This is a genomic window from Cupriavidus agavae (genome assembly GCF_004217045.1).
Classification (GTDB): domain Bacteria; phylum Pseudomonadota; class Gammaproteobacteria; order Burkholderiales; family Burkholderiaceae; genus Cupriavidus; species Cupriavidus agavae.
In genome coordinates this window covers 114,699-160,907 of sequence record NZ_SGXM01000010.1, presented here as the reverse complement: position 1 = coordinate 160,907, position 46,209 = coordinate 114,699, and the positions used below count along the sequence as shown (strand labels likewise).

The window sequence follows — 46,209 nt, the reverse complement described above, 5'->3', positions numbered from 1 at the left end:
ATCTTCAGCGGCGTTCGCCATCAAGCGCCCACACTTATCGGTTGTTTGGTTGTTAAAGAACGGTGACGAGCGGCTTTGCCGTCGTCGGGTACTGCCTGTTTTACTGCGCCTGCCGCGTCGCTGACGTTTCGTCATTCGCTGCAGCAGAGAAACGAGATTATGCAGAGCTTTCGTCGTTTCGTCAACAGTTTGCAGAAGATTTTTTTCTCTGCCGGCTGACGCTGCAAACCTCGCAACCCCCGCCACTGCTGCCCCGCAACCCTTGTCGCTGCTGCGTTTGCAGCGCGGTTTGTGTTGCGAGGGGGCGAATATTAGATCAGCCGGAAAGGATGCGCAAGGGGTTACGCGAAAGAATTTTCCGATCCATTAGAATCCACGGATGACGTCGGATCTCACCTACCTGCCTGAACGCCTGGCATCGCGCCTGGCCGGCGCGCTCGATGCGCACGCACTGGCCGCGGCGCTGGCCCGCCCTATTGTCTTTGTGGACCTGGAAACCACCGGAGCCGACGCCCAGCGCGACCGGATTACCGAGATTGGCGTGGTGGAGGTCGGCCCGGACGGTATTCAGGAGTGGGACATCCTGCTGGACCCCGAAGCGCCGATTCCGCCATTCATCCAGAACATGACGGGCATCTCCGAGGCGATGGTGCGCGGCCAGCCGACCTTTGCGGCGATTGCCGAGGCGCTGATCGAGCGGCTGCAAGGCAAGCTGTTCGTCGCCCACAATGCCCGCTTCGACTACGGCTTCCTGAAAAGCGAGTTCCGGCGCGCGGGCCTGACCTTCCGGGCCGACGTGCTCTGCACGCTGCGGCTGTCGCGCTCGCTGTTTCCATCAGTGGAGCGGCATGGGCTCGATGCACTGATCGCGCGCTTCAACCTGGCGCCCAAGGGCCGGCACCGGGCGCTGGCCGACGCCGAGCTGCTCTGGCAGTTCTGGCAGAAGGTCCACGGACTGTATTCGGTGGATCTGGTGGAGTCGGCCGTGAAATCGCTGGTCAAGCACGCCAGCCTGCCCGCCGGACTGGCCGAAACCTCGCTCGACGACGTGCCGGACCGCCCCGGCGTCTATATGTTCTATGGCGACGACGAGGCGCCGCTTTATGTCGGCAAGAGCATCCACCTCCGCCAGCGCATTCGGGCGCACTTTTCGGGCGATCACGCCAGCGGCAAGGATATGCAGATGTCCCGCCAGGTGCGCCGGGTGGATTGGCGCGAGACCGGAGGCGAAGCCGGGGCGCTGCTGATGGAGGCTCAGCTCGTCAAGGCGCTGCGGCCGCTCTATAACCAGCAACTGCGCCATTACGACGAGTTGTTTGCCTGGGAGATGATCCCCGGCATGCCGGCGCCGCGCCTGCGCTCGGACCGGCAGACCGATTTCAGCCGCCACACCGCGCTGTTTGGCGCGTTTACGAGTCGGGCGGCGGCGCGGGCCTGGCTCGGCTCGCTGGCGCACGACCATCGGCTTTGCCAGGTGACGCTGCTGCTGGAACCCGCGGCGCGGCGCGGCAATCCGTGCTTCGCCCGGCAATTGCACCGGTGCGAGGGCGCCTGCACCGGCGCAGAGGCCGGCCCCGCGCACGGCCGGCGCACGCTTGCGGCGATCGGGCATCTGGCGTTGCAGCGCTGGCCATTTGACGGTCCGGTGGCCTGGCGCGAGGCAGGCACGCAGGTCTGGCATGTGGTCGAGGACTGGTGCTACCTCGGTATGGCCGCCACGCTCGACGAGGCCGAGCGCCTGACCGCGCAGCCGGCCCGCTTCGATATCGATACCTATCAGATTCTGAAGCCGCATATGGCCACGCTGGCGGTGGAGGCGGTGCCGCTGGCGTCGGCGCGCGGTTTCGCGCTGACCGCGCCGGTGCCCGTACCGGCGCCGGGCAGGCGCGATGCCGAGGCCCGGCCTCGGGTGTCCGTGCGCCGCCAGCCGGTTGACGCCGATCTGGCGCCCAACCTCTCCCTGTTCGGGTGAAGCCGGGGCTCGCCTTGGTGCGCCAGCGCGCATAGCGGGCGCTTCAAGACGTTGTCCGCCCCGGCCAAAGTCGGCTAGTCTCCGAGAGGAGGGTCTGCCACCCTGATGGAGCCGCCATGCCCGCGTCGCCCCGCCCCCTTGCCTGCCTTTTCCTGCTGACCTCGGCCGCGCTCGCCATGACCGCCGCCTGCGCCAGCGTCGATTCCGGTGCCATGACGCGCATCGTCGATTCCTGGAAAGGCGTTTCCGTGGAACAAGCCAAGGCGCAGTGGGGCCCGCCCAAGACCGTGCAGGCAGTGCCAGGCGGCACCGCCTATGTGTGGACCGACGAGGTGCCGGTGGCGCGTCCGCCCGGCAGCGGTCCGCGCGATGCCGGGCTGGAGCCGCCCCAGCGGCTGGCGCAGTGCCAGCGCAAGCTGGTAGCCGGCCCCGATGGCACAGTCACGCGCGGCGAGTGGAGCGGCGACGGCTGCTGCGTCCAGAGCCTGCTCGGCCAGTGCGCAAAGCTGGCGCGCCGGACAACGGGCGCCGGCTGACCCGCCGGCCGTCATCCCGGCTACTCCAGCACGATCCCACGCGCCCTGACCAGGTCGCCCCACTTCTTCACTTCGGCATCGATGAAGCCGGCGAACTCCGCGCTGGTGCCGGGCGCCGCCTGCAACCCCAGCCCCAGCAGCTTCTGCCGGATCTGCGGGTCGCCGAGCGCCTGGCTGGCGTCGCGGTTGAGCTGCTGGACGATGGCGGGCGGCGTGCCCGCCGGCGCCACGATGCCGAACCACCCGTAGCCCACCACGCCCGGCACGCCCTGCTCGGCGAACGTTGGCGCGTCGAAAACCGGCGTGCGGGCCTCGGCGGCCACGGCGATCACGCGCAGCTTGCCGGCCTGGATGAACGGCAGCGCGGTGGTGATGGCGGTCAGCGTGGCGTCCACCCGCCCGGCGAGCAGCTCGGTGTAGGCCGTGGCGTCGCCGCGGAAATGTACGTTGAGCGCCTTGAACCTGGACTGCGCCGCGAACAGCTCGGCGGTCAGGTGCGGGCCGGAGCCGACGCCCGGCGACGCGAACGTGACACCGTCAGGCTTCTGCTGCGCCAGCTTCACGAAATCGGCCACGGTCTTGACGGGCGAGTTCGCATTGACGATCAGGAACACCGGACCCAGCACGCGCGGACCTACCGCGACGAAATCCTTGCGGATGTCGAAGCGCTGGGACAGCCCCGCGCCGGTATTGATGGCGAACGGCGCGGCGGCCCACAGCAGCGTGTAGCCGTCCGGCGCGGCGTGCGCCACCGATTCGCTGGCCACGCGGGTACCGGCGCCGGGCTTGTTCTCGACCACCACCTGCTGGCCGTACTTGCGGCTCAGCGCCTCGGCCAGCACGCGCGCCGAGGTATCGTTCGACCCGCCCGCGCCATAGGGCGACACCAGCCGCACCGGCCTGGCCGGCCACGCATTGCCGAAGGCCGGCGGCACCACGCCGGCCAGCGCCAGCGCGCCAAGCAGCCGGCGGCGCCGGGGCAGGAAGGTTTGGTCACGCGTCATGCTGGCTCCTTCACCCGCTCGATGGCCGGGTAGCGATAGCTGCGGTCGAGGTGGGCGGGCTGCGGCACGTAGAGGCGCAGCGCCACGTAGAACGGGCCGGCCGGGGCCGGCAGCCAGTTGCCGTGCAGCGCCGGGTCGGCGGGCGGCTGGGCCGAGAAGTGGATCGTCAGGCCGCCATCGGCGGCGCGTTGCAGCGACGGGGAGCGGTCGCCGAGCGAATAGCGGTCGATGGCGTTCGGCACGAGCATGCAGTCGCCCTTGTCGTACATCGTCAGCGACCAGAAGGCGCCGACCTCGGGCAGGTTGCCGGGCGCGAAGTGGAGCCGGTAGGCATGGCGGCCATCGAGCGGGGCACCCTCGCCGGCGCGGTCGGCCATCACGTACATGGCTTCCTGCACGCCCAGCGCGCCAATGTAGTTGCGCGCCACCAGCGCGCGTTGCAGGTAGTTGGTGCCGTAGGACTCGCGCACGTCCACCGACATCGCCCAGCCACCGCCCATGTCAGACGCCTGCGGCTCGGCCAGGTCGCGCAGCACGTCGGCCAGCGCGCCGTGCAGCACGTCGAGCTGGGCTGCTGACGGGATCAGGCCGGCGCCGATGCCGGCCGCCGCGAACGACTGCGCCAGCGCAGCCTCGGCCGGCGGCGGCGGATTGTCGGCCAGCATGCGGTTGACCACTTCGGCAAAGCGGCGGGCGTCGCCAAGGTGTTCGCGCGGCTGCATCCCCACGTCGAACGCAAACGCGGCCTGAGCGCCGTCCAGCCGCTTGAGCGAGATGGCGTCCTGCAGCGCGTGGACCACGGGCAGGTCAGCCTCGCCATCGACGAGCAGCCGGCCGATCATCCAGACCGCGTTGGTCGGGCACGGCACCGCATGCATGCCGGCCGGCACCTGGCCCTGCCAGTCGGGGCCGTGCAGCAGGAACTGGCCCGCGCCCGTGCCCGTGGTGCGGCTGCCGATGTAGCCGAACGGGTTGGTGTAGAAATCGAGCAGGCCCAGCACGTAGTAGCGCCCGGCGAAATCGGGCACGTCGATCACCACGGGGCCGCGCGTGAGGTCGAGCCAGGCGTTGGTATAGAGCGTGTCGTTGTTGGGCGTGACAACCTGGCGGTGTTGCGGGCCCAGCAGTTCGCGCGTGTGGATCAGGTGGTTGACCCAGCGCAGCGTGGATTCGGCGCCGTCGCCGGCAAACTGCCCGGCCCGGTCGCGGCGCGGGCAGGTGGCGGCGCGCATGCGCGCCATCTCGTAGAGCGGCAGCGTGTAGATCACGGCGTCGCGCGCCAGTTGCTGCGGGTTGGACTGCGGGTGCGGCATGGGTGGGTCTCCTGTCTGGTGCGTGTCTGGTCTTGTATCGCTGTCCGGTGCCGCTCAGCCGATGCGCTCGACGGCGGGAATCTTGTACTGGCCCGCCATGAAGCCGGCCGTGGGGTGGTACAGGCGCAGGATCAGGTAGAAGCGGCCGTCCGGCGCCGGCAGCCAGTTGGCGTCGGCGGCGGGACGTTCGTGCGAGATCGGGATGACCAGCGCGCCATCGGCCTCGCGCCGCAGGCCCGGCGTGCGGTCGCCCACGGCGTAGCGGCCCGCCTCGTTGGCGGTGAAGTAGCGGTCTTCGCCGTACAGCGAGACCGACCAGAACGCCTCGGCCGGCGGCAGCATGTCGGCCGCGAAGCGCAGCGCGTAGCGTCGGCTGCCGTGCAGGCGCTCGCCGCCGGCATCGAAATCGGCCATCGCATAGACCGCCTCGTCGGCCCGCAGCGCGCCGAGCCCCTTCATCGCGGTGCAGGCGCGCAGCAGCCAGTCGTCGGCATAGATGCCGAGCTTGAGGCTATAGCCCCATGCCTTCTGGCCCTGGCTGCGCGTGTGGGCCTCGATCAGCGCCATGCCCTGCGCGTAGGCGCTGCGCAGGCCGGCTACCACCGAGGCGCGCATCGACGCCACGTCAGGCTCGTCCTCGATGCGGAGGCCGACCTTGCGCAGCAGCGTCAGCACGCCCTGCTCTTCCGGCGCCGGCGGAAAGTCGCGCAGCGCCCGGAACAGGTTCTGGAAGAAATCCACGGCGGCGTCGCCAGTGTCCTGCCACTGCGTCACGCTGGCCGGGCGCGCCGGCCCGGCGCTCTGCACCACCTGGAAGCCCTGTTCGAACGCGTAGGCGCTGGCCAGGTCCTCGGCACCGGCCACCAGCACGCGGCCCAGCACCCAGACCAGCGAGGTGGGCGCCACGACGGCATCGGGCGAACTGGCGCGCCAGCCCGGACCGACGATCTCCACATCCTTGCCCGCCAGCGGCACGTTGCGCTGGCCCAGGTTGGCGAAGTTGTTGGTATGGGCGTCGAGCAGCTCCACCACGTAGTAGCGGCTGGCGTCCGGCAGCGCGGGCACGCGCAGCGTGACCGGGCCATCGGCCAGGTTCAGCCAGCCGCAGAAATACAGCAGGTCGTTGGCGGGCGTCACGATGTCGCGGTCCTCGTGCGTCCACTGGCGCGCGCTGGCCGACAGCGTGTTCATCGGCGCGCGGCCATAGCGCGTGGGCGCATCGACCGAGGTTTGCAGGTGGCAGGTGCGCAGCGTTTCGATCAGCGGGTAGCCGTAGATCACCAGCGGCAGCGCGGCGGCCGCCACGAAGGCTTCCTGCGGGCTGGTGTAGACGGGCGCCGCGAAGGCCAGTTCGGTGGTCGATGCGGGGTGGTTCATGTTCGGTGTCTCCGGATTGTTCTTCGGTTATTCGAGTGCGGCGCCGCTCGACTTGACGAGCGTGGCCCAGGTACGGGTGTCTTCGCGGATCTGCGTCGTGAACTGGGCGCGCGAGATCGGCGCGTAGCGCATGCCGAAGCTGGCGATCTGCGCCTGCAGCGCGCTGTCCTGCATGGCCTGCTGCATCGCCTGTTCGAGCTTTTCGACCACGGGCGCAGGCGTGCGGGCTGGCGCGAACAGCCCGAACCAGCTGTCGAGCTTGAACGGAATGCCCGATTCGGCGAAGGTCGGCACATCGGGCAGCGCCTCGGACCGCTCGGCGCCCGAGACGGCCAGCGCGCGCAGCTTGCCGGCGCGGATCTGCGGCAGCGCGGCGGTCAGGTCGGCCATGGCAATCTGCAGCGTGCCGCCCATCAGGTCGTTGAGCAGCGGCGCCACGCCCTTGTACGGCACATGGCGCAGTTGGATACCGGCGGCCACGTTCAGGCTTTCGCCAGCCAGATGGCCGCCCGAGCCCGCGCCCCACGAGCCGTAGGTCAGGTCGGCGCCGGGCTGCTTCGCCAGCGCGACCAGGCCCTTGACGTCGCGTGCGGGAAAGGCCGGGTTGGCCACCAGCACGTTGCCGCCGTAGGCGATGCGGCCGATCGCCACGAAATCGCGCAGCGGTTCGTACGGGAGCTTCGGGTAGATAGACGGGGCGATGGCGTGCGTGCCCGAGATGCCGAGCAGCAGCGTGTAGCCGTCTGGCGCGGCGCGGGCCACCTGGGCGCTGCCGATGGTGCCGGTGGCGCCGGCCACGTTCTCCACCACGACCGTGGCCTTGAGCGTGGCCGTGAGGCGCGCGGCCAGCATGCGCGCCACCACATCGGTGCCGCCGCCGGCCGGGAATGGCACCACGAGCCGCACGGGCTTGTCGGGGTAGCTGTCCGCCGCCGCGGCCGGGGCCGCCAGGGCGCAGGCCATCAGGGCGGCGCCGGAAATCCGCGCCAGTCGGGCGAGGCCGTGCAGCGCCCTGCGCATGTGCTGTCGCATGGGTTGTCTCCTTGTTGTCATGGCGTTATGGCGTTATGGCGTTTCGGGGGGGTCGGGTCAGCGCAGCGTGATCACGGCGTCGGCGGCCACCAGCCCCTCGGCGCCCACGATGAACGGGTTGATTTCGAGCGTATCGAGCCGTTCGCCGAGGGCATCCGCCACGCGCGAGACGTTGACCAGCACGTCGGCCACCGCGTCGAGATCGAGCGCGGGATGGCCGCGATGGCCGGTGCACAGCGCTGCGGCCCGGCTCTGTTCGAGCATGGCCCGGGCGCGCTCGCGCGACAGCGGCGCCAGCCCGAAGGCCATCTGCCGGAAGATTTCGACCGCCGTGCCGCCGATGCCGGCCAGCGCCACGAGACCGAAGACCGGGTCGCGGCGCACGCCCACCATGATCTCGCCCCAGCCGCGCACCATCCGGGCCACGATGGCGCCCTCGAACGGCACCGGCCGCCCGGCGGCATCGGTGGCGCCGGACGCCGCCTCGCTGACGCGGGCGAACGCGGCGCGCACCGCCTCGGCATCGCGCAGGCCCAGCACCACGCCACCGATGTCGCTCTTGTGCAGCACATGGCGCGAGCAGAGCTTCACCGCCACGGGGAAGCCGAGCGATTCGGCAATCCGCACCGCCTCGTCGGCGTCGCGCGCCACGGCATGGGGGGCCACGGGGACGCCCGCTTCGGCCAGGCAGGCCATCGCCTCGGCCTCCGACAGCGCGCTGGCGCCTGCCGGGACCGGCGTGGCGAGTGCCATGGGGGTGGTCGGCTGCGCGAGGGTGCCGCCTGCCGCGGCCCCCGTTGCGGCCGTCGCGGCTTCCATCGCCGCCGCCCGGGCCAGTGCCGCCACGGCTTCCATCGTGTGCGCGGGCTCGCGGAACACCAGGCAGCCGCGTGCTTCGAGCCAGGCCCGCTTGTCATCGTCCATCACGCCCGAGACCAGCAGCGGCGCGGCGGAGGCATCGGCGGCCAGTTCGGTGACAGTGCCCTGCAGCGCGGCCCACAGCCGGGGCGCGTTGGCACCGCCGGCCAGGAACGCGGCCACGCTGCCGTACTGGCCGCAACGCGCCACGTTGGCCAGCGCGTCGACGAAGACCTGCGGCTGGGCCACCACCTGCCCGGTCACGTCGATCGGGTTGGCGGTGCTGGCGAACGGGATGGCCGTGCGCAGCGTCTGCGCGGCAGCGGCCGGCATCGGTGGCAGCGGCAGGCCCAGCGTTTCGGCGCTGTCGGCCATCATGATGCCCACGCCGCCCGACACAGTGACGATGGCCACCGGCGCCACGGCATCGGCGGGCAGCCCCGAGCGCGAGGCCCACTGGCGCGGCCGGCTGCCCCGGGCCAGCGTGTAGCCAAGCCGGAAGAACGCTTCCAGCGTATGGGCGCGATGCACGCCGTATTCGTCGAAGACCGCCTGGTAGACCGCATCCTCGCCGGCCAGGCTGGCCGTGTGCGACTGCGCGGCGCTGGCGCCGGCGGCCGTGGTGCCAACCTTGGCGATGACCACGGGCTTGCCCGCGTCGCGGGCGGCGGCCAGCGCGCGGCGCAGCCGCAGGCCGTCGTGCGCCCCTTCCATATAGGCGAGGATCACGCGGGTCTGCGGATCGTGCGCGAGCCACTCGATGACGTCGGCCACCTGCACCCCGCCCTCGTTGCCGGTGGTCACCCAGTGGCTCAGGCCCAGCCTGGCCTCGCGCGCCAGCGCGAACGCGTAGGCGCCGAAGGCCCCGCTCTGGCTGACCAGCCCCACCTCGCCCACCGGCGGCACACCGGTCAGCGGGATCGGCGAGAACGTGGCGTACATGCGCTCGCGCAGGTTCATCGCGCCCAGGCAATTCGGGCCGAGCAGCTGCACGCCGTGGGCGCGGGCCTGGGCGGTCAGCGCTTGCTGGAGCGCCTCGCCGCCTTCCACTTCGGCAAACCCGGAGGTAAAGACGATGGCGGCGCGCGTGCCGGCCTGGCCCAGTTGCGCCATCACGTCGGGCGCGCCGGGCGCGGGCACCGCCACGATGGCCAGGTCCACCGGCTCGCCGATGGCGTCGATGCTGCGCCACGCGCGCAGGCCCTGCACCGTGTCGGCGCCCGGATTGACCGGAAAGACCCGGCCTACATAGCCGAGTTCGGCGAGCAGGCGTATCGGCACGCCGCCCACCTTGTCAGGCGAGGTCGACGCGCCCACGACCGCGATTGACCGCGGGCACAGCAAGGGTTGCAGATCCAGCATGTTGTCTCCATCGATGACGCCGCGGTACGTGCCACGGGCGTTCTGTCGTGCGGGAATTCCGGTCCCGCGCCCCGGCGGCTAGCGGCCCACGCCAGCCATGATCTCGATCGACCGCACCATCTCGCGCAGCAGCGGCGCCACGCGCTTCTCCAGCGTGCCGCGCTTCACGCGCAGGCCCGGCATGGCGCAGTTGAACAGCAACGGGCGGTTCAGGTAGGTAATCCGCGAGTACACGCCCACGCCGTGGATGTCTTCGCCGGCATCGCCCTCGTTGAGCGCGAAGCCGCGCTTGGGGTAGTGCGCGACGTTGTGGCACACGGTGTCGTAGCACGCCGCGTACTCCTGCGGCCGCTCCACGCGCGCCGCGTCCATCAGCGTCTCGAATTCGCGCTTGGAGAGCGTGCACAGGAACGCGCGGCCCATCGCCGTGGTCATCACCGCGCGCACCGCGCCGACCGTGGGCCGGGCCGAGGTGCCTTCGTTATGCGTGCAGGACTCCAGGTAGGTCACGTCGAGCCGGTGCGCCACGCCCATCGACACGGCGCCCTCCACCTCGCTGGCCAGCGCCTGCATCAGCGGGCGGGCCAGATGGCGCACCTGCAGCCCGGCCAGATAGGGGTAGCCCAGCGCCAGCACCTGGGCGCCGACGAAGTACTTGTCGAGCTTGGGGTCCCAGTCGAGGTAGCCCAGTTCGAACAGCGTGCGGCAGATGCGCGACACCGTGGCGCGCGGCAGTTGCAGCCGTTGCGACAGCTCGCCGTTGCCCAGCGGACGCGGATCGTCGATAAAGCAGCGCAGCAGCGCAAAGCCCTTAGCCAGCAGGCCGCCGAACGACGGGTCTTCGAGGCGCCGCTCGGCAATGAATTGTTCGACGGGCTTGTTCATGGGCATGTCGTCTCCTGATTCCCAGTGTGGGTGGCGCAGTCATTGTGTGTCAAAAAGCGGAACGAATTTCCAAATATTGGAAACGACCGGCGTTAACCCCGACTTGACGGCCGAAACCGCGATCCGTAAGGTTCAAATCCGAATCCGAATTCGAATACGGAAAACCGCCATGCCTGCCCTGTCTTCCCAATCCGGTCCGAGTGCCCAGCCCGCTCCGGCCTTCCCGCGCGTCGATACCTCTTCGGTGCTGCAACCGCCGCGCCAGCGCCGCGCCCGTGAAACCGAACAGGCCCTGCTGGCCGCCGGCCGCCAGTTGCTGGCCGAACGTGACTTCACGGCGGTCTCGGTGGCGCAGATCGCCTCGGCCTGCCAGGTGTCGGTGGGGGCGTTCTACGGCCGCTTCCGCGACAAGATGGCGTTCTTCGAGGCGCTGCGTGCCTCGGTGATGGAGGAGTCGGACGCCTCGGTGGCCCGCTACATGGCCGAACGGCGCTGGCAGGACGTGCCGCCGCGACAAGTGATTGAAAAGACGCTCCGGTTCATGGTCAACGGCTGCCGCGCCAATCGAGGCGTGATTCGTGCATCACTCAAGCATGCAACGGCGCGGCCCGAGGAATGGCTGCCGCACCAGCGCAACGGCCAGGAAATCATCGAGCGGCTGGCTGCGCTGCTGGTGCCGCGCCTGCCCGGTCCGCCCGCCGACGCCGAACTGCGGCTGCGCTTTGCCATGCAGATGGCCTTCGGCACGCTGGTCAATGCCATCCTGAACAATCCCGGCCCGCTCCAGCTGGACGACGACCGGCTGCCGCAGGAAATGACGCGCATGGTGGCCAGCTACCTGCAGCTCGGCGACTGACCCGGGCCCGCCGCATCACCGTTTTCCCTCGCTTCCCAACCACCAACCGCCCGTGCAGCCGCAGCCATAGCGGCACGTCCCCACCGGACCGGGCCCACAACGAGGAGACACACCATGAAGCATTCCAGCCTGCCACGCCGCCGCCTTGCCATGCGCCTGACGTGCGCCGCCCTTGCGCTGCTGCCGCTGGGGGCCTTTGCCCAGAGCGACTACCCCAACAAGCCGGTGCGGATCGTGGTGCCCTACCCGGCCGGCGGACTGACCGACACGCTTGCCCGGCAGATCGCGGACGGGCTGTCGAAGCGTCTGGGCCAGCCGGTGGTGGTGGAGAACAAGGGCGGCGCGGGCGGCATCATCGGCACCGATTTCGTGGCCAAGTCGCCGGCCGACGGCTACACGCTGCTGATGACCATTCCCGGCCCGCTCACGGCCAATCTCGCGCTGTACAAGAAGCTGCCCTACGATCCCCGCACCGAACTGCGGCCGATCTCGGACGTGGCGCTGGCCCGCACCGTGCTGGCCGTCAACAGCGCGGTGCCGGCGAAGACGGTCAACGAACTGATTGCCTACGCGAAGAAGGAGCCGGGCAAGCTGCGCATGGGGTCGTGGGGACCGGGCTCGCAGCCGCACACGTTCCAGGCCTACATGGACAAGACCTACGGCGTGGACATCATGCACGTGCCGTACCGTGGCGAAGGCCCGATGGTGACCGACCTGCTGGCCGGACAGGTGAACATGACCGTGGGATCGGTCACCACGCTGCGCCAGCACATGGCCACGGGCAAGCTGCGTCCGCTGGCCGTGGCCGGCTCCACGCGTGCCCGTGCGTTGCCGGACGTGCCGACGTTCGCCGAGGCCGGCTACAGCGATGCCGCGTACAAGATCGTCGGGCCGATCACGCTGGCGGCGCCGGCCAAGACGCCCGAAGCCATCGTCGAACGGCTGGGACGCGAGACCGCGTCGCTGATCAAGACGCCCGAGATGCAGGCCAGGATCGACGAAATGGGCGCCGAGCCGATTGGCAGCACGCCGGCGGAAGCCGAACGCGCCTACAAGGCGTACCTGCCCGTGATCCTGAAGCTGACCGCCGATACCGGTGTGACGCTCGACTGACCTGGCCGCATGCATGGCGCCAATGGCCGGCATGAATTCCGGCGGACCTGGCTAGGTTCGCCGGCGCCACGCGCCTAGAATCGCGGCATCGTCATTCCGCCAATTTCTCTCGCCATGGCCACGCTCTTCCTGGTCCGTCACGGACAAGCTTCCTTCGGTGCCGCCAACTACGATTGTCTTTCCGACGTGGGTCGGCAGCAGGCGCGCTGGCTCGGCGAGTATTTCCGTGACCGGGGGGTGCAGTTCCGACGCGTGCTGGCCGGCTCGCTGGTGCGCCAGCAGGATACGGCGGCCGGGATCCTGGCGGGCATGGGCGCCCCGGGGCCGGAAGTGGAGTCGCATGCGGGGCTCAACGAATACGACGGCGAATCGCTGTACCGGAGCTTTACCAACGGGGCCGACCACCGCGCCCACCAGAACGGCGACTATCAGGATTACTGGCGCACGTTCCGCGCGGCGTTCGCAGCCTGGACGCAGGGCGAACTGGCCGGGATGCCGGAGAGTTGGGTCGATTTCGGCGCCCGGATGCAGGCGGCGCTGGCCCATGCCACCGAGGGCGCGGCCCGCGAGGATGCGCTGCTCGTGGTCAGTTCCGGCGGCGCCATCGGCCGCGCCGTGGCTGACCTGCTCGGGGCGCCAACCCAGACGGCCATCGAACTGAACCTGCAGTTCCGCAATACCGGCTTCTGCGAACTGATCGTGGGCCGGGGCACGCAGCGGCTGCTGAGCTTCAACAACGTGCCGCACCTCGAACAGCCCGAACGGCGCCGCGCGATCACGTTCGCATAGCGGCAAGCCCCGCGCGTACTTCCCGCCTGACTACATCAGCCGCGCGATCGCCTCGGCGCGGATGGCTTCGGCCTTGGCCTTCAGCCGCAGGGCGGCGTCGGCGCCGCGCTCGTTGGCCACGCGCTCGACAAACGCCTGGCGCTGCAGGTCGCCGAGCGTGGCCACGTGCGAGGCTTCGCAAAAGATCTTCCATGCCATCGGCTGGCCCGCGTATTCCTCGCGGCGGCGGAGCATGGCGGCGTCGATATCACGGACGATGGCGGGGTGGGTGCTGGGGGCGAAGGTCTGGAACATGATGGTTTCCCGGTCGGCAAGCTGTTCACCGGTAATGGTCTGCAATCGACATGCCAATATCGGCACCGATCGGGGCACTCCATACCCGGTTGCCGTTGGGCACCGCCAGAGCCCGCGCCGGCTGGGGGTTCCCGGGTAGCGCACCCCTCTTCAGTCGGGCGGCGTGGCGGCCGGCTGCCGGCGCCGGAAGCCGCTGCCACAAACAAAAAAGGCGTTACGGGTTACGTAACGCCTTGCTCGTACTGCGTGACAACCCTCATGCGCGGGCGCCGTCGAGGAACGGGTCGAACGTGCGGCCCGGGGCGGCCGAGACGCCGATCTGGTCGAGGCCGGCGATGAAGCGGCCGCCATCCGTGTAGGGATCGGCGTTGCGGGCGCCGTCGGTGAACGGGTCGGCGGTGCGGGCGCCGTCGAGGTACGGGTCGGCCTGGCGGGCCGGGGCAGCCGAGACACCGACGCGGTCCAGGCCGGCTACCGTGCGGGCGCCGTCGAGGAACGGATCAGCCTTGCCGGAGCGGGCGCCATCCGTGAAGGCGTCGTGCGTGCGGAATTCATAGCCGTACTTGTCAGCGGAAACCGTCGAGCGGAACTGGTAGCCATACTGGTCGGCAGGCACGGTGCCAGCCTGGGCGCCGCCAAGGGCAGCCAGCGACAGGACGAGGGACGAAGCGATGTTCAGGGCGGTGGTCTTGGTCATGATGCTCTCCGGTAAGAATGAATCAAAATTTTGTTGGTTGGTTTCTGGTCTGGCCGGTGCGCTGCGCTGCCGCTTTCTGCTTGCTGCGCTTTGTTGTGCGCCGTCCATGAACAGAACTATAGGCCTCCGCCCCCGGCTGGAAGTGACCTTGTCGCGGATGAGTCATTCAGTTTTTTTGAATCGACATTTCCGGCCCGCATGCGCTCCTCACCCGACTTGGCCTGCGTTGCCGCGCGGCAATGCGCTACAGTGACGCGCATGCCGGCTCACCGACGGTGAACAACCACCGCTTGCGCCCCTCCATGCATCGATCGCGCCCCCCGCTACATTCCCTGCCATCCATCTGGATGGCCGCCCTGCTGCTCCTGCTGGCCTGCTGCGGCCCGGCGCTTGCGGCTACGTCGCCATTGCAGGCGGCCCTTCAGAAAGTCGAGGGCGACCCGGCCTCCGCGCCACCGGCTTCGGTGCCGCTGGCGAAGTCGCTCGACGAGGTCATCCACACGCTGCAGGACGACAAACAGCGGCAGGCACTGGTGGCACAGCTCCAGACGCTGCGGCAGGGCCTGAACGCGTCGGCGGCAGAGGCGGCCACGGCGGCGGCCAGCGAGCCCGCGTCCGGACTGATCGGCGCCGTGGCCCAGGCGCTCCAGGAAATCGACAACAAGCCGCACAAGGACCGGGGGCCGTGGCAGTACTGGCGCTGGCGTATCGAGTTCGCGGGCCAGGAATGGCATGAGGCACTGACCATCGGCCGCTCGCGCGGCGGCATCGAGTCGTGGCGCGAGTTTGGCGTGGTGCTGCTGGGCTGGGCGCTTACCGGCTGGATCTTCTTCGAGCTGTCGCGCCGGCTCCATCGCAGCAAGGTGCGCGGGCCCCGCCCCACGCCGTTGCCCAGCGTGCCGTCGTGGATCGACGTCGGGATCTACTTCCTGCGCCGGATCGGGCCGTGGATCGTGGCCTTCGGGCTTACGCTGCTGCTGGCCTACCAGGTGTTCGGGCGCACGCCGGCCAGCATCGGCGCGGTGCTGGTGGCCTACGCGATCGTGGCCGGTGCCGTCATGTCGGCGGTCTGCCAGGTCATCTTTGCGCTCTTCCAGTCCGGCCACCGCCGCGCTGCCGTGCGCGACCTGCTGCGCCATTCGCCGATCCTGCTGTTCGTGACCGGCGCGCTGGCCGCGCTCGGCGAGGCCAATACCGATGCGCGCGTGATCACGGCGCTGGGCGTCAACCTGGCCGCGCTGATCAGCACCTTCGCCAATATCCTGGCGGCCGTCCTGATCGGGGTGTTCGCGGTGCGCTTCCGCCGCTCCATCGGCCAGCTGATCGCGTGCCGGCCGTTCGCGTTCCGCCAGCAGCATCCGGCGTTGATGGACCTGCTGCGCATGGCCGGCGAGGCGTGGTACCTGCCGATGCTGGCCGTGGTGGTGGCGTCCGTCATCGGCACTGTCATGGCCACCGGGCACGCCGACGAATTCCTGCGGCGCGCCGTGATGACCGTGGCGTTGTTCGTCGGCGCCACGCTGCTGACGCTGGTAGTGGGCCGCTCGCCCAAGGCCACGGTGCGGCCGCCCCGGCTGCGTGACCGCCGCCGCTCGGCCTATATCCAGCGTTTTGGCCGCTTTGGCGTGGCGCTGGCCCGCGTGATCATCTGGGTGGCGTTCCTCGAACTGAACGCGCGGATCTGGAATTCGTCGCTGATGCGGCTGGTCGAGGGCACGGTGCTGGGCCGCCACATCACGGAATCGGTGCTGAGCGTGGTGGGCGTGGTGCTGGCCTCGTGGCTGGTCTGGCTGCTGATCGACACGGCGATCACGCAATCGCTGGCGCCCGGCAACACCCGCGCGGCCCAGCCAAGCCTGCGCGCGCGGACCATCCTGCCGTTGGTGCGCAATGCCTCGTTCGTGGCGCTGCTGGTGATTGCGATGATCGCGGTGCTGGCCAACCTGGGCGTCAACGTCACGCCGCTGCTGGCGGGCGCCGGCGTGGTGGGCCTGGCCATCGGCTTCGGCGCCCAGAGCCTGGTGCAGGACCTGATCACCGGGCTGTTCATCGTGATCGAGGATTCGATCGCCATCGGCGACGCCATTGAACTGCCCGACCACTCGGGCGTGGTCGAAGGCATGACGATCCGCACCGTGCGCCTGCGCGACGGCAAGGGCGCGCTGCACACGCTGCCCTACAGCCAGATCAAGGCTGTCAAAAATCTGTCACGCGGCTATGCCTATGCCGTGTTCAACATTTCGATTGCGTACCAGAGCGACTTCGACCGTGCGCTGGAAATCATCCGCGAGACCGGTGCCGAGGTGGCCGCCGACCACCGCTACAGCCGCAACCTGCTGTCCGGGCTCGACATCCTCGGGCTCGATCGTTTCGATCCGAATGGCCAGGTGGTACTGGCCCAGTTCAAGACCCGGCCGCTGATGCAGGCCGATATCTCGCGCGCCTTCAATGTGCGACTCAAGCGTAACTTCGACGCTGAAGGCATCCGGATGGCGGCGCCCTACGTGACCGTGCAGGTCGACGGCGGCGCCAACGGCCCGGCCAGCGAGGCAGCCCTGGCTGCGGCGGCCGGCGCGGGCGCCGAAATCGTCACGTCGGCTGCACCGAAAGCGGGATGACAGCGCCGGCATGTGGAGAGCGGGTCTCGCACTTGCCGGGCTGTCGCTTTTGCGCCAAGAAAAATCCGGACATTCCTGTCTAATAGTTTGATATAAGCCGGTCCGCGCATTACTATCTCGCCGAACTTCGGCGATGCGGCGACACGCCGGAAAGGCAGGCGCGGCGCCACTTTTGGGCGTGTCGTCCCCTCCCTCGGCGGGATGTTCCCGCCTCCGGTTTTTGCACGATCATCGCCATCACAGGCAAGCCGTGGTCCGTCGCTCGATGGGTACCGGCCGCCGGCAGTGGAATCCAGACAGAAAAGAAGGCCGCGCCACGCCGCAGCGGCCTGAGGAAACGAGGCGTTTGCCACCGGGGAAAAAATCAAATGGGCGAACTCTTGCCTGCCGACGATGTGTTTCATCGCCTCGTCGACCACATCTATGAATCGGCCATCGATGTGGCGGCCATGCCCGCCGCCCTGGACCTGTTCTCCCGCTACACGTGCTCGGCCAGCCCCAGCTATCTGATCTGGGACAAGCTGGCCGGCCGCGCGCGCCTCGGCGTCACGCCACACGGCTGCTATACGAGCGCCAGCATGCCCGAGAGCATGCGCGCGCTGCCCTCGCGCGCCAGCGTGGCGCTGGCTTCCGCCGGCGACATGCCCGATGCCGGCCCAGCCGATACCCCGTTCAACTGCCACGGCTTGTCCAGCGGCATACGGCTGTTCGATACCCACGACGTGTGCGTCTGGATGAGTGCCAAGCCCGGTTGCGACGGTTGCACCTCGCCCGACTGCAACCGCCGCGTTGCGCATGTGATGCCGCACTGGGCGCGCGCCGCGCGCATGCAACACCGCAACTTCGAGCTGAGCGGCCTGGCCTCGATGGGCCTGGCCGGGCTAGACACGCTCGATTTCGGCGTGATGGTCCTGCAGGCCGATATGCGCGTGCGCTACGCCAATAGCTGGGCCGAGGCGCTGGTGCAGGCCGACACCCATCTCGCGCTCGATAACGGCGTGCTGTGCGCCGGCACCGAAGCGCTGCAGGGCGTGCTGGCCCGCCTGCTCGACAACGCCGCGCACGGCGGCCGCCACGGCGCGGCCGCGGCGGGTTCGTGGATGCATATCACCTCGGGCGGCCAGCCGGTGCCGATCATCGTGATGCCGCTGGTGTCGCGCCAGCCCGTGGAGGGCCCGTGGCAGCTGCCGATGGCGATGATGCTGCTCGGCAACTCGGAGTCGCGTTCGGTGCTCGACGCCGCCGTGCTGACCTCGCTGTTCGGCTTGTCGAAGAAGGAAAGCATCATCGCCATCCGGCTGGCTGCCGGCGAGACGTTGAACGAGATTGCCGAGCGCGAGTTCCTTTCTCCGCACACCGTGCGCGTCCATATCCGGGATACGCTGCGCAAGACCGGCACGCACCGCCAGTCGGAACTGGTACGGCTGCTGCATCTGCTGCCGGGCGTGGATCTGGAACGGGCGGGCGCCAGTTCGGCGGCACGGCCGCGCGCCGGGCAGATCCGCCGGGGCTGACCGGACTTGCCAATGAAAAGGGAAAAGGGCTCCGCCACGGCGGAGCCCTTTTTTTGCCTGCGGCGTCAGTTGGTCAGGTTGGTCAGGCGGCTTTCCTCTGCTGCGGATGCCGGCGCTCCGGCTTGCACTCGTACTTCAGTTCGCGGCGGCCGTCCTCGTACGCCACTTCCAGCCGTACCGTGAAGCCCCACAGGCGGGTCACGTGGCGGATCACCTCGTCGAAGTTCTGCGCCAGCGGCCTGCGCTCGTTCTGCAGGTGCCGCAGGGTCAGCGAGCGGTCGCCGCCGACATCGACATTGGTCACCTGGATATTGGGCTCCATGTTCGACAGGTCGTACTGGTTGGCCAGCAACTGGCGAATCTGCCGGTAGCCCTCGTCGTCGTGGATGGCCGTGACGCGCAGCTTGCCCTCGCGGTCGTCGTCGAGCACCGAGAACAGCTTCAGCTCGCGGATCACGCGCGGCGACAGGAACTGCAGCAGGAAGCTCTCGTCCTTGAAGTTGCGCATGGCAAAGTCCAGCGTCTGGCGCCAGTCGCTGCCCGCGATCTCGGGCGCCCAGCGGCGGTCTTCGTCATCCGGGTTCTCGCACATCCGGCGCAGGTCCTGGAAGATCAGGAAGCCCAGCGTGTACGGGTTCAGGCCGCTGTAGTACGGGCTGTGATACGGCGGCTGGTAGATCACGTTGGTATGCGCCTGCAGCAGTTCGAGCATGAACGCGTCGTTGACCAGCTTTTCCTCGTAGAGTTGATGCAGGATCGTGTAGTGCCAGAACGTGGCCCAGCCCTCGTTCATGACCTTGGTCTGGCGCTGCGGGTAGAAGTACTGTGCGATCTTGCGCACGATGCGCACGATCTCGCGCTGCCACGGCTGCAGCTTGGGCGCGTTCTTCTCGATGAAATACAGCAGGTTCTCCTGCGGCTCGGGCGGGAACGTGGCCTCGTACTCCGTGGCCTCTTCCTCCTCGCGCAGCGCGTGCGGCCGGTGGCGCGGCAGCGTGCGCCAGAGGTCGTTGACCTGCATCTGCAGGTAGTTCTCGCGCTCCTGCTGGCGCGCCTGCTCCTCGTTGATCGACAGCTTCTTGGGCCGCTTGTAGCGGTCCACGCCGTAGTTCTGCAGCGCGTGGCAGGAGTCCAGCAGCAGCTCCACCTCCTGCTCGCCGTAGCGCTGCTCGCACTCGGCCACGTAGTTCTTGGCGAACAGCAGGTAGTCGATGATGGCGTCGGCGTTGGTCCAGGTGCGGAACAGGTAATTGCCCTTGAAGAACGAGTTGTGGCCGTAGCAGGCGTGCGCAATGGTCAGCGCCTGCATCGGCATCGTGTTCTCCTCCATCAGGTACGCAATGCAGGGATTCGAGTTGATCACGATCTCGTAGGCCAGCCCCATGTAGCCGCGCTGGTAGCTGCGCTCCGACGACAGGAAGTGCTTGCCGTAAGACCAGTGGTTGTAGCCCACCGGCAGGCCGGCCGACGCGTAGGCGTCGAGCATCTGCTCGGCCGTGATGATCTCGATCTGGTTGGAATAGGTGTCCAGGCCGAAGTCGCCGGCGATGCGGGCGATTTCGCGGTCATAGCGCTGGATCAGCTCGAAGGTCCACTCCGAGCCCGTCGATAGATAGGCCATAGACATTCCCCATTGACGTGCCGGTACACGCCGGGTGCAGCGTACCGGCCTGCTGCCCTTGCTACCTGCTGGCGGGCCACGCGGCCCGTTTCTGGAAGAGATCGTGCAACACGGGGTAGATCTCGTCGGCACCGATGATGCGCTGCATGGCAAAGTGCTCGAACTGGTTCTTCACCGTGAGGTATTCCTCCCAGAGATTCTGCGGTTCCTCCGACGCCACTTCCACATAGGCGTAGTACTGCACCAGCGGCAGGATCGACTCGCGCAGCAGCCTGCCGCACAACTCCGAATCGCCCGCCCAGTTGTCGCCGTCCGACGCCTGCGCGCAATAGATGTTCCACTGGCTCGCCGGGTAGCGGTCGTGAATGACCTCCACCATCAGCTTCAGCGCGCTCGACACCACCGTACCACCGGACTCGCGCGAATGGAAGAAATCTTCCTCCTCCACCTCCTTGGCCACGGTGTGATGCCGGATGAACACCACGTCGATCCGCTCGTAGTTGCGCTTGAGGAACAGGTACAGGAGCATGAAGAAGCGCTTGGCGAGATCCTTGCGGCTCTCGTCCATCGAGCCGGATACGTCCATCAGGCAGAACATCACGGCCTGGGCCTGCGGGCGCTTCTTGAGTACGCGGTTGTTGTAGCGCAGGTCGAGTTTCTCGATGAACGGTACGCGGTCCACCTGCGCCCGCAGGTGGCGCATTTTCTCCATCAGCGCCTCGGCCTGCTCCGAGTACGGGCCTTCCTTCTCCAATATCTCGCTGTACTCGGCTTCGAGCGCGTGCAGGCGTTTCAGATACGGGCTCGACAGTGCGATGCGCCGCCCCAGCGAGCTGCGCATGGTGCGCAGGATCGACAGGTTCGAAGGCGTGCCGTCGATGGAGAAGCCGGCGCGCACCTTGCGCACTTCGGCGATCTTGGCGAGGTGGCGCTTGGCCAGGTCTGGCAGCGCCATGTCCTCGAAGAAGAAATTCAGGAAATCCTCGCGGGAGAGCGTGAACACGAAATCATCCTCGCCCTCGCCGCTGTCGCTGGCGCGCGAGCCCGTGCCACCGCTGCCCTGCTGCTGCCGGTCGAAGCTGTCGCCCCGCACGAACTTCTTGTTGCCGGGATGGATCCACTCCCGCTTGCCGCCCTGCCCGTGATGGAAAATCGGCTCGGAAATGTCCTTGACCGGTATGGACACCTGCCCGCTCTGCTCGATGTCCATGATCTTGCGGCCTGACACTGCCTTCGCCACCGCCTGCCGGATCTGCTCCCGGTAGCGCTTGATGAAGCGCTGCTGATTGACGGCGCTCTTGTTGCCGCCGTTCTCGCGCCGATCGATGACCGTACCCATAAGCCGTTCGCCCGCCTGGTTGGGGCGCCCTCATGAGGCCATGAGGGCGCCATGGATGAAGGACACCGCGTCGGAAGACTTACGACGACTTCCTGACGCGCAGATACCACTCCACCAACAGCCGAACCTGCTTGGGGGTATAGCCTTTCTCGACCATCCGGTTGACGAAGTTCTCGTGCTTGTCCTGATCCTCGCGCGACGACTTGGCATTGAACGATATCACCGGCAGCAGATCCTCCGTGGTGGAGAACATGCGCTTCTCGATCACCATCCGCAGCTTCTCGTAGCTCGTCCAGACCGGGTTCTTGCCACCATTGTTGGCGCGCGCCCGCAGCACGAAGTTGACGATCTCGTTGCGGAAATCCTTCGGGTTCGAGATACCCGCCGGCTTCTCCACCTTCTCCAGTTCGTCGTTCAGCGCGTTGCGGTCGAGGATTTCGCCGGTGTTCGGATCCCGGTACTCCTGGTCCTGGATCCACAGGTCGGCAAACACCACGTAGCGGTCGAAGATGTTCTGGCCGTACTCGGAATACGATTCCAGGTAGGCCGTCTGGATCTCCTTGCCGATGAACTCCACGTACGGCGTGGTCAGGTACTCCTTGATATACGACATCAGCCTGGCTTCCTGCTCCGGCGGGAACTGCTCGCGCTCGATCTGCTGTTCGAGCACGTAGAGCAGGTGCACCGGATTGGCGGCCACCTCGGTATTGTCGAAGTTGAAGACCTTCGACAGCACCTTGAACGCGAAGCGCGTGGACAGTCCGTTCATGCCCTCGTCGATGCCGGCGTAGTCGCGGTATTCCTGGTACGACTTCGCCTTCGGGTCCACGTCCTTGAGGCTTTCGCCGTCATAGACGCGCATCTTCGAGAAAATGTTCGAGTTCTCGGGCTCCTTGATACGCGTGAGCACCGCGAACTGCGCCATCATCTTGAGCGTGTTCGGCGAGTTCGGCGCCGCCGAGAGCGAACTGCTGCGCAGCAGCTTGTCGTAGATCTTCACCTCGTCGGACACGCGCAGGCAATACGGCACCTTGACGATGTAGATCCGGTCGAGGAAGGCCTCGTTGTTCTTGTCGGACTTGAACGTCTGCCACTCGGCCTCGTTCGAGTGCGCCAGGATCACGCCGTCGAACGGAATCGCGCCGAAGCCTTCCGTACCCTTGTAGTTGCCTTCCTGCGTGGCAGTCAGCAGCGGGTGCAGCACCTTGATCGGCGCCTTGAACATCTCCACGAATTCGAGCAGGCCGCGATTGGCCAGGCAGAGCCCGCCGGAATACGAGTAGGCGTCGGGGTCATCCTGCGGGAAGTCTTCGAGCTTGCGGATATCCACCTTGCCCACGAGCGAGGAAATATCCTGGTTGTTCTCGTCGCCCGGCTCGGTCTTCGAGATGGCGATCTGGGCCAGCACCGACGGGCGCAGCTTCACCACGCGGAACCTGGTGATGTCGCCATTGAACTCGTGCAGCCGTTTGACGGCCCACGGCGAGGGAATGGTATTCAGGTAGCGCACCGGAATACCGTAGTCCTCCTCGAGGATCTTGCCGTCTTCCTCGGCCGAGAACAGCCCGAGCGGCGACTCGTGGATGGGCGATCCCTTCAGCGCATAGATGGGGATTTCCTCCATCAGCACCTTGAGCTTCTCGGCCAGCGACGACTTGCCGCCGCCCGGAGGCCCGAGCAGATACAGAATCTGCTTGCGCTCTTCCAGGCCCTGCGCCGCGTGCTTGAAGAAGGAGACGATCTGCTCGATCGTGTCTTCCATCCCGTAGAAATCGCGGAACGCGGGATATACCCGGATGACCTTGTTGAAGAACAGTCGGGACAGTCGAGGATCATGGTGGGTATCCACCAGTTCGGGCTGTCCGATTGCGGCGAGCATGCGTTCGGCGGCAGTCGCATAGGCAGTAGGATCCTTCTTGCAGATCTCCAGGTACTCCTGGATGCTGTATTCCTCTTCCTTGCGTGCTTCGAAGCGCGTGGCGTAGTGGCCAAAAATGTCCATACCTCACTCCCGTCAGAGTCCCACGTCCGAGGCGAAGGTAGTTCTACTCCCCTAAGACTTCGCGGCAATCTTGCGTTCCGCCACCCCGGCTTGGTGGACTTGCCAAGTTGCGAAGTCTTTACTTCATCATAGTCAAATAACGGCGAATGTGAGTCCGGAGTTGACGCATCGCTGCCACGTTTTCTCCACTGACTGCCGACTCGTTGCGACGTGCACTCGTGACGCGCGACGCGGTGAACCGACACCCGCTGAATCACCCCGCTGTGACGGGCCATCGACCATGCTTGTGACACACATTACACCTTTCGCCCGCTTCATGCACAGCGTGTTGTGTAACGTTAGGGGTAATCCAGAAACATCTGACAAGCGTTGTCGGCCTTGGTCCTACAGGCATCCCCCGTGTCTCGATGGTGCGCCATCGCCGCGGCCGCCGGTATCGTGCAAACGCATGAACTGCGCGTGGAAAACCACATAACCAAAATCTGATTCCGTCGCGGTTGGCGCGGGCGCACCGCGACGGGGCATGCTGCAATGCAACGCACCCCGCCGGGGCGCGCGGACGCGGGCGCGCACCGCTCAGATCGGGTCCCAGTTGATGACGTCCGGCGAACGGTCGAGCTTGAAGAAGCTGCTGCGCATTGCCGGCATCGCGATCTCCGCCACGGTCTCGGGCGTCCAGCCCTCGCTCGTGTGCACCGAGCGCACCGGGCGCGGCTGGCTCATCAGCATGATTTCGTTGGCGCGCACGGCGAAGATCTGGCCGTTGACCTCGCTGGCGGCGTCGCTGGCCAGGAACACGGCCACCGGCGCGATCTTGCCGGCCTCCATCTTCTGCAGCCGGGCCACGCGGGCCTTCTCCTCGGGAGTCTCGGCCGGGATCGAACTGGTCATGCGGCTCCATGCGAACGGCGCGATGCAGTTCGAACGCACGTTGAAGCGCTGCATGTCGAGCGCGATCGACTTGGACAGCGCCGCGATGCCGAGCTTGGCGGCCGAGTAGTTGGCCTGGCCCAGGTTGCCGATCAGCCCCGACGTGGACGTCATGTGCACGAAGGCGCCGCTTTCCTGGTCCTTGAAGTAGTTGGCCGCTGCGCGGCTCACGAAGAACGTGCCGTGCAGATGCACGTCGATCACCGAGCGCCACTCCTCCTCGTTCATCTTGAAGAACATGCGGTCGCGCAGGTTGCCGGCATTGTTGACCACGGCATCGATCCGGCCGAAGTTGTCGAGCGCGCACTGGACGATGGCGTTGGCGCCGGCCCAGGTAGACACACTGTCGGTGCTCGCCGCCGCCTGGCCACCCGCCGCGCGGATCTCCTCGACCACGCGCTGCGCGGGGCCGGTGTCGCCGCCCTCGCCGGTCATCGACACGCCCAGGTCATTGGCCACCACGCGCGCCCCGGCGGCGGCCATGCCCAGCGCAATGCCACGGCCGATGCCGCCGCCCGCACCCGTCACGACCACCACCTTGCCTTCCATCATTCCACTCATTGCTGCCTCCTTGGCTGCCAGTTGTCCCATGGTCGATACGATAAGGCGGCGGCGGCATTTCTGGAATTCACGAATCACAAAACTGGGCTTCGTGCCCGCTGAAGCCGGGCAGGCCAACCTAAGGCCGCTGGAAGCCGAGCTTCGGCAAATGCAAATATTCCCGCACGGCGGGCTCGGGAATAATGGCCGCCATCGCCCAGCGCTCCCAACGACACCCCCGCCATGCCCAACCAGACCTATCCTACCCGCCAGCTGTGCACCTTCCTGGCTGGCCTGACACTGGCCGATGTGCCGGCACCCGTGGTGGAACGTACCAAGGACCTGTACCTCGACTGGATGGCGTCGGCCATCGCCGGCAAGGACGCCCCGGCCGTGCGCCGCCTGCAGGAGTTTGCCGCCGCCATGGGCCCCGCCACCGGCGACGCCGAAGTGCTGGTGGACCGCCGCCGTACTTCGCCCTACTTTGCCGCGCTGATCAATGGCGCCTCGTCGCATGTGGTGGAACAGGACGATGTGCACAACGGCTCGGTGCTGCACCCGGCGGCCGTGGTGTTCCCGGCCGTGCTGGCGGCAGCGCAGGCCGAAGGCAAGACCGGCGCCGAGGTGCTGCTGGCGTCGATTGCCGGCTACGAGGCCGGCATCCGCATCGGCGAGTTCATGGGCCGCTCGCACTACCGCGTGTTCCATACCACGGGCACGGTCGGCACGCTGGCGGCCGCCGCGGCGGTGGCCAAGCTCTACGGACTCGATGCCGAGGGCATCAACCAGGCGCTTGGCTCGGCCGGCACCCAGGCGGCCGGCCTGTGGGAATTCCTGCGCGACGCCGCGGACTCCAAGCAACTGCACACGGCCAAGGCCGCCGCCGATGGCCTGCAGTCCGCGTGGCTGGCGCGCGCCGGCTTCACGGGCGCGAAGCAAATCCTGGAAGGCCCGCAGGGCATGGCGGCCGGCATGTCGACCGACGCCAACCCCGCCGCGCTGACCGATGGCCTGGGCACGCGCTGGGCCACCGCCGAGACCTCGTTCAAGTTCTTCGCCTCGTGCCGCCACACGCACCCGGCCGCCGACGCCCTCAAGGCGCTGATGCAGCGCGAGGACCTGCGCGCCGAGCAGATCGAGGCCGTCACCACCCACGTCCACCAGGGCGCCATCGACGTGCTTGGGCCCGTGGTCAATCCGTCAACGATCCACCAGGCGAAGTTCTCGATGGGTACGGTGCTGGCCCTCGTGGCAGTGCATGCGCACGCCGGCCTGGGCGAGTTCGAGCAGCATGCGCTGCAGGACGCGCGGATTGCCGCGTTCCGCGACAAGGTGACGATGGAACTGGACGACGAGATCAACGCGGCCTACCCGCGCCAGTGGATCGGCCGCGTCACGGTGCGCACCACCGATGGCCGCACGCTCGGCGCCCGGGTCGACGTGCCCAAGGGCGACCCGGACAACACGCTGTCACGCCCCGAGCTGGAGGCCAAGGCGATCCAGCTTGGCGCGTTCCGCCACGGCGCCAGCGAGGCCGAGATGCGCGCGATCATCGCCCGGGTCTGGGCTTTGGATCGCGCGCCGCACGTCAACAACTGGCTACCGGCTCAGTAAGGCAGCTTGTTCAGCGTCCTCATGAAGAGCACCGCATCGTTGGCACCCTCGCGGCTATCGAACGTGATCTGCTGACCCGAGGCCGGCCCCTGGATGCAGAAGGCAATGGAGCTTGCCCCTTCGGCAATGGCTTCATTGACCGCCTTGTTCACGTCGAAGTTGTGATTGGCCGGCGTCGCGTTCACCTTGATCGTCGAACTGGTGCCGCTGCAGGCCGGCGCGTTGGTACCGTTGATCGTGGTTTCGCTCCAGTTCGTGTCGACACGATAGGCAGTTGCCACCTGCGAGGTGGTGTCCGTGGAATTGGCGCCGTAGATCATCAATTGATAGTCGGGCCTGAAATCCGGCGGCAAGATATTGGCCCCCTGGGGGATACCGAACTTGAGGTAAGCCCGTGACGCCGCTGTATCGCCCGAGGTCTGCTGCACGACGAGCGACGGGCCCGAGCCGTAGTTCGTGGCGTCGGTGGCGCGCACCGTGGCGTCCTCGCCGGCTTCGAAGAACGAATAGGCGATGGTCTTGTTGCAGTCCATGCCCCGGTTCAGGCAGATGTCGGCCATGAACCGCGCGGCATCCGGGCGCCAGCCCATGAAGAAATCGCCGTGGGCGGTGTAGAGCGTCCCCCATTGCTGCTTCACCACGTTCCCCTGGGCGTCCAGCAGCGGGTCCAGCGAGAGCTGGACGTTGGTGAGATCCGTGATCTGGCCGAGCTTGTAGGCGATGTTCATGTTGATATCGGGCAGCCGTACCTGGTACCCGGCCGGGCAGGTGCCGGCGTTGTCCGGATACACCGCGTTGTCGTACTTGCCCATGGTCGGCGCCAGGGTCTTGCCGTCCCAGCAGGTCGGGAAGTGCATGCCGATGTTGAACTGCGTGCCGTTGGTGGGATCGGGCTTGCAGTCCGTCGGAATCGTGTTCTGGGAGCGCGATCCCGTGCAGTTGAAGGCGATGCGGGGGTTCGGCCCGGTGCCGTGATGGTCGCCGGCCATCAGCTGAATGCCTTGCGGCAATGGCTGCACGGGAAATCGCTTGTTCGAGGGCACCGCCGTGTTGGTGTAGTAAGTCTTCTGGTACAGCGGCGCCACCACGGTGCCGTCAGGCAGCCGCAGCGACGGCGCCCAGTAGCCCGTGGCGTCGGCCGCGTTCTCGCACGTGGTGCCCGCCACCTTCTGCAGCATGTCGCCCGTGGTGTAGGCGTTGGTGGTGGTATTGCCGAAGAAGTCGTGCTGCATGGCCACGCCGGGTCGGCCCGGATAGACGATGGGGTCGTCCGGCAGGCGGTGCGAGTACAGGCAGCTAACGTCCGAATTTCCTTCGGTCAGCGTCTGGCCGGGCGGCCTGGGTGGCTCGCGCGTACAGCCCGCCAGCGCCAGTACGGCGCCGAGCACGGCGCCCGGAACAATACCCGGGATTTGTTTCGATGGTCTTCCCATGATGGCCTCCGTTTGCAGTGACGGGGCCATGCTGCGGCGAGGAACAGCGCGGCACAATGGAACATCGTTGTCCATCTGCCGCGCCGTAAACGGCCCGGATGGGCCGGGATCAGATCACCAGTTCGATCAGGAACGGACCCTTGCGCTGGTTGGCGCCCTGGAACAGATCGTTGAACGCCTCCATCGTCTCGGCGCGCGCCGCTTCCACGCCCATGCCGTTGGCCAGCTTCACCCAGTCGAGGTCCGGGTTGCCGATGTCGAGCATGTCGAGCGCGGTCTTGCCCGGATTGGCGCCCACGCCGGCCAGTTCGCCCAGCAGGATCGCGTACTTGCGGTTGGCCAGCAGCACCACGGTCACATCGAGTTTCTCGCGCGCCATGGTCCACAGCGCCTGCAGCGTGTACATGCCCGAGCCATCGGCCTGCAGCGCCACCACCCGGCGGTCCGGCGCGGCGATGGCGGCGCCCGTGGCCAGCGGCAGTCCGGCGCCGATCGCGCCGCCGGTCAGCTGCAGCCAGTCGTGCGGCGCGGCATGCACGGTGCCGGGGTAGAACGCACGGCCGAAGCTCACGCTTTCTTCCACCACCACTGCCTGCTCGGGCAGCAGCGCGGTCAGCGACTGGGCCACGGCCTCGGAGGTAATCGCACCGCGCGCTGCCTGCACCGGCGCGCCCTGCCCGGCCGGCAACGGGGCCGCGCCGGCGCCGAGTTCGTCGGCCAGCCGGGCCAGTGCCTCGCCGAGGTCTTCCTCGGGACGCGCCAGCACGTGGATCACCGCGTCCTCGGGGAACGGCCGGGCCGACTTGCCGGGGTACGCAAAGAATGTCGCCGGCGTGGTGGCGCCCACCAGGATCACATTGCGGATGCCGGCCAGCTTCTGGCGCGCCGCGTCGCCCGAGTAGGGAATGCGGTCGACGGCCAGCCGGCCCTGTCCGCGTGTCACGCGGGAATTCGACATCGGCGTGATCAGCCGTGCGTCGGTGGCGGCTGCGATGCGGTGCGCATCGGCCAGCGCGCCTTCGCGCAGCGCGGCGCCAGCCAGCACCACCAGCGTGGGCTGGCCGCTGCGCAGCAGGCGCGCGGCATTCTGCACGGCATCGGGCGAAACCTTTGGCACCGGCAGCGCCGGCAGCGGGGCAGCCACCTTGCCGCCGGCATCCCAGCACACGTCTGACGGCAGGATCAGGCTGGCCACGCCGCCCGGCGCGCCGAGCGCGGCCTGCACGGCCGACGCGGCATCGGCGCCCACCGTGGCGGCGTGCGTGGCGGTGCGGGTCCAGACCGAAACCGGGCGCGCCCAGCCCTCGGTATCGGCGGTCAGCGGTGCATCGAGCGGTCGGTGATACGTGGCCTGGTCGCCGATGATGTTGACCACCGGAGTCTGTGCGCGGCGCGCGTTGTGCAGGTTCGCCAGCCCGTTGGCCAGGCCCGGGCCGCAGTGCAGCAGCGTGGCCGCCGGCTTCTCGGCCATGCGCGCATAGCCATCGGCCGCACCGGTCACCACGCCTTCGAACAGGCCGAGCACGCAACGCATGCCCGGAATGCGGTCGAGCGCCGCCACGAAGTGCATTTCGCTGGTGCCGGGGTTGGCGAAGCAGGTATCCACGCCGCAGGCCAGCAGTGTCTTGACCAGGCTTTCCGCGCCGTTCATCGTGTCTTGAGTCTCCATCTCGGGGTCCGTTCTCGTTGGCGGTTGTCAGGAATGGGGGGCGAGCAGGTCGAAGTCCAGGCAGACATACTCGGTAGGAAATTCGATGCGGGCGTAGTAGACGATCACCCCGTCCACGCAGGCGAAGCGGCGCAGCTCGGCCACGGGCGCGCCCACGGCCAGTTCCAGCGCCGCCGCCGAGGCCGCGCCGGCCGGCACGATCGACATGCGCTGGCGCGCCGCGTTGACCCGCAACCCGGGAAAGCGGTCGAGCACCGGCACCGACGCACCCTGCCGGAACGCCTCCGGCTCCCGCGCGAAGACGTCGGCCGCGATATAGACCTCGCCCACCGCAAACGGGCGGCCGTCGAGCCGGTGGGCCCGCTTCAGGAAATGGTAGGCATCGGCGCGGCGGCCGTCGCAGGGCATGCCGAGGTCGTCGGGCAGCGCCACGTCCGCGGTGGATTCGACCATGGCCTCGGTGGAAAGCTGGTCGCCCACGGCCACGGCCTGGTCCCAGCTCACCGGCAGCGCCATCTGGCGGCGCGTGCGTCCGGCCGTCTTGACGAAGGTGCCCCGTCCGCGCGAGCGCGCGATGAGCCCCTCGTCGTCCAGCTGCGAGATCGCGTGGTGCATGGTCATGCGCGCCACGCCGTACTGGCGGCACAGCGCGTCGAGCGAGGGAATCCGCTCGCCGGGGCGCCATGCGCCGCTCTCGATCTGGCGGCGCAGGATCGTGGCGAGCTGGAGGTAGACCGGTTCGCGGCTACGGGAGAGAAGTTCGGCGGTATCCGGCATCAGGTGGCTGTGCCGGGCGCCCAGGATTGCGGCGCACGGCAGATCGATACCGGACTGTATTAAAAGTCTAGGTGGCTAGACTACTGGGGTTTACGCCCCCACGCGCCGGCCTACGCCGCCAGCGAGACCATCCCGGCGGGTTCGGCATCATTGGCGGTGGGCGCCGTGTCGGGGGTCAGTGCCACCAGCACCGCCGTGCGAACCGCTTCGGCCACAGCCTGCTTGCGCCGCCAGGCGGAACGCTTCTTCGAGGCGATCTCGGCAATGTCGCGCACCGGCTGCCGGACTGGCAGTTCGAGGTTGCCGTCCGGTGTCGGCACGCCGTGGTACTCAGCCCAGAACGACTCGTAGTCGCACTGGATCTCGCGCGGCGTGTTGCGCTGGCGGCCCACATGGTTGGCGCGCGAGACCGCCACGATGCGCCGGGCGCCCAGATGGCTGGCAAAGGCCAGCAGCGCCTCCATGACCACATCCTTGGGGCGCAATCCCTCGCAGGTCTTGGTGGCCGCGCGAATCCATTCGCGGCTGGCCTCGTTCATCGGCCCCTGCAGCCCGCCGACGAAGACGTCCGGACCCATCGCACCAAAGCGCAGGTAGAAGCTCAGTTGGGTCAGGCTGGCGCCGGTCTCGTTGTCGATCCAGTAGAACGCGAGTTCGCCTTCCTTGGGATTGGGTCCCGGGTCCGACAGCCGCAGCGTGTAGCGGCCCTCGGCAAACGGCCATTCCAGCCCGCCCGACAGATAGATGCGCTCGCACACTGCCACCGGCAGCGCCGCATGCATCACGGCGTAGTGCTCCTGTACCAGCCGCGCCCGCTCGACAAACCCGAGGCCCCAGGCGCCCAAGGGCCGATAGGGTTTTTCCAGCAATAGCGGGCGCGCCGCCACCACCCGCTGCAACAGCGAGCACGACGCCACCGCCCGCAGCCACGGCTGGGCTGAGCTGGCGCGCAAGGCCGACATCGCCAGCCATTTGAACCGGCGCGACAGCCACTTGCGGCTGCCAGCGGGATAGCAGAACGACGAAACCGCCACCATCGTGGCGAGGTACTTCAGATAACGTCCGGCGAAAAACCCCAGCCGGCCGCCGGCCCGGGCCGTGAACAGCCCTTGCACACGCGAAACAGGTCCTTGCACGACGAAAATGCTCCCCTTCTGGCGCGCCGGTCCGTACCCTGGCGGCAACGTGCGCGCGGCTTCAACCCAATATCCGTCGCTGCGCACGGGGCGCAGGTCGGTTCGGCCAGCCTGTCGTTTTGTGTCTTCGTGGGGATGCAGGTCCGGCTCGTAATATTCCGTAACGTTTTGAAATATTCCCGGTTGACCGCCGATACATCGAATTTTTTCGCATTCGACCTGAGGAGCAGCGGTCGCCGCGCGGCACAGAAAAAAAGCGGCGAAACCGAAGCTTCGCCGCTCTTTTTTCACACTGCCGTCACACGGGTCCGCGCATGACGCGCCACGGATTTCCCCGTGGCTGGCGCGTGCCGCCTTACCAGCGGACGTCGCGCTCCCAGGCCTTCATTTCATCCTCGGCCTGTTCCTTGGTGTAGCCGTAGCGCTCCTGGATACGGCCGGCCAGCTGGTCGCGCTTGCCGTTGATCACGGTCATGTCGTCGTCGGTCAGCTTGCCCCACTTTTCCTTGACCTTGCCCTTGGCCTGGTCCCACTTGCCTTCGATCTGATCCCAGTTCATGTCCGGCTCCTTGCTTGAGGTGGCGGCCGCGGGCGGCCGCCGGTTTGCGGGAGTCGACGGATGTCGACCGGAGAGTTGGTTACTTGTTGTACTTGGCCTTCATGTTGGCCTGGCACTTGTCCTTGGCATCGCCCGACATCGCGTCGCACTTTTCCTTGTCGGCCTTGTAGGCGGCGTCGCTGGTGTCCTTGCGGGCGTCGGCGCGGGCTTCAGCCACGTCGGTCGACGTGCCGGTGGCGGCAGCCTTCTCGACCTTGGCCGAACCCAGGGCGCGCTCGTGGGTAGCCTTGGCTTCCTTCACGCACACGTCCTTGTCGTTGCCCTTCTTGTCGTCGCACATTTCCTTGGCGACGTCGTAGTCACGGTCGGCCTTGGTCTTCATGGCCTTGGCATGCGCCTTGTCGGTACCGTCGCGCTTGGCTTCGGCGTTGGCCTTGGCCACGTCGCGGTCGCGCTTGGCTTCGGCCTTGCAGACGTCCTTGGCGTTGCCGCTCAGTCCGTCGCACTTCTGGCCAGCGGCCTTGTAGTCGGCGTCCGCCTGCTTCACGGCGGCGTCATAGTCGGCTTTGGAGCCAGCCTGGGCATAGGCAAAGCCGGCCGGTGCGGCCACCATCATCGAACACACTGCAGCGGTCAGCCATTTCTTGGCAATCATGTCGTGCTCCTTTTCAGAGTGGATTTTTCTAAGACCACGTTTCGCGTTCCTGGAGGGGCTGGGCGGCGTGGTCATGCCGTAGTTGCAATGTATGTTTTGGCTCCATCCGAAAGCAGAAGGCTGGTGCTGAAACATGGGTAAGACAAATCCCACAACGTCACTTTTGGATCTCAGGGCAGCGCTGTGGCGCGAGGCTCGCTTGACGCGCTCCGTCCCCGTCGATATTCTTTTTATGAACTTATCGTTCATTTTTGAACAGTTATAAAACAGGACAAAGCGAGGAGCGCCCCATGTATTCAGGAACCATTGGCATCAACGGTGCCGGCATCGGCGGGCTGGCCGCCGCCATCGCGCTGCGCAAGCTCGGCATGAACGTGGTGGTCTTCGAGCAGGCTGCCCGCTTCGCCCGCGTGGGCGCCGATATCAACCTGACGCCCAATGCAGTGCGCGCCCTCGACGGCCTCGGCATTGGCGATGCGCTGCGCGAGACGGCCGCCCGACCAACCCACCGCATCAGCCGCACCTGGGATTCCGGCGAAGAAACCTCGCGGCTGCCGATGTCGGACGAGGCCGAGCGCCGCTACGGCGCCCCGCAACTGACCATGCATCGCGGCGACCTGATGGCGGCGCTCGAAGCCGCCGTACCTTCCGCCAGCGTGCAACTGGGCCGCAAGGCCACGGCCATCACCGCACGCGAGCGGGGCGCCACGCTGGCCTTCGCCGATGGCGGCCAGCAGGACGTGGACGTGCTGATCGGCGCCGACGGCATCCACTCCGTGGTACGCCGGGCGCTGCTGGGCGACGAGCATCCGATCTTCACGGGCGTGGTGGCCTACCGCGCCGTGGTCCCCGCCGAACGGCTCGCCGGCGTGCCCAATCCTGGCGCCTTCACCAAGTGGTGGGGCCCGGAACCCACCAGCCAGATCGTGACCTTCCCGCTGAACCGGGGCCGCGAGATCTTCGTCTTCGCCACCGTGGGGCAGGATAGCTGGCGCAACGAGTCGTGGACCACGCCGGGCCGCGTCGAGGATCTGCGCGCCGCGTACGCCGGCTACCACCCCGATGCCCGCGCGCTGCTCGACGCCTGCGACGAGGTGCTGATCTCCGCGCTGTACGTGCGTGATCCGCTGCCTTCGTGGACGTCCGGCCATATCGCGCTGATGGGCGACGCCTGCCACCCGATGATGCCGTTCATGGCCCAGGGCGCCGGCATGGCCATCGAGGACGGCGTGGTGCTGGCACGCTGCCTGGTCGAGGCCACGTCTGACACGGTGCCCGCCGCGCTGGCCCGCTACCAGGCCGCGCGCCACGAACGCACCAGCCGCATCCAGATCGGCTCGCGCGGCAACGAATGGCTCCGGGCCGGCGGCAATGCCGACTGGGTGTACGATTACAACGCCTGGAGCGCCCCGCTGCCCTGAATGTCGTGCTCCGCCCGCGCCGCCACCCGGCCCCCTCCCGTCCGATTTCCCGCCTTGCGAATGCCGAAGCCCAAGCCGCTCTCCGCGCCGTTGCCTGAACCCGCCGCTGCCGTTGCCGATACAGAGGCCGACGACGGCGCGAACCCCCAGCTCGTCACCCCGGTCATCCGGGGGCTGCGCCTGCTGCGCTTCATCGCCGAAGGTGGCTCCACGGCCAACCTGAGCGAGGTGGGCCGCCGCATCGACGTCAATCGCGTCACCGTGATGCGGCTGCTGGAAACGCTGGAGCACGAGGGCATGGTCGAGCGGCTGCCCCAGGGCGGCCACACCATGGGCTTGCCGTTCCTGAAGCTGGCCTCGCAGGTACTGGCATCGAACGACCTGACCGCGTTCGCGCGCCCCATCCTCGCGCGCCTGAGCCAGTCGCTGCAGCTGTCGGCCTACCTCGCCGTGCCCGATGGCGGCCACGTGCTGTATCTGTTGCGCGAGATGCCGAACACCGGCCTCGTCAGCAATATCCAGGTAGGCAGCCGCGTGCCGGCCCACCTGACCACGCCCGGGCGCATGCTGATCGCCCACCTGTCGCCCGACGACCTGCGCGAGCGCCTCGGCCCCGACCCCCTGCCCACCGTCACGGGCCAGAGCCCCGGCACCCACGCCCGGCTGGCCGATATCCTCGCCGCCGACCACGAACGCGGCTGCGCGTGGAGTTTCTCGGCCTTCGAGCCCGGCATCGATGCCTGCGCGGCGCCGGTGCGCGACGCCCAGGGCGCCGTCGTTGCCGCGCTCAGCGTGGCCGGTCCGCAGCAACGGTTCGAAGCCGATGGCACGCTGCGCGCGCGCACGGAAAAAGAGGTCAAGGCGGCGGCCCGCGATTTGTCCGGCCTGCTGGGGCATCGGAGGGCCTAGCGCCGCGTTGCACAAAAAATTCATGGAGTGGCGGGCAAGCCTCGTTATAATGCAACACTGTTGCAAAAAGCCCTTTCTATTCTCGCTCGCTCCTATTCCATGTCCGGACGCCGTTTCACGCCCGCCTTCCTGTTCGCCGCCACGGCCCTCGCCAATGCCGCCGACGAGCAAACCCTGCCCGAAGTTTCCGTGCGCGCCAGTGCGCAGGCTCCCTATGCCACGGGCGCCACGCGCACCGATACCCCGTTGCGCGAGGTGCCGCTCTCGGTCCAGGTGGTGCCGCGCGCGCTGATCGAGGACATCGCGGCCACACGGCTCGACGACACGTTCGACTACGTCAGCGGCGTGGCGCGCCAGGCCAACTTCGGCGGCCTTTGGGACAATTTCTCGATCCGGGGCTTCACCGGCAGCGAGAACACCGGCGCCGGCTACCTCGTCAACGGCTTCGCGGCCAATCGCGGCTTCACCGCGCCGCGCGACACCGCCACCATCGAACGCGTGGAAGTGCTCAAGGGGCCGGCGTCGTCGGTCTACGGCAGCGGCGACCCGGGCGGCGTGATCAACGTGGTGACCAGGCAACCGCAGTTCAAGCCGGCCCAGACCTACGGCTTCGAGGTGGGTACGCGCGACAAGTACCGCGTTTCGGCCGATGTCACGGGCGCCCTGACCGACAACGTGGCCGGGCGCCTGATCGCCGTGGCCGACCACGAGGGCAGCACGCGCGACTTCGTCAACAGCCGCCGCTTCCTGCTGGCGCCCTCGTTCACGTGGGCGCTCGGCGCCAACACCGTGATCCAGTACGCTGGCGAGATCCAGCGCTATACCGTGCCGCTGGACCGGGGCGTGGTGGCCGTCAACGGCCGGCTTGGCGCCGTGCCGCGCTCGCGCTTCCTGGGCGAGCCCAACGATGGCGATATCCGGCTCGACAGCCAGTCGCACCAGGTGTCGGTGGAACATGATTTCTCGGACCGCTGGAAGGGCCGCGTCGCCGTGGCCTACCGTGGTGGCTCGCTCGAAGGCTATTCGACCGAGGCCACCGCGCTGCAGGCCGACGGCCGCACGCTGACCCGCCAGCGCCGCTACCGCGACTTCCAGTCTGACGATCTCTCGCTGCAGGCCGACGTCACCGGCCGCTTCGAGACCGGCCCGGTGGGCCACGAGGTGCTGCTGGGCGTGGACGCCTACCGCTTCGGCGTGTCGCAGAACATGCTGCGCCGCAACCCCAGCGCCGCGGCGCCGTACGCGATCGACATCTACGATCCCGTCTACGGCCAGACCCCGCCGACGCTGCTGCCGAATACCAACACCTACGAGCGCCAGACCAACGTTGGCCTCTATGCGCAGGACCAGATCAAGCTGGGCGAGCGCTGGCGCGTGCTGGCCGGCGCGCGCTTCGACATCTACAACCAGTCGCTCGACAACCGCCTGACCGGCGCCAGCACCAGCCAGCACCAGACCGCCGCCTCGCCGCGCCTGGGCGTGACCTACCTCGCCACGCCCACCGTGTCGCTGTTCGCCAATGCGGGCAAGTCATTCCGCCCCAACCCGGGCAGCGACGCCAGCGCCAACGCGTTCTCTCCCGAGCATGGCCGGGCCGTCGAGGCGGGCGCCAAGTACGAGAGTCCGGACCACCGCACCACGGCCACGTTGGCCGTCTTCGAGATCCGCAAGCGCAATGTGCTGACCACCGATCCGTCGAGCCCGTCGTTCCTGCGCGCCGCCGGCGAGGCGCGCAGCCGGGGCGTGGAACTGGACGTGGCCGGCCGCATCGGCAACCATTGGCGCCTGACCGGCAACTTTGCCTATACCGATGCCGAAGTCACGCAGGACACGCGCCTGGCCGCCGGCACGCCGCTGTCGAACGTGCCGCGCACGAGCGGCAGCCTGATGGCGATCTTCGAGGACCAGGCGCCCATCGGCCAGCGCTACGGCGTGGGGGCTGGCGTGCGCTACGTGGGCACGCGCGGCGGCGATGCGCAGGACAGCTTCGCGCTGCCCGCCTACACGCTGGCCGACGCCTTCGCCTACTGGCAGGCCAGCAAGACCGTACGCGTGGCGCTCAACGTCGACAACCTGTTCGACCGCACCTACTACGCCAGCTCCACCAGCAGTGTCTGGGTGATGCCCGGCGCGGGCCGCACCGTGCGGCTCGGCGTACAACTGAGCTACTGAGCATGGCGGCCTCCGGAACCACCGACGCGCGGCGCCGCCGCCTGCTGCTGGCCGCTGGCGCGGCCCTGGCAGCGCCGGCGCTGCCGCTGCACGCCCACACCTCGTCTCCCGTCCCGGCCGGCGGCCGCGCGGTGCGCGTGATTGGCCCGTGGGAGCTGTCGGCGCTCGATCCGCTGCGCAACGGCTACCTGTTCGCACGGATGCAGGTCACCGAGACCCTGGTCGGCTACGACGCCGCCGGCCTGCCCGCGCCGGGCCTGGCCGCCCGCTGGCAGGTGTCGCCCGACCAACTGGCGTGGCGCTTCACGCTGCAGCCCGGCGCACGCTTCCACGATGGCAGCGCGGTGCAGCCGGCGCACGTGGTGGCGGCGCTCCAGCGCGCGCGGCACGCCGCCGGCATGCTCGGCGTGGCGCCGATCGCCCAGATCGAGCCCACCCCCGATGGCGTGCGTATCGTGCTGACCCGGCCGTTCGCGCCGCTGCTGGCGCTGCTGTCCCACAGCAGCACGCAGGTGCTGGCCCCGGCCTCGTTTGGCGCCGATGGCAACGTACGCGCGATCATCGGCTCGGGCCCGTACCGGATCGTCGATCTGGAGCCGCCGCAGCGCTTCTCGATCGCCGCCCACGATGGCTGGCGCGGACCTGCACCGGCCGTGCAGCGGGCCTCCTACCTCTCGGTGGGCCGCGCCGAAATGCGCGCACTGATGGCCGAGGGCGGCCAGGCCGAGCTTGCCTACGGACTTGATCCCGGCAGCATTGCCCGGCTTGCCACCAGCCCCGCCGTGCGGCTGCACGCGGTCACCATCCCGCGCACCACGGCGCTCAAGGTCAACGCCGGCCACCCGTTCCTGGCCGATGCGGCCGTGCGCCGCGCGCTGTCGCAGGCCATCGACCGGCGCGGCATCGCCACGGCCATCCTGCGCGACCCGTCACTGGCCGCCACGCAGTTGTTCCCGCCCTCCCTGCCCGGCTGGCATGACGATGCGCTCGCCCCGCTGCGCTTCGACCGCGACGCCGCGCGTGCCGCGCTCGCCCAGGCGGGCTGGCAGCCGGGGCCCGATGGCATCCTGCGGCGCGGCGACGCGCGCTTCGCCATCACGTTGCGCACGTTCCCGGACCGCCCGGAGCTACCCGTGATCGCCACCGCGCTGCAGGAGCAGTTCCGGCAGGTGGGCATCGCCATGCGCGTGGCCGTGGGCAATTCGGGCGATATTCCGTTCGCACACCGCGACGGCTCGCTGGACATCGGATTGATGTCGCGCAACTACGGCGTGGTGCCCGACGCGTTCGGCACCATGGTGCAGGATTTCGGAGGGAAGCACGGCAAGGGTGGCGACTGGGGCGCGATGGGCTGGTCCGATCCCGCCGTGGCGCGTGCCCTGGCCGCGCTCCCGGCCACGCCGGCCGGCCCCGGCGCCCGGCGCCTGCGCGGCGAGATCGCGGCCACGCTGCAGCGCGACCTGCCGCTGATCCCGGTGGTCTGGTACCGCCAGACGCTGGCAGCCTCGCCCCGGCTCGGCGGTGTCTCGATCGATCCGTTCGAGCGCACCTACCGCCTGACAGACATGTACTGGACATCATGAGCGACCCCACCCTGCCCCTCGCGGCCCACTCCACGCCAGCGGACCTTGCCGCCGCGCCGCCGTCCCGCGCGGCAGGCACGGCCCGGCTCGTCGGCCGCATCCTGTTGCAGCGTGGCTTGCAGGCCGTGATCGTGGCCGCGCTGGTCGGCACGCTGAGCTTCCTGATGATGCGGCTGCTGCCCGGCGACACGGCCTTCCGCGTGGCCGCCGCCCGCTACGGCTTCGACATGGTCAGCGCCGCCGCCGCCGAGGCCGTGCGCGCCGAACTGGGCCTGGCGCTGCCATGGACCGAAGCGCTGCTGCGCTGGTGGAGCCATCTGCTGCGTCTCGACCTCGGCGTTTCGTCGGTCACGGGCGCCCCGGTGATCGAGGAAATCGTCCACCAGCTCGGCCACACGCTGCAACTGGCCGTGGCCGCGCTGGCCGTTTCGTGCCTGATCGCCGTGCCGCTGGGCTTCGCGGCCGGGCTGCGGGCGGGCGGCACGCTCGATCGTGGCACGCTGCTGGCGTCGGTATTGCTGCGCGCGATGCCGCCGTTCGTGCTCGGCATCGTGCTGGTCACCGTGCTGTCGGTGGAGTTCGACCTGATGCCGGCCGGGGGCCACGGCGCCCACGGTGCGCTGCTGATGCCGGCCCTGACGCTCGGCCTGGGCCTGGCCGCCACGTCGATGCGGGTGGCGCGCAATGCCATGGCCGCGGTGGCGGAGTCGCCCTACTTTGCATTCGCCCGCGTCAAGGGGCTGGACGACAGCCAGGCCGTGCTGCGCCACGGTGTGCGCAACGCCGCTATTCCGCTGGTGGCCTACCTCGGCGTGCAACTCGTCTATCTGGTGGAGGGTGTGGTGGTCATCGAGACGCTGTTCGCGTGGCCCGGCATCGGCCACGCGCTGGTGCACGCGATCTTCGGGCGCGACGTGCCGATGATCCAGGGCACCGCGCTGGTCATGGGACTGCTGTTCGTGGCGCTCAATACGCTGGTGGATCTGGCCTGCGCCTGGATCGACCCGCGCGTGCGCATTGCAAGGGGACGCCGATGATCGCCCGGCTGCATCTGAACCGCCGGCGCGCGGGCCTGGCGCTGCTGCTCGCCATCGCGCTGTTCGCGCTCGCCGGCCCCTGGCTGGCTGGCCGCGCGCCATTCGAGCAGGACCTGTACGGCATCCTGCAGGCGCCCGCCCTGCACGAACCGCTCGGCACGGACCATCTCGGCCGCAGCATGCTGGCGCGGCTGGCCGACGCCACGCGCCTCTCGCTCGGGCTGGCGCTGGTCAGCGTGCTGACCGCCGCCATCCCCGGCACGCTGCTCGGACTGCTGGCAGCGTGGCGTGGCGGCTGGATCGCCCGGCTCGCCAACACCGCCGCCGACGCCGTACTCGCCCTGCCCGGCCTGCTGCTGGTGCTGCTGCTGAGCGCCTTCGCACCCGGTGCTTTCTGGCCGCTCTACGTGGGACTGTCGCTGGTGCTGTGGGTAGAGTATTTCCGCGTCACGCAGGCTACCGCCACGGTGGTGTTCGCCAGCGATCACGTCGAGGCCGCCCGGCTGCTCGGCTTCGGCCCGTGGTACATCCTGACGCGCCACGTGCTGCCCGAACTGCTGCCGCTGCTGGCCACGCTGATGAGTTTCGGCGCCAGCGCGGCGGTACTGGCGCTCGCGGCGATGGGCTTCGTCGGCCTCGGCGCCCAGCCGCCGGCCGCAGAACTGGGGCTGATGATGACCGAACTGCTGCCCTACGCGGCGCAGGCCCCATGGGTCATCGCCAGCCCGATCGTGGTTCTGACGCTGGCCACGCTGGCGCTGGTACTGTCGAGCGACGCCACCCAAAGGAGCCGCGCATGACGGCCAACCTCCCCCTGCTCCAGATCGACGGACTAGAAGTGCACGCCGCAGAAGGCCGGCTCGTCGGCCCGGTCTCGCTGACGCTCCACGCCGGTCAGGCGCTGACGCTGCTCGGCGAGAGCGGCGCCGGCAAGAGCCTGCTGGCCCAGGCCATCCTCGGCACGCTGCCGCACGGCCTGCGCGCCACCGGCCGTATCGTGCTCGGCGACGAGGCATCCGACGCTGGCGACACCCACGCGCGCCGCCGCCACTGGGGCCGCGCGCTGTCGTTGTTGCCACAGGAGCCGTCGCTGGCCCTCGATCCGACCATGCGCGTCGGCGACCAGTTGGCCGAAACCCACATGCTGGTCGGCGGCAAGCCGCGCGACGCGGCCCGCCAGCAGACGCGGCACGATCTCGCCAGACTCGGGCTCGCCCATGTGGAGGCGGCCTGGCCAGCCACGCTGTCCGGCGGCATGGCCCAGCGCCTGGCGCTGGCCATCACGCGCGCCGGCCAGGCGCCGGTGCTGATCGTCGACGAACCAACCAAGGGGCTCGACCCGCACTGGCGCGACGCCATCGTGGCCCACCTGCAGGACGCCATGCGGCAGGGCTGCGCCGTGCTGACGATCACCCACGACATCGCGGTAGCCCGCGCGCTCGGGGGCGAGGCCGCCGTGCTGCGTGATGGCGCCATCGTCGAACAGACCCGCGCCGGCACCCTGCTGCAGCAGCCGCAGCACGCCTACACCCGCACACTGATCGGCGCCGACCCCGAGAACTGGCCGCGCAAGCCCGCCGCGACACGCGGCGCCGAGGTGATCCGCGCCAGCGGGCTGGCCAAGCGGTTCGGCACGCAGAGCCTGTTCCGGCAGTTCGATCTGGCGCTGCACGCCGGCGAGCGCGTGGCGGTCACCGGCCCCAGCGGCAGCGGCAAGTCCACGCTCGGCAATGTGCTGCTCGGGCTGGTGCGCGCCGACGCGGGCCGCATCGACCAGCCTGCGCACCTGGCGCGCGTGCGCTACCAGAAGCTCTACCAGGACCCGGCCGCCGCGTTCGCCCCGCGCCGCCCGCTGGGACTGGCACTGGAAGACCTGTGCCGGCGCCACGGCCTTGACCGCGCGCGCATCGATCCGCTGATGCAGCGCATGCGGCTGCGCCCCGCATTGCTGGCGCGCGTGCCCGGTGCCGTATCAGGCGGCGAACTGCAACGGTTCGCGCTGCTGCGCGCGCTGTTGCTCGACCCGGTCTTCCTGTTCGCCGACGAGCCGACCTCGCGGCTCGATCCGGTGACGCAGAAAGACGTGGTGGACCTCATCGTCGACGTGACCGCCGAGCGGGGCTGCGCGTTGATGCTCGTCACGCACGATCGCGCGCTGGGCGAGGCCATCGCGGACCGCCATATCGCCTTCGGCGGGAGCCACGCGGCGTAGGCGCCACTCAGGAGGCCGGCTCCGCGCTGACGACTTCGAGCACGTTGTCGCGCGCGATGATCTTGACGGGGTCGGTGGCTTTCCACTGCTTCTTCGGGATCACCACCTTCCAGACCGCGTTCTTGCCGGTATCCCTGAACAACGCGGCCACGCCGACATAGTCCGCGTCCGGCTTCATCGGCTCGCTGACGCTGGCGGCCGCGGCGGGCCGCAGCACCACGTCGTGCGTGGCCAGCAGGTCTGACCCGAGGCTGTCGAGGTCTTCCCCCAGCAACTGGGCGTAGCTCAGCGATTCGAACGCCTGCGGCGACTTCAGCTGGTAGATGCGCACCACCGTGGACAATGGCTGCCCGGCGCCATCGGCATTGAGCGCCGCCCGCGCGACCAGGTCGATGTTCATCGTCTCCACGCGCGTCGTGAACGCCCATTTCGCCGCCTCCACGGCCCCCTCCCTGACCGACTGCCCCACGCCGCAGCCGGCCAGCGCCGCCATCGCCAGCAGCACGGCGCCGCTCCGAATCCGCCTCATCGTTTCCGTTCCATGTGTCATTGCCTCAGTGTTGTGCCGGCCGCCCGGACGGCGCGACGCCGCGCCACGTGCCTAGCCGCACACGGGTAATCGTGTGGTCTTCATCCGACTCCTCCGCGCCCGACGGGCGCAGCTGCGCGGTGTATCCCAGCCCCACGTCGCCCGAGTTCAGCACCGGCGCGGGCATCAGCGCGCGCGGCACGTGCATTTCGAGGAAGGCATGCGCGGTGTGCCCAAGATAGAAGCGCAGCAACGCCATCAGTTCGCCGTGTGCCGCGCGGCCCGGCATCAGCCCGAGCACCGATTCGCGCCGCGAGGGCGTGATGACGATCCGCACGGCATTGGCGCGGTCGAAGAACCCGCGTCCCAGCACGCAGTTCTCGCCCAGCGGCGCCGACGCGCCCCGTTCGACGGGAATCCACACCGGGTGGAATTCCTCCACGGCGACGCCGGAGTCCGGCACCGCGTGCCGCAGCACGCCGGCCAGCCCCTCGGCCGTGCGCGTGCGTTGGCTGGCCAGCCCGAGCATCGACAGCAGCTTGCGCGTGGACACGGCCTGCCCGCCTGTGGGTCGCCCAAACCCCAGGCCCAGCAGGCTCAGCAGGTGGCCCGACACCTCATCCTTGCCGCCCGCCCGGAAGCCGGCCGGATAGCGGTACTTGCGCGCCACGCGGTAGAACTGCGTGACGATCCGGTGGTGGAACAGGTCGAGAAAAGCCGCCAGCGGCTCCGCGCCGTCGCGGCGCTGGGCGATCTCGTCGATGAAGTAGGACGGCATGCGCGCGTCCACGCCGTAGAGGCCAAGGAACGTGGTGCGGACCACCGGCGGCGCGCCCGGCATATCCGGATCGGTCTCGACCGCCTCGATCTCGTGCCCCGGAAAACCAAGCCGCCCGCTCGACCGGAAGCGGACCGCCTCGTCGGCCGGGGAATCTGTCGTGCCCAGCGGCGGACGGCCGGGCGCGGCCAGTTCCATCAGTTCGCAGAACCGCAGCACGTTCATCTGCGGCGCCTGGACGAGCAATGCAGGCAGCAGCGGCGGCGCCTTGCGGGGCGTGCCGGTGCTCAAAACGGTGCCCCCTCGCCCTTGCTGTCAGGCCACTCCAGGCGTTGGCCGCCGGGCTGGCAGACCACCACCAGCCGCGTGTACAGGTTCAGCGTGGCATAGAGCGCCAGGAAGCGGTTCAGCATTGCGCCGAACAGCTCGATATCGCCCTGCCCGGCAAAGCCGGTGCTGTCGAGCGTGACCTCGATCTCCACTCCGCGCAGCAGCCCGCCGCGCTCGAGCTTCTGCAACGGCCGCTGGCGTACCGCCGTGATGCCGTTGATGCGGCGCCGGTTCAGCTCGCCGTCGGTCCAGTCGTACAGCGCCAGGCTGCCGCGCAGCACCTCGGCATCGAGCAGCGACAGGTAGTTGGGGGCGAGGTGCGACAGCACCCGCCAGTGGAAGCGGTCAGCGGTGGGCGGATACACCGGCAGCGTGGGTGCCGTGAGGTTGCGCACCGCCGCAACGTTGGCAAAGCCGCCGCGCATCCGGCGGATGCCCGCATCGCGCAAGCCCTTGCGGGGCAGCATGCCGTTGGTGCCGGTGGCCGACAGCGACAGCGTCTCGCGCGGCAGCGCGTCGCGGTCATCCCATGCGTGCCCGCCGAGCACCACCCAGGTGTCGAAGCGGCCGGACGGCCCGCGCCGCACGCGGGTGTGGAAATAACGCTCGGGCATGTCATGCCGCAGCATGCCGCCCCGATGCCGGAACGCCGCAAACGGGGCGTACTCGAAGCGCTCGCCCGAGGCCGCCTCGAAGCCGCGGATCGTATCGACCGAATAGGTCTCCACGTGCTGGCCGTGGTGCTCCATGGCCCGCACGCGGTACTCGGTCTCCAGATGCGTGACGGCGATCGGGTCCGCTTCGAGCGGGAACAGGTTGATGATCGGCGTGCAGTACAGGCGGACGTTGTCGGCCGAGAAGCGCATGTCCTCGGGGAACGGCTTTGCCAGCACGATCTCGATATCGAAATGCGCGACGTCTGGCGGGATGGCGTCCATGTCGAGCCCAAGCAGGTCCACGAACATGAACTTCTCCGGGAAGGTGAAGTATTCCAGCAGCAACTGATAGCCGCCAAACGCGTTGTCGGGCTTCGGCCAGAGGCGCTCGTCGGCGCGGAACCCCGCCGCCTCGAGCCGCAACCCCGGCATCGGCTGCGGCGCCCCCGGACGATCCGCCGGATACCCCGGCACCCGCACCTGCACGGCCACCGGCCCGGCGGTCAGCGCGGCGTAGAGCGCCAGCGCCACGGGCCGGTCGGCATGGAGGTAGAGGCGCAGCCGGGGCACGTCGAGGTGCTCGCGCCGCGACTGCACATGCACGCCCAACCGCAGGCGGATCACGGACCTTCCGTCCTCACGCGCGTGGGCGCCGGCCTCGGCCATGTACAACGGGTAGAGATCCACCGGCTGCGTGGTCCGGTAGGGGCACTCCACGCGCTGCGCCGCGCCGGGGCGTTCATCGATCGGCACCGGGTCGGACATGACCTCCAGCCCGGCCGCCAGGGTTTCGTGCCGCTGCACCGCCTCGACGGACGGCGCCAGTTCCAGGATGGCCAGCGAGGGGATCATGCGCAGGTAGTGCGGCCATAGCATGCTGACCAGCCCTTCGGTCAGTTCCGGCAGTTCGTCGTCCAGCTTGTGCCGCAGGCGGCCCACCAGGAACGCGAAACCCTCGAACAGCCGCTCCACGTGAGGATCGCGCTCGCCGATGCGGTCGATGTTGAGCATGCGGGCGCGGTCCGGGAACGCCTGGGCGAACTCCCTGCCGGCCTCGCGCAAGTAGCGCATTTCGGCCTCGTAGTAGCGCAGGATCTCGTTGTCGTGGAATGGCTGATTCATGGTGTTCGTCATGGCGGGGCCGGCCGGATCACGCGAGCGCGACGGCGCGCGGCGGATCGATGGCAGTCAGTTCGGCCAGCAGGGTTTCCATCCGTTGGCCGAGCACGGCCTTGTCCGCATCCTTGCGGGCGTGCCGGGCCTTGAGCAACCGCAGCAGTTGTTGTTTGACTTCGAAGGCGAGCGCCGGCTCCCACTCGGCCAGCTGGAACTGCCGCGCGCGCTGGTCCAGCGCGTTCAACAATTGCACGGCCGTGTCACCGCGCCCGGCCCGCTCCGCCACGCGCGCCATCGCCATCTGCCGCATGAAGCGCTCCCGCTCGCCTCCGCGCGCCGGCAGGTCCTGCAGCCAGGCCAGTGCCAGTTCCAGCCCCTGCTGCCCGGCGATGTCGGCGGCCTGCGCCTCGGCCTCGGTCCAGTCCGCGCCGGCCGCATCGAGCGGCACCGGCATCAGCGGCTCGCCGCGTTCCATGTCGCGCACGGTGGCGTGCCGGGCAATCCAGTCGCGCGTGGCATCGTCGGCAAACGGGGTGCCATCGGCGTAGGCCAATTGTTCGAGTCCCGGCAGGCGCTCCAGCATCAGCGCGCAATCGGTAGCCATCAGGCTGCGGGCCTGCGCATGGTGGCTGCCCGCATGCTCCTGCGCCACGAAGGCGTAGTACTGCAGGTCCAGCCAGAAGTGGTTGGCGCCTTCCGCGAAAGCCTGTTCCACGCGGTCCAGCAACTCGGGCCATTGCTTGCGCAGCAGCAGCCGGCGCAGTTGCGCGCGCAGTTCGCCGCGCGGTGCCAACAGCCGCGTCCGGCCGCTGGCGTCATGGGGTGGCACCTCGGCCAGGGTGTCCCACCGTACGCAGCGCATCACCCGGCACGCGGCCAGATAGCCGTCGGGCTGCTCCTGGAGGAACTGCGCCATCTGGCGCGCCCGGTCCAGCAATTCGCGCGCCGATCCGACCTCGCCGCCATCGAGC

The 46,209-nt window shown here is 68.6% G+C and carries 38 protein-coding genes (1 of these 38 cut by a window edge); 16 read left to right on the top strand and 22 right to left on the bottom strand.

Features of this window, described 5'->3' with window-relative positions:
• The first annotated feature begins 379 nt into the window (after nucleotides 1-379).
• Both EV147_RS23565 and EV147_RS23560 read left to right on the top strand, forming a co-directional pair.
• Nucleotides 380-1,972: a 3'-5' exonuclease family protein gene (locus EV147_RS23565; protein WP_130393633.1), complete on the top strand. Its 1,593-nt coding sequence runs from the start codon at nucleotides 380-382 to the stop codon at nucleotides 1,970-1,972.
• Between the two features lie 116 nt (nucleotides 1,973-2,088).
• Nucleotides 2,089-2,508 carry a hypothetical protein gene (locus tag EV147_RS23560; RefSeq protein WP_130393632.1) on the top strand — a complete coding sequence of 140 codons (420 nt, stop codon included), beginning with the start codon at nucleotides 2,089-2,091 and terminating at the stop codon, nucleotides 2,506-2,508.
• Between the two features lie 20 nt (nucleotides 2,509-2,528).
• On the opposite strand, the gene EV147_RS23555 is transcribed toward EV147_RS23560, so the two are convergent.
• From EV147_RS23555 to EV147_RS23530, 6 genes are all read right to left on the bottom strand, one after another.
• Complete coding sequence (locus EV147_RS23555) at nucleotides 2,529-3,512, bottom strand: Bug family tripartite tricarboxylate transporter substrate binding protein (protein WP_130393631.1); 984 nt, start codon at nucleotides 3,510-3,512, stop codon at nucleotides 2,529-2,531.
• Complete coding sequence (locus EV147_RS23550; RefSeq protein WP_130393630.1) at nucleotides 3,509-4,825, bottom strand: DUF1254 domain-containing protein; 1,317 nt, start codon at nucleotides 4,823-4,825, stop codon at nucleotides 3,509-3,511. The genes EV147_RS23555 and EV147_RS23550 overlap by 4 nt, the downstream gene beginning before the upstream one ends.
• A 54-nt stretch (nucleotides 4,826-4,879) precedes the next feature.
• The gene (locus EV147_RS23545) at nucleotides 4,880-6,202 is read right to left on the bottom strand and encodes a DUF1254 domain-containing protein (RefSeq protein WP_130393629.1); all 1,323 of its coding nucleotides are present in this window, start codon (nucleotides 6,200-6,202) and stop codon (nucleotides 4,880-4,882) included.
• A gap of 27 nt (nucleotides 6,203-6,229) precedes the next feature.
• Entirely contained in the window at nucleotides 6,230-7,234 is a 1,005-nt protein-coding gene (locus tag EV147_RS23540) for a Bug family tripartite tricarboxylate transporter substrate binding protein (RefSeq protein WP_130393628.1), read from the bottom strand.
• Between the two features lie 57 nt (nucleotides 7,235-7,291).
• Nucleotides 7,292-9,454 carry an acetate--CoA ligase family protein gene (locus tag EV147_RS23535; RefSeq protein WP_130393627.1) on the bottom strand — a complete coding sequence of 721 codons (2,163 nt, stop codon included), beginning with the start codon at nucleotides 9,452-9,454 and terminating at the stop codon, nucleotides 7,292-7,294.
• 78 nt (nucleotides 9,455-9,532) lie between these two features.
• Nucleotides 9,533-10,339 carry an IclR family transcriptional regulator gene (locus EV147_RS23530; RefSeq protein ID WP_130393626.1) on the bottom strand — a complete coding sequence of 269 codons (807 nt, stop codon included), beginning with the start codon at nucleotides 10,337-10,339 and terminating at the stop codon, nucleotides 9,533-9,535.
• A 169-nt stretch (nucleotides 10,340-10,508) separates the two neighbouring features.
• Between EV147_RS23530 and EV147_RS23525 the strand changes: the two genes are divergently transcribed.
• From EV147_RS23525 to EV147_RS23515, 3 genes are all read left to right on the top strand, one after another.
• Nucleotides 10,509-11,195, top strand: coding sequence for a TetR/AcrR family transcriptional regulator (locus EV147_RS23525; RefSeq protein ID WP_130393625.1), 687 nt, complete (start codon nucleotides 10,509-10,511; stop codon nucleotides 11,193-11,195).
• Nucleotides 11,196-11,309: 114 nt separating this feature from the next.
• The gene (locus EV147_RS23520) at nucleotides 11,310-12,308 is read left to right on the top strand and encodes a Bug family tripartite tricarboxylate transporter substrate binding protein (protein WP_130393624.1); all 999 of its coding nucleotides are present in this window, start codon (nucleotides 11,310-11,312) and stop codon (nucleotides 12,306-12,308) included.
• Nucleotides 12,309-12,422: 114 nt separating this feature from the next.
• A complete protein-coding gene (locus EV147_RS23515; RefSeq protein ID WP_130393623.1) occupies nucleotides 12,423-13,097 on the top strand; it encodes a histidine phosphatase family protein in 675 nt (224 codons plus the stop codon).
• Between the two features lie 30 nt (nucleotides 13,098-13,127).
• On the opposite strand, the gene EV147_RS23510 is transcribed toward EV147_RS23515, so the two are convergent.
• Together EV147_RS23510 and EV147_RS23505 are read right to left on the bottom strand one after the other, a co-directional pair.
• Nucleotides 13,128-13,436, bottom strand: a complete 309-nt coding sequence (locus EV147_RS23510) for a DUF7696 family protein (RefSeq protein WP_235844966.1) — start codon at nucleotides 13,434-13,436, stop codon at nucleotides 13,128-13,130.
• Nucleotides 13,437-13,647: 211 nt separating this feature from the next.
• A complete protein-coding gene (locus EV147_RS23505; RefSeq protein ID WP_130393622.1) occupies nucleotides 13,648-14,088 on the bottom strand; it encodes a hypothetical protein in 441 nt (146 codons plus the stop codon).
• Between the two features lie 347 nt (nucleotides 14,089-14,435).
• On the opposite strand from EV147_RS23505, the gene EV147_RS23500 reads away from it, so the two are divergent.
• Together EV147_RS23500 and EV147_RS23495 are read left to right on the top strand one after the other, a co-directional pair.
• Nucleotides 14,436-16,706, top strand: a complete 2,271-nt coding sequence (locus tag EV147_RS23500; protein ID WP_328591159.1) for a mechanosensitive ion channel family protein — start codon at nucleotides 14,436-14,438, stop codon at nucleotides 16,704-16,706.
• 368 nt (nucleotides 16,707-17,074) lie between these two features.
• Nucleotides 17,075-18,220, top strand: a complete 1,146-nt coding sequence (locus EV147_RS23495; protein ID WP_130393620.1) for a helix-turn-helix transcriptional regulator — start codon at nucleotides 17,075-17,077, stop codon at nucleotides 18,218-18,220.
• A gap of 82 nt (nucleotides 18,221-18,302) precedes the next feature.
• Here EV147_RS23495 and EV147_RS23490 read toward each other — a convergent pair whose 3' ends face one another.
• The 4 genes from EV147_RS23490 to EV147_RS23475 all read right to left on the bottom strand — a co-directional run bounded on the left by EV147_RS23490 (nucleotide 18,303) and on the right by EV147_RS23475 (nucleotide 24,673).
• On the bottom strand, nucleotides 18,303-19,841 hold the full coding sequence (locus EV147_RS23490; RefSeq protein ID WP_130393619.1) for a SpoVR family protein: 1,539 nt from the start codon (nucleotides 19,839-19,841) through the stop codon (nucleotides 18,303-18,305).
• Nucleotides 19,842-19,902: 61 nt separating this feature from the next.
• On the bottom strand, nucleotides 19,903-21,180 hold the full coding sequence (locus tag EV147_RS23485; RefSeq protein WP_130393618.1) for a YeaH/YhbH family protein: 1,278 nt from the start codon (nucleotides 21,178-21,180) through the stop codon (nucleotides 19,903-19,905).
• Nucleotides 21,181-21,259: 79 nt separating this feature from the next.
• Nucleotides 21,260-23,182 carry a PrkA family serine protein kinase gene (locus EV147_RS23480; RefSeq protein ID WP_130393617.1) on the bottom strand — a complete coding sequence of 641 codons (1,923 nt, stop codon included), beginning with the start codon at nucleotides 23,180-23,182 and terminating at the stop codon, nucleotides 21,260-21,262.
• Nucleotides 23,183-23,758: 576 nt separating this feature from the next.
• Nucleotides 23,759-24,673 carry an SDR family NAD(P)-dependent oxidoreductase gene (locus EV147_RS23475; RefSeq protein ID WP_130393616.1) on the bottom strand — a complete coding sequence of 305 codons (915 nt, stop codon included), beginning with the start codon at nucleotides 24,671-24,673 and terminating at the stop codon, nucleotides 23,759-23,761.
• Nucleotides 24,674-24,895: 222 nt separating this feature from the next.
• On the opposite strand from EV147_RS23475, the gene EV147_RS23470 reads away from it, so the two are divergent.
• Nucleotides 24,896-26,266, top strand: coding sequence for an MmgE/PrpD family protein (locus EV147_RS23470; RefSeq protein WP_130393615.1), 1,371 nt, complete (start codon nucleotides 24,896-24,898; stop codon nucleotides 26,264-26,266).
• Here EV147_RS23470 and EV147_RS23465 read toward each other — a convergent pair.
• The 4 genes from EV147_RS23465 to EV147_RS23450 form a co-directional block, all read right to left on the bottom strand.
• The gene (locus EV147_RS23465) at nucleotides 26,260-27,699 is read right to left on the bottom strand and encodes a CBM96 family carbohydrate-binding protein (protein ID WP_198680345.1); all 1,440 of its coding nucleotides are present in this window, start codon (nucleotides 27,697-27,699) and stop codon (nucleotides 26,260-26,262) included. The two genes, EV147_RS23470 and EV147_RS23465, sit on opposite strands and share 7 nt — an antisense overlap.
• A 109-nt stretch (nucleotides 27,700-27,808) precedes the next feature.
• The gene (locus EV147_RS23460; protein WP_130393651.1) at nucleotides 27,809-29,350 is read right to left on the bottom strand and encodes an acetolactate synthase large subunit; all 1,542 of its coding nucleotides are present in this window, start codon (nucleotides 29,348-29,350) and stop codon (nucleotides 27,809-27,811) included.
• A 45-nt stretch (nucleotides 29,351-29,395) separates the two neighbouring features.
• Nucleotides 29,396-30,145, bottom strand: coding sequence for a GntR family transcriptional regulator (locus EV147_RS23455; protein ID WP_130393613.1), 750 nt, complete (start codon nucleotides 30,143-30,145; stop codon nucleotides 29,396-29,398).
• 110 nt (nucleotides 30,146-30,255) lie between these two features.
• Nucleotides 30,256-31,281, bottom strand: coding sequence for a VirK/YbjX family protein (locus EV147_RS23450; RefSeq protein WP_235844964.1), 1,026 nt, complete (start codon nucleotides 31,279-31,281; stop codon nucleotides 30,256-30,258).
• Between EV147_RS23450 and EV147_RS23445 the strand changes: the two genes are divergently transcribed.
• Nucleotides 31,276-31,599 carry a hypothetical protein gene (locus EV147_RS23445; protein WP_130393612.1) on the top strand — a complete coding sequence of 108 codons (324 nt, stop codon included), beginning with the start codon at nucleotides 31,276-31,278 and terminating at the stop codon, nucleotides 31,597-31,599. The two genes, EV147_RS23450 and EV147_RS23445, sit on opposite strands and share 6 nt — an antisense overlap.
• Before the next feature lie 37 nt (nucleotides 31,600-31,636).
• Here the strand turns inward: EV147_RS23445 and EV147_RS23440 are convergent, their stop codons facing one another.
• On the bottom strand, nucleotides 31,637-31,840 hold the full coding sequence (locus EV147_RS23440) for a CsbD family protein (RefSeq protein WP_130393611.1): 204 nt from the start codon (nucleotides 31,838-31,840) through the stop codon (nucleotides 31,637-31,639).
• Between the two features lie 79 nt (nucleotides 31,841-31,919).
• Nucleotides 31,920-32,492 (bottom strand): hypothetical protein, encoded by a 573-nt coding sequence (locus EV147_RS23435; protein ID WP_130393649.1) that lies wholly within the window; start codon nucleotides 32,490-32,492, stop codon nucleotides 31,920-31,922.
• Between the two features lie 293 nt (nucleotides 32,493-32,785).
• On the opposite strand from EV147_RS23435, the gene EV147_RS23430 reads away from it, so the two are divergent.
• From EV147_RS23430 to EV147_RS23400, 7 genes are all read left to right on the top strand, one after another.
• Nucleotides 32,786-33,916 carry an FAD-dependent monooxygenase gene (locus tag EV147_RS23430; protein ID WP_130393610.1) on the top strand — a complete coding sequence of 377 codons (1,131 nt, stop codon included), beginning with the start codon at nucleotides 32,786-32,788 and terminating at the stop codon, nucleotides 33,914-33,916.
• A 60-nt stretch (nucleotides 33,917-33,976) separates the two neighbouring features.
• On the top strand, nucleotides 33,977-34,825 hold the full coding sequence (locus EV147_RS23425; protein WP_130393609.1) for an IclR family transcriptional regulator: 849 nt from the start codon (nucleotides 33,977-33,979) through the stop codon (nucleotides 34,823-34,825).
• A 99-nt stretch (nucleotides 34,826-34,924) separates the two neighbouring features.
• Entirely contained in the window at nucleotides 34,925-36,997 is a 2,073-nt protein-coding gene (locus EV147_RS23420; protein WP_130393608.1) for a TonB-dependent siderophore receptor, read from the top strand.
• A 2-nt stretch (nucleotides 36,998-36,999) separates the two neighbouring features.
• Nucleotides 37,000-38,580, top strand: a complete 1,581-nt coding sequence (locus tag EV147_RS23415) for an ABC transporter substrate-binding protein (RefSeq protein ID WP_130393607.1) — start codon at nucleotides 37,000-37,002, stop codon at nucleotides 38,578-38,580.
• Complete coding sequence (locus tag EV147_RS23410) at nucleotides 38,577-39,617, top strand: ABC transporter permease (RefSeq protein WP_235844963.1); 1,041 nt, start codon at nucleotides 38,577-38,579, stop codon at nucleotides 39,615-39,617. The genes EV147_RS23415 and EV147_RS23410 overlap by 4 nt, the downstream gene beginning before the upstream one ends.
• Entirely contained in the window at nucleotides 39,614-40,417 is an 804-nt protein-coding gene (locus tag EV147_RS23405) for an ABC transporter permease (RefSeq protein ID WP_130393606.1), read from the top strand. Before EV147_RS23410 ends, EV147_RS23405 begins: the two co-directional genes overlap by 4 nt.
• Nucleotides 40,414-41,829, top strand: coding sequence for an ABC transporter ATP-binding protein (locus EV147_RS23400; RefSeq protein WP_130393605.1), 1,416 nt, complete (start codon nucleotides 40,414-40,416; stop codon nucleotides 41,827-41,829). Before EV147_RS23405 ends, EV147_RS23400 begins: the two co-directional genes overlap by 4 nt.
• Before the next feature lie 7 nt (nucleotides 41,830-41,836).
• Here EV147_RS23400 and tssJ read toward each other — a convergent pair whose 3' ends face one another.
• From tssJ to tssA, 4 genes are all read right to left on the bottom strand, one after another.
• Nucleotides 41,837-42,358 (bottom strand): type VI secretion system lipoprotein TssJ, encoded by a 522-nt coding sequence (gene tssJ / locus EV147_RS23395; protein ID WP_235844960.1) that lies wholly within the window; start codon nucleotides 42,356-42,358, stop codon nucleotides 41,837-41,839.
• Nucleotides 42,359-42,383: 25 nt separating this feature from the next.
• On the bottom strand, nucleotides 42,384-43,361 hold the full coding sequence (gene tssG / locus EV147_RS23390; RefSeq protein WP_130393647.1) for a type VI secretion system baseplate subunit TssG: 978 nt from the start codon (nucleotides 43,359-43,361) through the stop codon (nucleotides 42,384-42,386).
• 62 nt (nucleotides 43,362-43,423) lie between these two features.
• Nucleotides 43,424-45,244, bottom strand: coding sequence for a type VI secretion system baseplate subunit TssF (gene tssF, locus EV147_RS23385; RefSeq protein WP_130393603.1), 1,821 nt, complete (start codon nucleotides 45,242-45,244; stop codon nucleotides 43,424-43,426).
• A 28-nt stretch (nucleotides 45,245-45,272) separates the two neighbouring features.
• Nucleotides 45,273-46,209 carry the 3' portion of a type VI secretion system protein TssA gene (gene tssA / locus EV147_RS23380; protein WP_130393602.1) on the bottom strand. It continues 632 nt past the right edge of the window, so only the last 937 of its 1,569 coding nucleotides appear in the window; its start codon lies off the right edge, out of view; it ends in the stop codon at nucleotides 45,273-45,275.

Excerpts from the sequence above, each read along its gene's own strand:
- EV147_RS23485 (WP_130393618.1), bottom strand. The coding sequence starts at position 21,180 with ATGGGTACGGTCATCGATCGGCGCGAGAACGGCGGCAACAAGAGCGCC.
- EV147_RS23525 (WP_130393625.1), top strand. The coding sequence starts at position 10,509 with ATGCCTGCCCTGTCTTCCCAATCCGGTCCGAGTGCCCAGCCCGCTCCG.
- EV147_RS23495 (WP_130393620.1), top strand. The coding sequence starts at position 17,075 with ATGGGCGAACTCTTGCCTGCCGACGATGTGTTTCATCGCCTCGTCGAC.
- EV147_RS23440 (WP_130393611.1), bottom strand. The coding sequence starts at position 31,840 with ATGAACTGGGATCAGATCGAAGGCAAGTGGGACCAGGCCAAGGGCAAG.
- EV147_RS23555 (WP_130393631.1), bottom strand. The coding sequence starts at position 3,512 with ATGACGCGTGACCAAACCTTCCTGCCCCGGCGCCGCCGGCTGCTTGGC.
- EV147_RS23475 (WP_130393616.1), bottom strand. The coding sequence starts at position 24,673 with ATGAGTGGAATGATGGAAGGCAAGGTGGTGGTCGTGACGGGTGCGGGC.
- tssF (WP_130393603.1), bottom strand. The coding sequence starts at position 45,244 with ATGAATCAGCCATTCCACGACAACGAGATCCTGCGCTACTACGAGGCC.
- EV147_RS23560 (WP_130393632.1), top strand. The coding sequence starts at position 2,089 with ATGCCCGCGTCGCCCCGCCCCCTTGCCTGCCTTTTCCTGCTGACCTCG.
- EV147_RS23515 (WP_130393623.1), top strand. The coding sequence starts at position 12,423 with ATGGCCACGCTCTTCCTGGTCCGTCACGGACAAGCTTCCTTCGGTGCC.
- EV147_RS23530 (WP_130393626.1), bottom strand. The coding sequence starts at position 10,339 with ATGAACAAGCCCGTCGAACAATTCATTGCCGAGCGGCGCCTCGAAGAC.
- tssG (WP_130393647.1), bottom strand. The coding sequence starts at position 43,361 with ATGAACGTGCTGCGGTTCTGCGAACTGATGGAACTGGCCGCGCCCGGC.
- EV147_RS23505 (WP_130393622.1), bottom strand. The coding sequence starts at position 14,088 with ATGACCAAGACCACCGCCCTGAACATCGCTTCGTCCCTCGTCCTGTCG.
- EV147_RS23490 (WP_130393619.1), bottom strand. The coding sequence starts at position 19,841 with ATGGCCTATCTATCGACGGGCTCGGAGTGGACCTTCGAGCTGATCCAG.
- EV147_RS23460 (WP_130393651.1), bottom strand. The coding sequence starts at position 29,350 with ATGAACGGCGCGGAAAGCCTGGTCAAGACACTGCTGGCCTGCGGCGTG.
- EV147_RS23545 (WP_130393629.1), bottom strand. The coding sequence starts at position 6,202 with ATGAACCACCCCGCATCGACCACCGAACTGGCCTTCGCGGCGCCCGTC.
- tssJ (WP_235844960.1), bottom strand. The coding sequence starts at position 42,358 with ATGAGGCGGATTCGGAGCGGCGCCGTGCTGCTGGCGATGGCGGCGCTG.
- EV147_RS23420 (WP_130393608.1), top strand. The coding sequence starts at position 34,925 with ATGTCCGGACGCCGTTTCACGCCCGCCTTCCTGTTCGCCGCCACGGCC.
- EV147_RS23415 (WP_130393607.1), top strand. The coding sequence starts at position 37,000 with ATGGCGGCCTCCGGAACCACCGACGCGCGGCGCCGCCGCCTGCTGCTG.
- EV147_RS23550 (WP_130393630.1), bottom strand. The coding sequence starts at position 4,825 with ATGCCGCACCCGCAGTCCAACCCGCAGCAACTGGCGCGCGACGCCGTG.
- EV147_RS23400 (WP_130393605.1), top strand. The coding sequence starts at position 40,414 with ATGACGGCCAACCTCCCCCTGCTCCAGATCGACGGACTAGAAGTGCAC.
- EV147_RS23480 (WP_130393617.1), bottom strand. The coding sequence starts at position 23,182 with ATGGACATTTTTGGCCACTACGCCACGCGCTTCGAAGCACGCAAGGAA.
- EV147_RS23540 (WP_130393628.1), bottom strand. The coding sequence starts at position 7,234 with ATGCGACAGCACATGCGCAGGGCGCTGCACGGCCTCGCCCGACTGGCG.
- EV147_RS23465 (WP_198680345.1), bottom strand. The coding sequence starts at position 27,699 with ATGGGAAGACCATCGAAACAAATCCCGGGTATTGTTCCGGGCGCCGTG.
- EV147_RS23535 (WP_130393627.1), bottom strand. The coding sequence starts at position 9,454 with ATGCTGGATCTGCAACCCTTGCTGTGCCCGCGGTCAATCGCGGTCGTG.
- EV147_RS23430 (WP_130393610.1), top strand. The coding sequence starts at position 32,786 with ATGTATTCAGGAACCATTGGCATCAACGGTGCCGGCATCGGCGGGCTG.
- EV147_RS23520 (WP_130393624.1), top strand. The coding sequence starts at position 11,310 with ATGAAGCATTCCAGCCTGCCACGCCGCCGCCTTGCCATGCGCCTGACG.
- EV147_RS23500 (WP_328591159.1), top strand. The coding sequence starts at position 14,436 with ATGGCCGCCCTGCTGCTCCTGCTGGCCTGCTGCGGCCCGGCGCTTGCG.
- EV147_RS23405 (WP_130393606.1), top strand. The coding sequence starts at position 39,614 with ATGATCGCCCGGCTGCATCTGAACCGCCGGCGCGCGGGCCTGGCGCTG.
- EV147_RS23565 (WP_130393633.1), top strand. The coding sequence starts at position 380 with ATGACGTCGGATCTCACCTACCTGCCTGAACGCCTGGCATCGCGCCTG.
- EV147_RS23425 (WP_130393609.1), top strand. The coding sequence starts at position 33,977 with ATGCCGAAGCCCAAGCCGCTCTCCGCGCCGTTGCCTGAACCCGCCGCT.
- EV147_RS23410 (WP_235844963.1), top strand. The coding sequence starts at position 38,577 with ATGAGCGACCCCACCCTGCCCCTCGCGGCCCACTCCACGCCAGCGGAC.
- EV147_RS23455 (WP_130393613.1), bottom strand. The coding sequence starts at position 30,145 with ATGCCGGATACCGCCGAACTTCTCTCCCGTAGCCGCGAACCGGTCTAC.
- EV147_RS23470 (WP_130393615.1), top strand. The coding sequence starts at position 24,896 with ATGCCCAACCAGACCTATCCTACCCGCCAGCTGTGCACCTTCCTGGCT.